The organism is Weissella tructae, assembly GCF_000732905.1.
Classification (GTDB): domain Bacteria; phylum Bacillota; class Bacilli; order Lactobacillales; family Lactobacillaceae; genus Weissella; species Weissella tructae.
Map to the genome: position 1 here is coordinate 865,073 of NZ_CP007588.1, position 57,671 is coordinate 922,743.

The following is a 57,671-nucleotide window of genomic DNA, read 5'->3' on the forward strand; positions in this document are numbered from 1 at the left end:
ACAGCTTGACCTTCGTTCAATGACTTGAAACCGTCACCTTGGATAGCTGAGAAGTGTACGAATACATCGTCACCGTTTTCACGTGCGATAAATCCGAATCCCTTGTCATCGTTGAACCACTTTACTGAACCTTGTTCCATAATATGCAACCTCCTGGCATAACGCCAAACTTTTAATAACAACAAAACTATGCCAGATACTTCAATGTTGCAAGAAACACTTTAATAATCTTTTTTAGTTTTAACTACGAAAATAATTATACCACGGCTATCTCAGTTTAAGCTAGTCATTTTATTGATTATTCCAATTGCCTTTTTTAATTTATGAATGTGTCATATAAAAAAATCAGCATATAGTGATTTGTATCCTATACATTTTTTCATGCATTTTATTTAATGATTATCCAGCCATAAGTTTTTCAAGTTCAGCTTGTGTCAGAACCATCCAATCTGAAGGCACTTCTACAACGACTTTTTCGGAAATAATCTCATCTGTTTGTCCACTAGTACCAAATAACCACTTAGCAAGATCATTTTTCCATTCTAAGCGTGTCGTTGCAACTTTAACTTGCGCTCGCTTCACGTCGTCTGATTGTTCAAAGACAGCATGTTGCTTCGTTGCATCGACTAATTTGTCTTCATTAGGCTTGAAGTGTACAGCAGGCTTTTTATCATCCTTATTATCACGATAAACCATCACATAACTATTTTTATCAGTACCCATCGGTTCTGCAATCAATATACCTTGTGGCAGTCGCATATCTCCCGCTGAGTAAATTTGTGTTGTCTCAGTTTTAGTAACTTCTTCCATTCCTAAATGTTGTGTAAAATTCAAAGTCATCGCGCCTACCGTCAGTAATAGTCCTACGGTTGACAGTAAACCAAAGAAAATACGTTGGTTCTTCTTAGGTAGAATCAACCAACTCACAAACGTCAAGACAGCAAATAGTGCTAATAACAACATAATCATATTACTTCACCTCCGCTGCAATAACACGGGTACGACCTGGACGTAGATAGTACGCCACGATAATACCAACAATCGCAAAGACCAAACTCAACATAAATGAAATTCTAAATCCACTCATTGAGGCATTCAAAAAATCATTCGCGTATTGTAATGGATCTGCTGCACGTAATGCATCGCTCGGCTTATTTGTATTAATCACGTTTTGTGTTACAGACGTCAACAAAGCCACAACAACCGCTGAAGAAATTTGACGTGCTGTATTATTTGACGCTGTTGCGTGACTAGCTTGTTCAGGTGGCAATGCCCCCATAGCAGAAGCAGTTAACGGCATCATAACCATCGCAATTCCAAACATACGCAACGCGTATAGGGCTGTAATATATTGCGCTGGTGCTTCCACTGTCAAAAAGATAAACGGCAACGTTCCAATCGCAAGGATACTAAATCCAACCGCGGCCAAACGACGTGACCCAATACGGTCATATACGCGCCCAGCAATCGGTGACATAATTCCCATGACCAAGGCCCCAGGCAATAATACCAATCCTGAATGGAAGGCATTCATGCCGTGCACATTTTGTAGATACGTTGGCAACATCATTTCAACACCCATCATCGCCATCATTGACATCATGATAGCTAATGTTGTTAGCGCGAATTGCTTATTTTGGAAGACGCGCACATTCAAAAATGGTTCTTCCAATTTCAATTGACGACGGATAAAGATAGTAATAAATAGAATTCCAACCATGATTGGCAAAACAACATTCATGGTATCTAGCCAACCAAATGCAGCCACATTAGTGAATCCCCATAGGAAGAATCCAAATCCGATAACTGATTCAATTAATGACACAAAATCCAATTTAATATCTTTATTGGGTACAACGTCTTTAATCAAGAATCCACTAAATAACAGTGAAATACCTAACACCAACATTGGGAAGTAAAAAATTGATTGCCAAGTATTAGGCAATGTCATCCCTAAAATATGATGTGGTGATTCTAGAATCCAACCAGATAAGACAGGTCCAATCGCTGGTCCCATACCAACAACAAGCCCACCTAATCCCATTGCAGCACCACGTTCATCTGCTGGGAAGATATTCACCATCACAACTTGCATTAACGGCATGGTAATTCCCACACCCATCGCAGCTAAAATACGTCCTACCAAGAACATATGCCACATCTCTGGACGCGCTGGTGTCAGAACTGACACAGCCATTCCCAACAAGATAATCGTAAACGCAGTCATATATAACCAACGTGTAGGTATCTTAGTTGTTAAATAAGCGGAAACAGGAATCATAATCCCATTAGCCAATAGGAACCACGTTGTGGCTTGTTGTGCTGTAGCTAAGTTAATATCAAAACTTTCCATTAAAGTCGGCAGAGCCGTCCCTAGAGACGTCTGCATCAATACACCCGCAAACGTCGCCGTCAATATCAATGCCATCATCGCAAAACGACTAAATGGCTTCCCGTGAATATCAACGGGGCGATTTGTTTGCTTCTCTTTCATCATGTTAATTCTCCTTTGAATACTGATACGCTATTCTATGCCTATTGAAATAAAATTACAAGTAGCCGAATCCATAAAAAAAACACCCACAATTGTGAGTGTTTAAAGTGGATTACCACCAACCGTTGGCGTTACGGAACTTAAGCGCTCCGTCAACTGATCCATAACGTGAAGATGCGTATCCAAGCATACCTTGTGTTTGTGCAGCAACTGAACCTGAACCCCAACCTTCCTTGGTTTGACCAAGTCCACGGTATCCAGCAGATGAAACTGCGTTAGGGTTACCACCTGATTCAGGGACAACAATAGTTTGCCACATTTCAGGTGTTCCACCAGCAGCAATAAATTGATCGTAAACTGATCCTGAACCAGCAGGCGCAGAGGCCTTAGGTGCAGATGCTTGCTTTTGAGCTGGTGCAGCTTCAACAGAAACAGTTGTTACTTCAGCAACAGTTTCTGCTTCCTTGGCTTGTTCAGCAGCAGCCTTTTCGGCAGCAGCTAGAGCCTTTTCAGCTTGCTTTGCTTCTTCCTTAGCCTTAGCTTCTGCTTCAGCCTTTTCTTCCTTTTCCTTGGCTTCTGCAGCATCTTCCTTAGCAGCAGTTTCCTTAGCTAGCTTAGATGCCTTTTCAGCAGCCTTATCAGCACCTGACTTTGTTGCATCTGCAATCTTGTCTGATGATACTGATGTGTTTGATGATACACGGATGTTTTGATCCGCAAACTTAATTTCTTCGTTTTGGACAGATGCAACAACCATGTCGTTAACTGACATTGTTAGTTGTGAATCTGCTTGGTTAGCGTTCGCAACGTTTGATGCGGCGTGAACCATAGTTTGGCCGGTAGTTAGCAATGCAACGATACCAGCCACCGTTAAGGCAACTTCTTTAGATGTCTTCATTTCTTTAAAATCCTCCATTGATTTGGTCATGCGAACATGACGATCAAATGCTAAAAGTTAAAGCAACTTGTGTGATTCACAAAATTGCTAGTCGTGATTACCAGTCGCAACCACAAGAACTAGTTTAACAATCTAGCTAGGCTATATATTTCAAAAAAATGTCAATCAGTCTTTTTAATGTCTTTTTAGCGTCGTTTTACGTAACACTCTTGTAACATAAGGGGGTTATTTGACAATAAAACCGACTCTAATCACTTTAAAAACCTTTTACTTTACTGGTTAAGCAATTATGATAATTTGTGTAATTTTGTGTAATTTTTTGATTTAACTAAATATCGTGTCCGTTATCCAAAGTTTTGTAACATTCCTGTAACGTTATTTGGTTTCGTTTTTAGTGTTTTCGTAACCAAATTTCAGAGAAGCCATGACCAACGGTCTTACGCAGAATTAAGTCTGCGCGTTCACGTGTCGGTAAAATGTACTGCGTAAGATTAGGTAAATTGACACTTTCCCACACTGACTCGGCGTATTTCAATGCATCCGCACGTGGCAATTGCGCTAATTCATAGAAATAATTATCCGGATCATTAGCAACATCACTTTGTTCTAGCAGCGCTTCATAGCGATCTAGATACCAATGTGCAATCAAATCCGTCTCTGCATCTATATAGATAGAAAAATCAAAAAAGTCTGAAAGATACACTGCTGAGTCAGCATTCGGTTGTAAGGTATTAATTCCTTCTACTATTAATATAGAAGGTTTTGCAAATTCATCAAATGTATTAGGCATCACATCTGATATATCATGCGAGTATTTTGGGGATTGTAGTTGGTCGGCACCACTCTTTACTTCATCCATAAAATTCAACAACGCCTGCATATCATACGACTCAGGGAACCCTTTACGTTCCATAATACCTTCTGCAAGTAATTGGCTATTTGGCTTCAAAAATCCATCAGTTGTCATCAATGCGACTTCATCATGCCCCATCGCTTCTTGAAGTAAATACGTTAATAGTCGAGCTGTGGTTGTTTTCCCCACTGCTACCGAACCAGCAATACCTACAACAAACGGAATATCATAGCTTTGTTCATGTAAAAAGGTTGTCTGATGCGCGCGATGCGCTTGATATTCTTTGTACATGAATTGTACGTAGCGTACAAGTGGTAAATAAACGTCATGTACATCATCTAAAGAGATTTGGTCGTTAAACGCCTTGATACGTGTTAAGAATGCCGTATCAACGGTACTAGGTAATTCAGCTTGGCTCCCTGGTCCAATATGACGCCATTGTTCCTTAGGGTACGCCACATAGTTCAACAACTTCACATCAGTCATGATTATCCTCGAGTATATAAGGCTGGATCAACACGATCCAATAATGGTGTTAAGTTTTCTAGTGCTAGCACAGTCAAACGATGCATCGCACGAGAAGCAATTGTATACACTAATTGACGTTCATCATCTTGCGTGTACACCTTATCAGATGCATCCCACATAATAACTGCGTCAAATTCAAGTCCCTTAGCCAAGTACGCCGGCACAATAATTGTCCCTGGTACCAAACGTTGGTTTTCCGTACGAATAATTGTCACGTCTACTTCGTCGCGCAAAGCAGCATACACTTCTTCAGCTTCAGCCAAGTTCTTTGTAATGATAGCCGTTGTTTCTTCATCTGCGACATTACGCTTAACTTGTTCAATCGCATCAGCGGTCATCGCAGCTACTGTTGGTGCGACAACAACACGTGGTAATTCACCTTCACGGGCAAAGGCATTAATTTGCGCCCCATCAATCAAGATTTCCTTAGCAAAATCGGTAATTGGTTGTGTTGAACGGTACGTGTCTGTCAATTGAATATACGCTGACTTTTCAGGATTGAATAACGTTGCCAAATCAGCACGTAAGCTTACCGCATTTTCCTTAGTAAAGATGGCTTGATTCAAGTCACCTAACATTGTAAAGCGAGCCTTAGGGAAGCTGTACTTCAAGAACGCCAATTGGAATGGTGTATAGTCTTGAATTTCATCAATGAAGACGAAGCGAATATCACGTTCACCATGACTACCCTTAATCAAGTCAAATAGGTACATAAATGGTGTCATATCCGCCAACAACAAGTGACTTGACTTCATTTCTGTAACGGTTTCTTGAATGCCTGCTAACCAGTCTTGGGCTGTAATATCATGTTGTGCCAAATCAATCATCGTTGGTACAGCTTGTAGGAAGTGTACGAATTGCTTGTTGATATTAATGAAACGATTACGGTTAATCCCCTTGGCCAATGGCGCAAGTTCATTTGACACGATAATCTTTGCCAAGTACTTTGTTTCAGCTTCTTCTGAATCAAATTCTTTGGCTTCATCACCCAACATTGAGTCATATTCTTCCTTAGAAAGTGATTGAATAATTTGTTCGACCCAATCGGCCTTCATTTCTGTCCCAACATGACCTTGTAAGATAGCCAACAACTTTTCCTTCGTTGCTTGTAGACGATTACCTAGATGGTAATTTTCGTTAAAGCTGTAGAAAATGCTCAAAATGCGTTCTTTAGAAATCAGTTCCTTACCTTTGAACTTGATTGGACGTACTTGAATATCAGCTTGGTTCAAACCTTGGGCATAGCGTGTCATTACGTCAAAGTAATCACGTGTCCCCTTGAAGTCGTTAACGCGCTTTTGCGCTGGTGTTAAGTCTTCCTCAAAACGTTCTTGCAATGTTTCTAATTCAAAACGTGGCAAACGACGAGATGCGTATTGGTAATACGTTAATTGCACCATGTTTTGTTCACCCAATTCTGGCAAAACTTGGTCAATATAGTCGTTAAACAATTGATTTGGTGAGAACATCACAACTTGTCCAGAAGTCAGTTGTCCACGGTAACGATATAGCAAATATGCCACACGTTGCAGCACAGCAGATGTCTTTCCTGATCCAGCTGCTCCTTGCACGAACAATAGATCATCCGCAGTGTTACGAATAATCTTGTTTTGTTCTTGTTGGATTGTTGTCACGATAGATTGCATCTTAGTCGTTGAATCACCAGACAACGCAGCCAACAACATTTGGTCACCAACCGCTTCATCTGTATCGAAGATCGTCACAATTGTGCCATCTTCAATTTGGAATTGACGCTTCAAATGGACCGTTGCTTCTTGTTGTCCATCTGGTGTTGTATATGTGACTTCTCCGACACCATCATCATAGTAAATTGATGAAATTGGTGCACGCCAGTCATAGACCAAGAAATTGTCTGGTCCATCAGAAAATGACGCCAATCCAATATAAATAGGTTCTGTTGTTTCAGCTCCCTTCTCTTGCACATCAATACGTGCAAAGTAAGGGCGTTCAACCAAACGATCTAGAATTTCCGCACGACGATCGGCAGAGTTCATTGCTGCTTCTCGTTGCTCCAACATTTGTTGTTGTTGACGAACTGATGTTGCAGTTTCAAACAAACTACCATAGTTTTCTGTCTTAAAACGAACATCTTTCCAACCTGCTTCAACTTGATCATGTTGATCTGAGGCGTATTGTTGGTCTAAGCGATTTTGTACTTGTTCATCTTTAATCTTATCCAACACCATATCTAGGCGTTGTTGTTCCATTTGATAGCCTTCACTCATTGGGAGCCTCCCCGGTTTCTTTAAAAAATTAGTTATTTAATCTTACTACAATTATCGTCTAAATTCCATGTTTGTAACGTGTCATAAAGGCAACAAAAAAGTGTCCGATGATATCATCGAACACTCTCTATCTAACTTCTATTCAGCACTATCAATGTCAATCAAATCAATTTCTTCATTTTGTTCGACAACTTCTTCTTCAGCCCCGTCCTTGTTACCCAAGTAGGCATCACGAACACGGTTGTAAATTTCATCATATGTTTCTTTTTGTTCAGGATCTTCTAGCCAACGAATTGCATTCACTTTTCCTTGACCAATCTTGTTACCTTCATAGGCAAACCATGATCCAGATTTGTTAACAATATCCTTATCAACAGCCAAATCAATCATTTCACCTGTCTTAGAAATACCCTTACCAAACATGATTTCAATTTCGATTTCACGGAACGGTGCAGCCACCTTGTTCTTAGCAACCTTAATCTTTGTCAAGTTACCAACTGACTTCACATCATCCCCGTCAGCCTTAGTTGGTTCAATGCTTCCACGACGACGAACATCCAAACGAACTGATGAATAGAACTTCAACGCACGTCCACCTGGTGTTGTTTCAGGGTTACCAAACATCACACCAATCTTTTCACGCAATTGGTTAATAAAGATTGCCGTTGTCCCGGTACGCAAAATACCACCAGACATCTTACGAAGCGCTTGTGACATCATACGTGCTTGCAATCCAACAGAAGAATCTCCGATTTCTCCATCGATTTCCGCCTTTGGTGTCAAAGCCGCAACAGAGTCCACAACAACCATGTCAATTGCTCCAGAAGAAATCAATTCATCAGCAATCGCCAATCCTTGTTCCCCAGTGTCTGGTTGTGACAACAATAGTTCATCAACGTTAACACCTAAGGCACGAGCATAGGCAACATCAATCGCGTTTTCCGCGTCAATATATGCAACGATTCCACCGTTCTTTTGTGCTTCCGCAACAGCGTGCAAAGCCAATGTTGTCTTACCTGATGATTCAGGACCGTAAATTTCAATGATACGTCCCTTAGGATATCCACCAATTCCCAATGCGATATCCAACTTCAATGAACCTGTTGATGTAGATTCAACATGGGTAAACTTACTGTCTCCCATCTTCATAACAGATCCCTTACCAAAAGACTTTTCAATCTTCTTTAGCGCATCATTCAAAGCCTTTTCACGAGCCGCTTTGTCTTCGATACGTCCTTCAATCTTTTTATTTGGATTAATATTCTTCCCTGATGCCATTACGACTCACCTCGTCTTATTAACTTTAACTTAATTTATTTAAGTATACACCTAACGCCAAATCTAGCGCAACCTTTTTAGTCATTATTTTCCAATACGTCTAAGAGCCATTCTACAGCTGCATTAACCGCTGTCGTTCTCACTTCTAGACGATCACCTTGAAACGCATATTCACGACTCGTGACTTGCCCATTCAACGCTAATCCGATAAATACTGTTCCGGCAGCGTGTCCTTCAGATGGACCTGGACCAGCAACACCTGTAAAACTAACTGCCACATCTGTGTTTAATTTATTTTGGGCACCCGCTGCCATTGCTTGTGCAACTTCATGCGAGACAACACCTTTGCTTGTAATTAAATCCATTGATACATCAACCATACTTGCTTTTGTTTCGGCTGAATAGGTCACAAAACCACCCGGCAAGACTGCTGAAATTCCTGGGACGTTACCTAGTTCGCTTAAAAACATCCCCGCCGTCAACGATTCGGCGGCTGTAATAGATAGGTCTTTGGTAATTAACGTGTCACCCAATGTCTCTATTAACGTCATTTGTTTATCCACCTTTTTCAAATAAAAAAGCAAGCCGATGTCATCGACACCTGCTTGCTCATTTGGTTATTTAAATCCGTCACTAAACACGCGACGGTTTTGGTAAAAGTAATCAATTCCTGAGTAAATTGTTGCAATCAATGCGATCCACATCATGATTTGTGCAAATGGCAAACCAATCAATGCAAATCCAATGTTATGCAACAAGAAGAAGATAATCGCAATCATTTGTGATGTCGTCTTAATCTTACCTGGCATTGCAGCTGCTAGGACTTGTCCATTGTTTTCAACAATCAATGTACGTAATCCAGTAATCGCCAATTCTCGAATCACAATAATTGACACGACCCATGCCGCAACCCAATCAAATTGTACGAAGAAAATCAAAGCAGTCATCACCAACAACTTGTCTGCAAGTGGGTCCGCGAATTTCCCAAAATTTGTGACGAGGTTTTCACGACGTGCAATTTGCCCATCCAGAAAATCTGTTAATGATGCAATGATAAAGACAATCGCCGCAACCAAGTGTACAACGGGCATTGTAGCACCCAAGATTGTGACCATTCCCCAATCCAATGGCAACGTCAACAACAGCATGAATACTGGGATTAGCACAATTCGGAAAACAGTTAATTTATTTGGTAAATTCATCTTAAACCTCTTTTTAACGCTTAAAGTTCAATGCAGAACGCCAAACCATTACATTTCCGTTCTTCAATGGCAAATCAGTTCCATCCAACTTCGTTGTCAACATTGTGGCATTTCCAATTTGCATTGTAACACCAGTCATAGTCGTTGGAATTTCCAAAGATTGTGATGTACCACTCTTCAATGTATCGTTCATCAAAACAGTTCCATCAGTGCCTGTTACTTGTAGCCATACATCACCCTTTGCTTCCACCTTCAATGTTGAAGGCTTGTCCTTAGGTACTTGTACGTCGTTATAAGTAACTCCAGCTGCATCAACGATTGGTGTTCCTAGCTTTACTGATTCTTCCTTCTTGCTTGAAGATGATGCAGAAGATTCCTTCTTGCTTTCGCTCTTAGCTGATTCGCTTGAGCTTTCAGCTGGCTTAGAAACAGATGATGTTGTCACTGAAACAGCCTTCTTGTCTGGCGTGTTTGTTGATCCTGTAAAAGCAACAACTAATGCCCAGATAACACCCAGGATTGTCACAATCGCAATACCAATCAAAACCTTTGGCATAACACGACGTGTCTTTTCAGCGGCACCTTCTTCAGCATGGTGCATACCTGCACGTGTCACATGATCCTTATCAACGCGAGCACCGGCTAGTGTTGCTTCTGTTTCTGATGGCGTTGCAGCTACCAAATCATGTTCAGCAACAAATGCATCAACATCTAGATCAAGCGCATTTGCAAATTGACGTACAAACGCACGTTCGTAAAATGTACCTGGTAATTGTTCGAATTGCCCATTTTCAATTGCTTGCAAATACCGTGTTTGAATTCTTGTCTTTTGTTGAATTTCGTCTAATGACATTCCCTTATCAAGACGGACCTTTTGAAGGTCTTGCCCAATTTGCTTATTGCGTTCTTCGTTCATCACATTCACCCTACTCGCCAATTTATAGTTATTTGCCAATCATAGCATTTTTTATGCTATTTTTCAATTCTCAATTTGCATGTGCAATGATTTCAACCATCGTGTTTTGAGGCCCTTTTTCAAGGATTTCCGCCACGTCTGAAATCGTCAATTCACGTAAAATTTGGATGTCATCGGCAATCGTACTTTCAGCGAAAGTTTGTCCTTCAAAATGAGTAACAACTCCCTCTAAAAAGTTCAATCGTTGAATCGCACGACTCAATGCATCCATTTTTGCATACTGAAACGCATCTGTTAGTGCCGCAAATTGTTCTGGCAAGTTACCTAACACAGATTTAATTTGCGTCACAAACTCAGGCACATCCCCAGTGTCACCCACAACACTAATAAAGGCAAAACCACGTTCCCATTCCATATCGACGGCAAAATTATCATCAATCAGTCCGTCGTTATACCAATCCATGTATGTTGGTGAAAATTCACCAAATACGAGGTCTAGCGCTAAACTAACAGCCAAAATTTCACGCAATGCGTCCTTACCTGTTGCAAGGTTACCACCATTATCCCACCGCATTCCTAACGCAACCTTATTTCTGTTCGTTGGAATGTCAATTAATAATGGACGTTCGTCACTAGGGCGATAACTAATTGGCAAGCGCGTCGCTTGCTTTTGCTTTGGTCGTTGTCCAGCTAATGATGCCGCAATGGTTGCTTTCGTTTGTGCCACATCAAACGCGCCAGCAATGTAAATATCCATATTTTCTGGTTGATAAAATGCGTTAAAAGCTAACTCTAAATCTTGTACTGTGATTGCCGTCAACGAGTCATGATCCCCCACAATCTCATCAGCTAACGCATCTTGCGGATACAATTGGGCCATTAACCCTCGGTATAATTGCCCGTCTGGATCATCTGCATATTGATCAGCTTCTTGCATGATAATCTGTGCTTCACGTGCCACATCTTCTTCTGTTAAAAACACTTCTTGTGTAAATGTTAATAATTCTGTCAAAGCGTCTTGATTGTTCGCCAAACTATTAAAGTAGTAAGTTGTGCGCGCTTGACTCGTAAAAGCATTCGTATCCGCTCCTAACGCACTCAACTTAGTAAATGCATCATGATCGGCTTGTTTAAAGATACGATGTTCCAAAAAATGAGCGATACCAGCAGGTTGATGTATGTCTTCATTTTCCCACGTAAAATCACGGTCACGTGCCCCAAAATCTACCGTAATCATCGCAGCCATTTGATGATAGTTCTGACGTGGTTCTAAATGCACACGCAAGCCATTAGGGAGTGTGTATACAATTTCTTCTGGACTAAATTTCTTCACTGGATTCATGTGAGGCTCCAATCGCTGTGTAATCTACGGCTAGTGTCATTTTACGTGCTGCCTGACGCACATCTTCTACGGTAACGCGGTCCAATTTTTCTCGCCATTCTACTTGTGTTAAATGACGATTTGATAATGTTTGATCGAATGCACGATCAGTCAATTGACTCTGACTATCTAACCCTGTCAAATAACTTGTCAGCATCAATTTTTTAATCGTTGCTAATTCATCTTCTGACACTAATTCTTCTTGCAAACGGGTCAATTCTGCCATAATCGCATCTTTTGCTTCCGCAAGACGATGTTGATCAACTCCAGCGGTAACGGTCACTGTACGATTGTAGTAATTGAAGTCTGATGACACTGTATAGGCCAAGCCTTGGACTTCGCGGACCTGATTAAATAGGCGTGATACTGCCACGCCACCAAAAATGTCATCAAAAGCGTATGCTGAAAAACGTTCTTCATCAGAGACATTTAATTGATAAATTTGGACAATTTGTGTTTGATTAGCATCCGTTGTGACCATTGCTGTTTTCGCATTTTCTGGCGTAGCTTGTTCATAATAAGGTGATACAGCACAATCACGGTCAGTTAATCCAAGCAAATCACATGCTTGCTTTAAATCTTCTTCTTGTACATCACCTAAGACAATAATATCCACGCGATTATGCGCCAAGCTATCCGCCCATGTTTGCCATGCACGTAATCCTGTACTACTTTCAACTAATTCAGATGAGCCATAGGCCGGTAATGCCATAGCTTGGTCATCATAGTACATGTCAAGGGCATTGCGACGAGCAACGTAGGGACGATCATCTTCTAGCCCTGCCAATTCATCCAAGATATTATCTTGTTGACGATTAAAGATTGTCTGATCGAATCCTTCTGCATCAGTACCTAATGGTTCGTTCAACATATCTGCTAAAAAGGCGAACCCTTCCGGCAACAATGTCTTTTGTGGTTCTGTGAACACGTCATGAACCAGATTCAAGCGAACACGTAGCGTATGTACCTGACCATTTTTAACGGTCTCCACGCCAAAAGCTGCCCCATACATTTCACTTAACTTACGTGCTAAGTCAGTTTGGCTAGGATATTTTTTCGCGCTGTTTTCTAACATATTCGCGATCAGAATACGATCACCCATACGTTCTTGATTTAACGGTTCTGAAAAATTCACTTCAATACGCGTGGTAGCAAATTGTGTCGTGGGGATGATATGTAAATACACATCTTGAGCTAATGAAATTGTTTTAACCACAGTTAGCACTCCTTTTTATTTTTCTTCAAACAAAAAAGCACGTTACCGCGCCTTCAGTGTTTAATATTTATGTTTTTTAATTTATAGGATAGGTGACAATAAACGTGAAAACGTTTGTTTAAAGCTCATCCATTTTGATTGTGCTAAGAAATCTTCTTCTGTTAATGGCTTGGCATGTACTAAGTCAGCTTCAAAAATTGCTTCTAATTGTTCCGCAATTTTTTCATTATACATGAAAGCATTCGCTTCAAAATTCAAACTAAATGAACGCATATCCATATTTGCTGAACCTACTGATGATACCACACCATCCACGGTCACAACTTTAGCATGTAAGAAGCCATTTTCATAGGTATACACTTCAGCCCCAGCTTCCAGCATTTCACGTGCATAATATTGCGTTGCACGATAGACAAAAGGATGATCTGGCTTATTTGGAATCATCAAACGAACACGGACACCAGACATTGCCACAATCTGCAATAAGTCTAACACACCTTGATCAGGAATGAAGTACGGTGTTTGAATCGTAATTGAACGTTTGGCACCGGCCATCGCACGCATATATCCTTGCTTGATTTGTTGAATATCTTGATCAGGTCCAGAACTAACAATTTGAATTGCTGTTTTTCCTTGTACCCCTGCTTCTGGGAAGTAACGTTCAGAGAACGTTAGCTTGCTAGAACGTGTTGTGGCATTCCAATCCATAAAGAACCGACTTTGCATCGCAAGAACCGCGTCCCCTTGGATACGGCTATGCGTATCCCGCCAATGACCAAACTTTTTTGAGCGCCCAATGTATTCATCCCCTACATTAAAACCACCAATGTAACCAATCTCCCCATCGACAATAATCATCTTACGGTGATTTCGGAAATTGGCACGAAATGTAATCGGAAAATAGCGTGGTTGCATAAAGGCTTCAACGTGCCCACCAGCGTCAACCAAGCGCTTGTACATTTTACGGTGATAACCATGTGATCCCCATTGATCAAAAATCACACGTACATGTAACCCTTCTTTGGCTTTCTTAGTTAACAAATCCACTAATTGATTTCCTAAACGATCATTTGCAATACTAAAAAATTCTAAATGAACATGATGTTTTGCATTTTCAATATCAGCAAAAATCGCCGGAAACAAATCATTTCCATCTGTAAATAAATCCACTTCATTTTTTCGCGTCAACACCGCTGCATCATTGTTCAAAAACAAATTAATGAATGCATCTTGTTCTGCAATATCTCTTAATTCATCAGCATTCGCTGCTTGTAGGTAGTGACGTTGGTTTTCAACAATCTGATCCATTCCAAGATCTTCTTGTGTTCGCAAATCGTCAGACTTACGACTTGAAATTTTACGACCCAAAAATCCATAAATTAAAAAACCAACAATAGGAAATAGCAAGAGCACCAAAAGCCAGGCCCAGATTGATGCAATATCTCTTTTTCCACTAAAAACTGTGACCATCGCAGCGGCTGTATTCAATACGAAAACCGCTACAATGAACCAAATAATATACGCTGACATTTATTTCCCACCCATTTATTGTGTTTATATGTATCTTATCATTTATTACTAATTAAAAGGGCGTATTCCCCGGAAACTTCTCTGAGGATATCATTTACCGAAAGATTGACCGGATTGTTTGCCAGTGCCATAATAAGCAAGTTATCAATGAATTAGCACAGCATCCTACATATTCAGGAGAAAATAACATGTTTAATTTTTCGCTACGTGACCTTTTGTCGCGTATCAGTCCGTATCTTTTTCCCTTTTTAATACTATTGATTGTCGCAACCCTATACATGGGTTCATCACCGCTTTATCTGACAAACCCTTGGGATGATAGTAATGCCATGTTAACTATGGGGCGTAGTATCCAACAAGGTTTGATTCCTTTTGTTGATATTGTCGAACAACGCGGACCATTCATTTATTTTTTATATGCACTTGGTGCTGGAATTAGTACAACATCTTTTCTAGGGGTCTTTGTGATCGAAGTAATAAACATCACCCTGATCTACTATTTTGGGACACGACTAACGCATGCTCTAACGAAGCAAACAGCACTTGTGCCATGGTTGGCTTTAATTGCCCCGTTAACATTACTGGGCACTAGTGCTTTTCGCTTCGGTGGTTCTCCTGAAGAATTTGCCTTTACGTCTGTCTTATATTTACTTGTTCTGTTGGTTGAAAATGACGGACGCTTTTCCAACATGTCGCTCCCAACTTATTTTTGGCTAGGCTTAAATCTAGGATTCATTTTCTGGAATAAGTATTCGCTCGTCGGGACTTTTGCCATTTTCTTCCTACTTTGTGGTTTCTATCTACTATTCAAAGGCCGATGGCTCCACTTTATCCGTGTTGTGACGCTGTCACTATTGGGATTTTTTGTCGCAGCATTACCTATTTTGATTTACTATGCATCTGTTGGTCACTTAGATGCCCTATTCAACATTTATTTCGTTCAGAATTTAACGTCATATCACGTCCAACACATGGGCGTGATTGATCAATTAAGTCAACTATTCGATCTGATTTTCAAGCAAATCTACAGCTACATCTTTGGTTGGACTATCACAGCACTTGGCTGGATACTTGCCATTCGCAAAGGGCATACCGTGACGATTGAAATCATCTTAGCTTTTGGTAGCATCGTTTTTGTTGCCTTACAAAAAGTTGTTTTTGTCTATTATCCATTGGTGTGGTTACCATTTTTGGCACTCGGATTCATCCGCTTAGCCGTATACATCTGTGACTGGCTACCAAGTCGTCAACAGACTCTTATCAAATACACACTTCCCGTGATTATCACGTCACTATGTATCTTGGGCCCACTTCTTTCTAATGCGTCCGTTAAACATTTAGTACCCGTAAATGGCGGAAAGTCACTGAGCGGCCATACTTATACAGCGCAACCGCAATTTGGCGCATTAATGAAATCAGAGAAAGAACACCCTACTTTATTGACACTAAATTGTATCGACGTTGGCTTCTTTTTGTCCGCAGATACGGTTCCGGTGACACCCTACTATCATCGGATGAACATGTCGTACAAAGAATTACCTATCATGTATGACACATTTAAAGCGGGGATGTCTGATGGTAATATTGACTATACTGTGGTTCGCGTGAAACATGCCTTAACTGATGATAAAACATCTGAAGCACGTCAAAATGCCGCAATTATGTCTGTTGATTCCTCATTAAAGAGTACACTAGCGGCTAATTACCATGTCGTTGATGTGGCAGAAAATCAAAACGACATGTATTACGTTCTATTTGCCCGTAATGCACATCCACAATTATAAACACATTTAAATTTTTTCTAAAACAACAAATCCTTAGGTGACATACGCTAACCGGATTTGTTGTTTTTTATTACAAAAAATAAAAAAATATAACATGCACATGGTTTATGTATATGCTATATTTTCAATATCAATTAAGATACGTGCTTAACAATTTGCGTATCAAACGAGGAGAATAGATATGGCTACATTAATTGCATTCGCACTAGGTATTTTGTTTATGGCATGGGGATACTACCGTATCAAGACTGATTTTTCAGACAATGAAACACAAGGTCGAAACAACATCATCCAACTTGTATTGAGTGGACAAGCATCTGGAATCGGTCAATTCCTATCTGGTATTGTTTTCATCATCATTGGAATTATTGCATTGTTCGTTCAATAATAATCTCAAGCTAAAACCGCCCGTTATCTAAAAAGATAGCGGGCGGTTTTTATATACATTAACTCTATTACTTGGCTGTCTAATTATCAACAGACTCTTTTAAATCACATTCGTTCATTAAAGTCGAAACCTCTATCCTAATGTTTTCTATATATTTTTAGTCAATTTAAATCGCACTTCATTATGAATTACGTTTATTTAGCCATGCTTTAACTTCATAAACTAATCCAAGCATGAAAAATAAACCTGCTGGTACGAAACCAATGTTTTGCACGCCTTGACCGGGCGTCCAAAACATAGCAATCACCACAATGCCTACACCAAAACAATAAACACCACGCCATACTAAGGGGAGTTGTATCCCATGTTTCTTTAACTGATATGCAAGTATACAACATATCGCCCCAAGAATTGGTCCAATCGCTATCATATTTAACTCCTTCTGTTCAAATGTGTCATGAATATCCTAATAAATAATTCAGATCCATGTAAATCTGCTTGTGTGAGTGTCATTTCATATAATCATTAAAATCAACACTTAATATAAGTACCGCATTACTCATCATAATTTACCCAAAAAACAAAAAGGCCTAGTAGGATTAACGGAATCCGCTTAATTGGAAAACCATCTGTGATCCAAAAGACTATATTAAGGATTACTAAGATAGGAAAAATACTTTTAGTTATTAGTTTTAGGTTCATTAAATAACTAGTACTCCTTTCTTTTCTGAATATAATAAAATACCAACTTCTTCAAAGAAAACCCCAAGTTTGGTAGTTCGTCCTCTACAGGTATAGCACTATTAGGTACACTTCCATTTACTTGTTTTAATCAAATAAATTTTTTCGGGCACCTCATTAACTGACACAATTTGTGAATCTGTTAATGAAACACAATCCAATATCATATCCGAATCAAACAATCCAGTAATGTTATCACTGTTCATAAAATAAACTTCGCCTGATATCCCTCGTAACGTGTTACATATACAAATATACCTTAAAACACCGAAAACGACTGCACCTAGCACTTTACATAGATGTACCAAATGTTGTACATAACGTAAACTATTCTTTACATACTAGGAAACCCCGCACTTTACATACACAAAAACGCTGTCTAACGTACAACACAAATCTAGACGATTTTTATTCTTTGCAACTAATAAAAAACCGTTGATACGATGCGGTTCCCCACTCATATCAACGGTTCAATTATTACTTATCGTCGTTTTTCACATATTTGCGCTGAAAATCAGCAATGTTCTTGTATTCAGGTTGTAGATGACGTGACAAACGAATGAAGATCGGTGCCAAGGCACGATATACTTCGTAATTTTCAGGCTTTGGTTCGTAATCCTTAGATTCCCCAACCATTGTCCCAATCACTTCAATATTATCAACCATCCCTAGGGCCTTTTGCGCCATAACAGTTGCGGCCAACGCACCTGATTCAAACGCAGTTGGCACAGTTACTGTTTGTTCAAAGATATCAGCCATCATTTGTCGCCATAGAGCTGAACGTGCAAATCCACCAGTTGCTTGAACTGACTTCAATTCGCCAGTAACTTCTTCAAGTGCCAAAGAAACCATGTAGATATTGAAGATAATACCTTCAAGAACGGCACGTACCATGTGAGCACGAGTATGATTGTGTGTCAAACCAAAGAATGATCCACGCGCATTCGCGTCCCAGATTGGTGCACGTTCACCACCAAGGTATGGGTGGAATAGCAAACCATCTGCACCGGCTGGTACCTTGCTTGCAATTTCAGTGATCAAGTCATATGAGCTCATTCCCATTAAATCAGCAGTAGACTTTTCCGCATCGAACATGTTGTCACGTGCCCAACGGAAAACATCTCCTCCATTGTTAACTGGTCCACCGACAACCCAGTGAGCCTTATCCAAAGCATACGTAAATGTACGTCCCTTTGGATCAATCTTTGGTGCATCAGTCACAACACGAATGGCTCCTGATGTTCCAATCGTAACAGCCGCAACACCTGGTTGAATAGCATTAACTCCCATGTTTGATAATGGACCGTCACCGGCTCCATAAACAAACGCAGTATCCTTGTCCAATCCCAAAACATCAGCCATCTTATCTGATAGACCGCGTTCAATTTCATAAGGTTCAACTGGTTGTGGCAATTGTTCCTTTGAAAGTCCGGTAACTTCCAATGCTTGTGCATCCCAGTCCAATTCGAAAATGTTGAATAGTCCTGTTCCAGACGCAATAGAAATATCCATCTTGTTTGCACCAAACAAACGGTGGAACAAGTATTCCTTAATTCCTAGGTAGTGGGCAGCGTTATTGTAGATATCTGGCTTCTCATTCTTCAACCAAATAACCTTTGATAAAGGTGCCATTGGGTGAATTGGCGTTCCAGTCTTACTATAAATTTCTTGACCCAAGCCAGTTTCACGTAGTTCTTCAGTGTACTTAACGGCACGATTGTCGGCCCAAGTAATCACACGTGTTAATGGGTTCCAATCAGCATCAAACGCAATTAATGAATGCATAGCTGAACTAAATGAAACAGCCAATACCTTACCATCAGTTGCCTTACTTGCGACTTCTTGGACAGCCTCAATAAATGCACGGTAAATCTCGTCTAGATCTTCTTCCGCCATATCGGGTTCATCACGATATAACTTGTAACCATGATTTGCAGTAGCAATAACCTTCCCTGCTGTATCGAACAAAACTGCTTTAGTTGACGTTGTACCTAAATCAACTCCAATTAAGTAATCCATAAGTGTGCTCCTCTTGTTAACGTTATCTTTTCTTCTCCATTCTATTAGAGTTCAAACTCTTTGGCAACGCTTTCTTCTTGATTTTCGACTCTTCTTGCGAAATAATTCATTTTTTCACAATGAAAGCGTTTTTTATCGCTAAAATAACGCCACTCCCGCATCAACATGTTAACAAGAAACCTTTTAAAACATTTAAAATACGTGAAAAACGCACCAAACAGGCGTTTTTCACAAGTTAATTTTAAATTATCATTCATAATAATAAAATTTTAACGATTCATTGTTTTTTTATTATTAAATAGGAATTTCACAAAAAAAGCACCCAAAGGGTGCTTTTAGCTTTAATTATCCAAATTTGGTCGGTAAACACTACGTTGGTCCAAAGCCCATTGGCGACCGGAAAAAGTCCCTGGTTCTGTGTCTGACAGAGCATTATCAAAACTCTGCATTGCAGCATCCAATTCGTCTAATTGATGTAAAATATTCGCTTCTTTCACAAGCGGACGTACTGGTGAACCATACTCCAGTACACCATGATGTGCTAATACCGTATGACGCAAAACAAGCATATCTTCACTATATAGATCCAAACCTAATTCTTGACTTGCAATCACGATTTGCTCATCAATCAATGTAATATGCCCGATTAAATTACCGGCGGTTGTATATTTTGTCGCGACTGGTCCACTTAATTCAATCACTTTCCCTAAATCATGTAATAGTGCACCTGCATACAATAGACTAGCATTCACATCTTTATACTGTGCCACAATTGCTTCTGCTAAATGTGCAATTGAAAGGGAATGGAAAGCCAACCCACCAGCAAAGGCGTGGTGATTTGATTTAGCCGCTGGAAATTGATAAAACGCGTCATGATACTTCGTTACTAAATGGCGCACGACTCTTTGCCATGTCGGATTCAAAATTTGGAATAAGATTTTTGAAACTTCTTCTTCCATTTCAGCTGCCCGTACAGGTGCTGCTTGCATGTAGTCAGCTGGATTTTGTGGTTCTCCTACTGCAGCAGGACGAATGGCTAACACCTTCAATTGTGGACGCTCTTGATACATCTGCTTAACTGCAGAAATACGGACTACAATCCCGGGCGTTAAAGTATGTGTCTCCTCAGGATTAATATCCCACAACATACCGCGGACTTCCATTGAACGGTCCGCCACTTCAACTGCCAAATATGGCTTCCCTTGGCTCGTTGTTCGCACATCCGCTTCTTTTAACAAAACAAATGCATCGAATTTTTCATCAAATTTAAAATCTTTTAGCTGATCCATTATGTCCCTCCTACAAGATTACTTGGTCTGGTTCTGTCATTGCATCTTTCGTAAAGTAAAAAATTTGTTGCTCACTACTTTGTGTTCTTAATAATGATAACAGAGCTGATTGACGCTCAACATCAAAATCCACAAATGCATCGTCAATTAACAACGGCATATTAACTTGCGCTTGTAATTCTGAAATCATTGCTAGACGAAGAGCCACATACAATTGTTGCGCGGTTCCTCGTGATAATCGACGCACATCCCACGTTTGATTCTGGTAGTCCGTGATTTCAAAATTCTTTTCAGTCCAAGTCACATGTTGATATTGCCCTTTCGTTAGGGTCTGTAAATAACGATCTGCTTGTTGTTCTAAGCGAGGCCATCGATCATTGTTTGCTGCATCAAAACTCTGACGCGTCCATTGCGCAGCCATTTGCAAAGCAAAATAATCACGCATATCATTAATTAATTCACTTTCCCAATTCTCAACCATTTGTCGTTGTTGACGCAAGGATTGATCACTACCTAGTCGATCTAATTGGACTTCTAATTGTGCAATTTGCGCATGCTTTTGTTGTAAGACATCAGCCAAATCATCCACACTATGCATAATGCCTTCTTGTTCAGTTACATCTGCCAATTGCGTGCGTAAAATTTGTTGTCGTTGCTCTTGTCGTGATATTTCAGCTAACTGTTCACGTCGAACATCAAAATCTGCATCGGAAGAAATGCCCAGCTCATGATATCGAGCAGCTAATTGTTGCTCTACCTGACGGTAACTTTCATTTTGATGTGTTAACTTTCCGATTTCTTGCGCTACTTGTTGTCTTGATACCGCAATGTTAGTCGCATCATTAACCATGAATCCTAGTTGCTCTAACTGCTCAATTAAGCGGGCATCGCGTGGTGTTGATACAGTCGTTGTTGTTTCAACGGCTGACTTATTGGGTAAAAATAATGCACCAGCAATGACAATACCTAACAACACACCAATCATAGGTTTCCCTAGTAAACTGCCCAGTAATACACCACCTACAAATACCAAAACCATATACATCCAAGGCAGCTCGCTACGATTCGTTGTCTGTTGTCGTGTCGCCACAGGTTGTGCAGATAACTGAGCCAACAAACGTTCAATGTCGTACCAACGGCTAACATCGTCAGACGTATACTGACTCGCCAATGTGTTTTGCATAACTTGAATATCGGTCACATCTGACTCACGTAACTTTGGTGGTTGCGCCGCCAACCAACTATCAACTTCTTGTAATTGTTCTTGCAGCTTTTGATATTGATCAGCAACCACTTGTTGTGTTTGTTGACTTTGAAGTGTCTGTACATCCGACTTCAAACTTGTAATTTGTTGTTCAACTTCTTCAAGCTGCGGCAAGCCTTGTTCCATACGGTGCAAAGTTGCTTTCGCTTCTTCTAATTGCGCAATTTTTTGATTAATCGGACGCTTGGCGGTTACGGTTTTCCCTAATGATGATTCTGCTTCTTTCACCCATTCGTCACTCTGTCGTAACCAACCTTGTGCATTTGGAATCCCAATCACACGTAGCCGTTCCAATAATTCTGTTGGTTTCAACGTTAAAATCTCTAATAGATCATCTTGATTGAATTGGTAGATTGATTGATACAATGCTGGCGTCAACGGTGCCATCATTTGACTTAACATATCCTCTGGATTCGCAAATTCTTGATTCGTAACCGCATTTTTCAAAATGACAGTCGAATTAGTCCGTTGATGACGTGCTAATTCATAACATACGCCATTATGTGTAAACCAAAGTCGACCACCGTAAATTGCAGTCGCTGACTGATTTTCGTAAGTTGTTGTCGCTGACTTTGCGCTTGGAAACCCAAATAACATTCCTTGGATGTATGCATGTAAGGTGGTTTTTCCCGTACCATTTAAACCACTCACAATTTGCAACCCATCAGTGAACTCAAATTGTTGATTTTGCCAACATCCAAAATGATCAATATGAATCTTAGTTATTTTCATTGGTCACCTCTTCTACTGACTGAATAATACCCTTTGCTTTATCACTAACACTATTCATAAAAGCTGAATTTGTTAATTTTGCTAGTAATGTCGGGTCTTTAATTGTCTTCAAACCTAAATCATATAAGTTTTGTTCATTAAATACGGCTTCATAACTTTGATTCCAATATTCTGTATCAACAGTTGGTAAGTCGCTTCCACCTCTATTTTCCAAATGAACATCCACAACCCAAAATGGGTCTTCTGATTGGCGGAAATAATTGACATCAAATGTGTGTTGCAAAATCTGTTGTTGCGTTGTTTGGTCATTTGTTAAGACATTTAGCGTAATCAATTGAAACGCTTCAACATCCATAAACGCCTTTCTAAGCGATTCTACAACAATCTGTGGATCATCAGCCTCAATCTCCGCTTTAACCCATTCAACAGGTGCTACAGCCACAAATTGTGGCGTCAGACTACCATCTAGTTCCGTAACTAATTGATATCCTTTTGCGCCCACTTCCTTTTCATGATATCCCTGTAAATTACCTGCATAAGCAATAAATGGACGTTCATGTAATAGATTACGTTGATGAATATGCCCCAATGCCCAATAATCATACTGTTTGCTTAACATATCAGGAATCGTAAATGGTGCATATTGACCAGACGTCCCGCTTTGTTCCCCATGATATACCCCAATATGATAATCGACAGACAAATCACGTTGTGGAAATGCGGGGATTAATGATGTACTTAAATGACGTTGATTATACGAAAAACCAGAAACAGCAACTGAGTTGTTTTCCAGTGTTGTGATTTGAAACGTTTCTCCCTGGTCTGCAAATAAATGGACATTATCCGGCACTAAGCTTTGTAACTTCTCTCGTAGACCAAAGTCATGATTTCCAGTTCCTGCAAATACAGGAATATTTTCTTCCGCTAAAGTCATCATCGCTGTGCGAAACTGTAATAACGATTGTTGATCTGGTTGTGGCGTTGCAAATAAATCTCCGGCCAAAATAACAAAATCCACTTCTTGTGTACAAGCATCTTGAATCATTTGATTCAATGCTGCATTAGGCGCGTTAAGTAGCTTTGACGCAACAAGTCCATTAGGTTGGCGAATTCCTGAAAACGCGGCGCCGATATGTAAATCTGCTGCATGTATGAATTTCATGAGCCATCTCCTTATATTTATGTATACATCCATTATCTACCATTCGTAAAAATTAGGATAGTCCTAACATCAGTGTTTTTAGATATTTATTTAAATTAGTTCAAAAAAAGCGCCTTTAGAAACTAATGTTTCCAAAGGCACTCCAAATTATTACCAATATTAAAACAAAACTTTAGTGTTAGCTCGATTAAGATTTAAACTTATTAATTAAGCCATTAGCTAACTTACTTAGCCCAATCGTAAATTTTGCCTGCACTCCACTTCCAATATATTCAGTAACATTCTTTTTGTTCGCTGTCACATACCCATTTGCTACTTTCAATCTAGGCGTTCCATTCTTTGTCCAATCAATCCCTACAATTTCTAAAACAGTATTTTTCAATACGTATTTCACTTTGTTTGTTGATTTAAAGTTAACAGAATTATATACATTCAAATTGTGATTTGCATAAACATATCCTGATGAAATTTGATTCAAAAAGTTCTCAATATCAAATCTAACTGGATTTAATTTGAATCCATTATACAATACGAACTGTTTGTTAATTTTCAAAAAGATTAATCCATTATCCGTATTTATAATTTCATCTACATACCCGTATACAACTGATCCTTTATTAACTTTTGAATCACTTGTAATGGCAGGTCGATTACTTATGATAGTGTCCATTGGTACTCTGATAAATTCATGTAACAAGTTAGAAGGATCACTAAGATCGCTAAAATCGCGTTCCGTGTTATCTTGATGTCGATCTCCGCTATCGTTTCGCTCAAAAGTATCACCCTTAACGAGATCAAGCCCTATTGTTTCATTAGAAATTCTTATAAAGCCCTCTGGTGTTTCGAAAACTTCACTTCCGTGAATAAATTCATGCCTTATAATCGACAATACGTCTCCGTCCTGAGCTTCATTGACTGGATTTGTTAGCTCTACATCACTAAACAATGGCTGTTGACCATTAATTTTAAGACGCGACATATCTTCACATAATTGTACAAACTTTTTGTTTGCCGAAATATATCCGTCCTTGAGGCGTAATCTTGGGACTCCTTTATTCGTCCATTCAATACTCAATACGTCAACAATTTCGTGTTTACGTAACATTTCAGTAGATTTAGAAACATTTTTTAAATGGATATCAGCAAATATATATTGGTCTTTTAAAATCAATAGTTTCTGATTTTCACATGTTAAATTAGTAAAACTAGTCAATGGTGCAATAACAAATTCTCGTTGAATAGGTGCAAATTTTTTCTTAGTAAGGATACCTAGCTTATTTCGTACGTCATCCGGAGACTTAGCAGCACTAATGAAAACATTTGATGTTAGATTCTTTAGTTCCGCTCTAGTAACACCCGTTATTTGTTTCATTGATAACTTCGGTGCATAACTATTGATTTGTCCATGCATCGCTTCGCTGTACTTGAAATTCCCAAATACGTTCGCAATGTATGGATCCGCGAATGCCTTCGTTTGGTATTCATACGTTAATTCACCCAAGTATCTATTAAATCCAACTGGATAAATTGAATGTAAATCACTGAATGCGTTCGCAAATGCAATAACACCATCTTGTATAGCTTCACTAAATTCGTTTGGTGCATCAACAATAACTGGAACGACACGCCCGTTTTCATCGTACTCATATTGAGAAATACTCTCATACGGTACTTGAGCAAAAATGGGCTCAAAAAATGCAAAGTTTAGAGGCATCGTTGTGAATCTGTGTCGAATTGAAGTTCCTTTATTTGATGTAAAGTTTCTAACATAGTAAAACGGCGTGTCAATTTGTTCATTAGACAAATTATTGATTAACCTTGCCAGTGTATCTTGGGTATATCCTCTTCCCCAAAATTCTACAATTGCAAATGATTCATCTACGTTGATTTCTTGTGCCAGATATTTTGTCACAATTTTTCTTTGTTCTGCGGCTTCTTCTAACAAAAGTTCATTATACGTAGTAGATGATTTTAAGATTTCTCTGATTAATTTTATGTCATGTGGTTCCAAATTGTCTTTTTGATAGAAAGACTTTAAACTTGGAACAGCATTCAAAAGAACTGTTTCAGACAATTGACTCGCTTCAACTATCTCAGAAAACTTACCTATTTTGTCTGAAAACAATCCGAATTCAGAGAATGACTCGTCATCAACTTTGTCAATAAATGAAGGTACTCTGAATGTTTTACGTGATCCATACAGATACTTTGTATTTAATTTCAGGCCACGCTTCTTAATAATCACGTCTGCTGCATCTTTAAGAAATAGCCCATCTCTAGACAAAAAGTACAATGTGCTATATCCACGTTCAAGGGCATCTTCAATTACCCAGTCAATATATGAAACGAACGCTGTACCAACATATGAAAATGCATAGTAGCGCTTTTCATCAAATGACATATCTGCATTTTCTACTACACTTGCTCTATATCGTTGCATAGCCGTAGCTACACGATTAAATGCATATTGGTATTCTTGCGGAGAATTGTTTACTAAGTATTTTTCTAGATTAATGAATGACTCCATATCATGATTAATGGTCTGAATCCCGTATCTTCTAGGCATCTTCCCATCTGAAATTTTGTTATCCCCATAATGCACCCACTTAGAAAAATGATAATCAAGTTTAAAAAACACTTTTTCAAACAGTAGTCCACTATGTTTTGTAGCACCTTCTTCACAAGACACAAATAATGGAATATCTAAGAATCTTTTATCGGCTTTGACAATCATCTGTCTAATAACGTGAGATGGTAGGTACATATCACTGATTAAAATCACTTCATTCCCTTGCTCTTTAGAAGAAAATAACTCGTCAATTCGATATTGTATTGGTTCCACTGAATTAATTTCTGATGCAATTTCACTTTCCATCAAAAAATTAACTTGTTCAGTATTCAAGTTGAAGTTATCTGCCAATCGATCAAAAATTTCAGAGAACATTACTTCTGTTCTATCGGTTTGTCGTTCTAACGTTGTTTTAGGAAATACTGTACGCAAATCTCGCTCAACTTGAACTCGAACACGAGCATAATGATTCAACAAATAGCGAGGAAAATCAATTTCTTGATTATCAATCATTTTTTGTTGTACATCGGCGAAAATCGCCTTAGGTGTCAGTGTGTTTCTTCGAATTAACGTATCAAAAATATCAAATGAATGCAGCTCTGGCATTGGATCATTACTAGGTACTGATTGATCAATGTTTGAAATTAACTCGTCAATGGCGAGAGCTTTCTTTTGAGAAAAATCAAAAAACTCAGCGTTTAAAAATTTGTTCTTTTTTTCATCGACACTGAAACGTGATTTTGAAATTATATCCAGTAATGATTCGAAATCAGTGGCATTTGTACCTACTGAATATTCCTTATAATCACGAATAAATTCGGCGTTTTTTGTATAGTCGCTGTAATCTGGAATATATCTGATAAATTTATCAACCCCTACAGCTAACATATCATATAAAATTGATGAATAATCAACGATTCCAACGTCAATTTTATCTAAAATCTCATAGATATCATATTCATCGTTCCAGAACAAAATATGTTTGTAATGTTGCTTATTCGAATATGCATACTGAAAACTCTCATCCGAAATCATGTGCGGATGCATTTTTATAATCAGAAAATTATTAGCTTCTTCTAGTTTAGAATTCAATAAGTTTACATCTGGAATCAATCTTTTGAATGTTCCATCAGCAGTATCTCTCCACGTTGGAGCAAACAGTAAAATATTGTTTGCATGTTTAGCTACTTTCCCTAGAATTAAATCATGTCGATAAGAGGATAACCCAAATTCTCGATAAACATGATTTCGAGGGTAATCTCCTCTTATAATTTGCGTTTCATTTAAACGTGTATCTTCGATGAAATGTTCTTCCATAAAATCTGAAGTTACAAGTAACTTTAAATTATTAGCAAATAATTTATGATTCTTTACATGCTTTGTTGTAATTCCCTTAGAAACACCAGAACTTTCATGTACCCCAAATTCTATATGCTTCAATCCAACTCCATGCCATAAATTAAAAACAATACATTCTGAATTTAAACTCTTCGGATATGAGATTCGAAAATTTTCTGTCACATAAACATTAGCATTGCTAAAAAGTCCATCTGATTCATCCGAATTCATATAGGTTGCCCTATATCCAAGCGATTGAATGTCCTTCGCTTGTTCCTCAGTATCCGCAATCCAAACTAATTCATGTGTATCACTCATGAATTTCTCCATGTACATAAATAACGCCTTTGGATTCCCTTGCCATTTATACGTCCCAAACAACCACAACTTACTCATAGTCAACTCCTTTTCAAATTATACCTTTAAAAGTATACTCTAAATCACTCTACAATTCCATGTTTATCAGTATTTTGTAATAACTAAGTACCGTTTTTATATCTATTATTTTTAGCAAGAATTTTATAATTAAAAAACTCCCCCAGAAACTAACGTTTCTGGGGGAGTTTTAAACTATTAATTTTATTGATAAATTAATTCATACACATCAAGTATTTAATAATTTTGTTTCTTCAGCCTAGCAGTACATATCTCATATGTACTGCAGAAAAATTAATCACTTACCCTTGGTAAAGTTCAGCGATTGGCTTTGTAATTGTGTTGTTGATTTGCATCAACAATTGGTTCATTGCTTGTTCTGTTTCCATCAATGACTTCAATTCAGCAAAAGCTTCCATTTCCTTAGCAATTCCTTGCCAGTCCATGATTTGTGCTTCATCTGGTTGTTGTCCAGCTTGCATTGCTGAGTTGATTGCAACTTGTGCTTCTTGGAAACGAGCAAAGATTGCTGCGGCTTCTTCATTGGCACGAACGGCCTTCAACGCTTCTTCCAAGTTCTTGTATTGTGGTGTGTCACGCAAGTCCTTTTCTACTGCATTTACACTATCAAAAATATTTACCATGCTATCCACCATCCTTTTTTATATACCTTAATTATGCCATATGTGGCATGAAAACACTATGACCCAAAGAGTCCTTTAACGCCATCCCAAACCTTACGTGCGCCTGATTCTACGCTACGCATCACACTATCTGCACCATCTTGAATCTGTGTACCGATATCATTCACAGACTTGTTCAGACCATTTTGTTCCTGTTCTTCTGCTTGACTGATCTTTTCGTGTATTCCTTGAACTGTGAACGGTGTTTGATTTGTATTTGGAATAACTTGTTCCAACGTGGCCTTCATTAACGGTCCAGCTGTCGCACTCAACATAATTGGCAAGTTTTGCTCACCGTTTGTCTTATCAAATCCGTTCCAAGTCACAACAACTACATCCGGTGTGTAGGCAACGGCCCATGCATCTGTTGCATTGGCTTGTGTTGAGCCTTCACCAGATACCTCAGTTGTCCCTGTCTTACCAGCGACTTTATAACCACTTGGGTTCGCAGAGACACCCGTTCCGTGTGTGTAGACACCTAACATCATTGCAGTCATATCATCGGCTACCGACTTTGACCAAACTTCAGTCTTCTTATCTTTGTGTTCGACAACCGTTTTACCCGTCGCATCCACAATTTTTGTAATGAAGTGTGCTTCACTCATTTGACCGTCATTAGCAAAACTTGTATAGGCTTGTGCTAATTCCAAAGGAGATGTTCCTTTTTCCATACCACCTAATCCCAAAGACAAATTATTGTCATCTTCAGTCACTGACAAGCCCACTTTTTTAGCAGCGTCGTATCCAACCTTAGCTCCCATTTGATCTAATAACCAAACAGCGGGAATATTGTATGACATTTCTAACGCTTGATACATCGGTACTGGTTCACTCGTTACTTCACCAGCATTATGTGGTGTGTAACGATTAGAACCAAATGACGTTACTTCATTCTTCAATTTTGACTCAATACCAAAACCACGTGACAATGCAGGTGCATAATCCACAATAGGCTTAATCGTTGATCCTGGTGAACGCTTCATCTGCGTTGCACGGTTAAATCCTCGGAAGACATGTTCACCACGCCCACCAACAACAGCACGTACACCACCAGTTTGTGCATCCATTACCACAGAGGCAGCTTGTGCTTGTCCATTCAATGGATCCAAATTAGGGTTCTCATAATTATTTTGCAAATTTTCTTGGTCTTGTTGGTTCAAACTTGTATAAATTTGATAACCATCATTCAATAATTTCGTTTCACTGATATCATAACGATTTATTGCCTCATTAATAACTGCATCAAAATATGAAGGGTAATTATAGGTTGAGTTATCAGAATCATGGTCACTTGCGCCAACAGCGTTCATTTTCAACGTATCAGCGTCTTCCTGCTTTAGCTTATCTGTGTTTACCATGTTCTGTAAAACCTGATTACGGCGATTCTGAGCCGCCTCAGGGTGTGCTACAGGGTCATAACCACCTGGGGATTGCAACATCCCCGCAATCATCGCTGCTTGATCAACACTCAAGTCCTTTGCATCAATACCAAAATACTTTTGTGCAGCATCTTGAACGCCCCAGGCACCACGACCAAAGTAGGCATTATTCAGATACATTGTTAAAATGTCATCTTTGGAATAATCTTGTTCAACTTGGATTGCCAAGAATAATTCACGAACTTTACGTTTCAACGTTTGATCTTGCGTCAAAAAGGCATTTTTAACTAATTGTTGCGTTAGGGTAGATCCACCAGCCGCGGCATTCACACCGCGTACCTTATTCAAAACTGTCGTCACTCCACCACGCACCATTCCTGGGACTGAAAAACCGTATTCTTGATAGAAACGACGATCTTCGGTTGCGATAACAGCATCCACAACATGTGGTGAAATGGCATCTAATTCAACATAGGTGCCCTTATGTCCGGCCAATGATCCGGCTTCATTATTGTTTTCATCATAAATGATTGTAGATTGTTGGAGACGTGCTTTGAGGTCACTCACATCAGTCGTTTTAGCCTCTAATGTACCTAACGCACTAATAATCAAAATAACGAGCAAGGTAATCACAATAAACCAGCGACCACCTTGATAACGACGCCACTTCTTTTTAAGCCACGCCATTGCGATTTGTAAATATTGCTTCATGCAAATTCCTCACTTATAACCAACGATTAAATCTTTCCGTTAGCTTTTTTGCTTCATCAGATGAAGGACTTGTCACATAAATCGTATCGTGACCAGCTAATGTGGCCACTACTTCTGATAATTGTGCAGCATCAATTGAAGCTGCAATTCGATTACCATTTCCTTTAGATGTTTTTAAAATCGTCATAAAATCAACCCGTACAATTTGATGTACAGATTGTTCAAATAAACGTTGTAAGACTGCTAAATTATTTTCAGGTTGCATACGTAACGTTTGATAGCGTGATGTACCATTTTGATCAGGCTGTCTGACAATATGCAATTCTTTGATGTCACGTGATACAGTTGCTTGAGTTGTTTGTACCCCCACAGCTTCTAATGCTGCCATCAACATATCTTGTGTTTCAATGGTCTGGGCAGTAATAATTTGTAAAATATGATTCTGCCGCTCTGTTTTTTTCATCGTCATCTGTAATTCCTCTACTTAGACAAACCCAATTTTTGTTTTACCACATACTATTATATTTCATATACCTTAAAAAAGTCAGAGATATTTTGTTTTATATAAAAAACGCATTATCCCGAAAGATAATGCGTTTAATAATTACATTTCCTTAGGCGCCTTAACACCTAGCAAACGTAGTGATTCAGTTAATACTTGTGAAACTGAGTTTACAAGTGCCAAACGAGCGTTTAATTCGTTGTCTTCTTGCAAAATCTTTGAGTTCGCATAGTACTTGTTGAAGGCACGTGCTAGTTGCAACGCGTACTTCGCAATAACTGATGGTTCACGGTCACGCCATGAACGTTCAACAGTTGCTGGGAATTCTCCAACCAACTTTTCAACTTCCCAAACAGCTGGGTCTGAGATAGCCAAGTGAGCGTGATCGATTTCAGGGTTACCAACCTTACGCAACAATGATTGTGCACGCGCATTTGTGTATTGCACGTATGGTCCAGTATCACCTTCGAAACGCACAACATCTTCAAGCTTAAAGTCGAAGTTTCCAATACGTTCGTTCATCAAGTCGTGGAACACAACGGCTCCAGTTCCAACTTCATGGGCAACTTGTTCCTTGTTAGCCAATGTTGGGTTCTTTTCGTCGATTTGTGCTTGAGCCAATTCAACAGAATCGTTCAAAACATCCTTCAACAAAATGATACGTCCTGAACGTGTTGATAGCTTCTTACCGTTAACAGTGATCAAACCGAATTGAATGTGTTCAACATCATCCGCCCAATCGTTACCCATCTCCTTCAAGACAGCCTTCAATTGCAAGAAGTGTTCACGTTGTTCACCACCAACGACGTACAATGACTTAACAAAGTCGTAGTTTTGCTTACGGTATGTTGCCGCTGCAAGGTCACGAGTCATGTACAGAGTTGCACCGTCAGTACGTTGGATCATCGCAACGTTCAAACCGTACTTTTCAAGGTCAACAATTTGTGCACCTTGTGATTCTTGTAGGACATTCTTTTCCTTCAATGTTTCAATCACAGGTTCCATCTTATCGTTGTAGAAAGCTTCACCGTTAAATGAATCGAATTCGATATCCAACATATCGTAAACATCCATAAATTCCTTCAATGATTCTTCACGGAACCACTTCCACAACTTAACCGCTTCAGCATCACCGTCTTCCAACTTCTTAAACCAAGCACGACCTTCATCATTCAATTCAGGTTGTGTTTCAGCTTCTTCGTGGAAACGAACGTAGTACTTTACCAAAGTGTTGATTGGGTCAGCTTGAACTTCTTCTTCTGATCCCCAACGCTTGTAAGCTGACATCAACTTACCAAATTGTGTTCCCCAATCACCCAAGTGGTTAATCTTGACTGGTTGGTAACCGTTGGCACGTGAAATTTCAGCCAATGAGTTTCCGATAACAGTTGAACGCAAGTGTCCCATTGACATTGGCTTAGCAATGTTAGGAGAAGACATGTCAATTGTCACATGTCCAGCTTCACCATTTGTGTTATGTCCAAATTGTTCGTTGTTCAAAACGGTACGCAAAATTTCTGAACCAGCAACTTGCTTGTCCAAGAAGAAGTTTACGTATGGTCCCGCAGCTTCAACCTTTTCGAAACCATCTGTGTTGATTGCTTCAGCTAATCCTTCTGCAATTTGGTTAGGCGCTTGACGACGAACCTTAGCCAACGTAAATGTTGGGAAGGCGTAATCACCCATACGACTATCCTTTGGTACTTCGACCTTTGAAAGAATATCTGCTAGATCTAATTCTGGTAAGGCTGGTTCGATTGCCGCAGCCACTTGCGTCTTAAAATCCATTATTCGGTCTCCTCTCCATTTTCTTCTTCTTCCGCTTCAGCGGCTTCTGCTGCTGCAACGTTCTTTAGTTCTTCATCTTCTTCGTCATCTTCAGCCAAAGTCAAACGTGGTGCTGGGTTGTCTGTCTTCTTCAAAATCTTTGTTTCACTCATACGTACAACGGCACGTTGGTTGTATTCGTTAACAGTTGCTGAATCTTCAGGATCGAAATCTGTAATCATCACCAATAGTGAGTTTTCGTAGATTTTTTCAACGATTCCGTCAAAATCATGTTCGAAGTTTGCGAACTTCTTTCCGTGAACATAGTCACCGATATCAAATTCTGAAGTATTTTCAATAGGTTCTTTAGCCATAGCTAGCGCCCCTTTCTTATCTCTTAAAGTAATATAAAGTCCTGATATTATAGCACAATTTAGTGTAAAAAACTACTTTGCGCCTTCAAGCTCTTGCACGATACGTTGCGCAATTGCCCAGTCATTTTCATACGGTGTGTCTACACCATCAATCTTTTGATATTCGTCCAAACCTTTACCAGCCAAAATCACAACATCATTTGGTCCAGCTGCCGCAATCGCATCCGAAATGGCCTTTGTACGATCAAATTCACGATGCACAACAACGTTACCATCGGTAATGCTTGCTTGAATTTCATCCGCAATTGCTTCTGGTGATTCAAATTGTGGATCATCACTTGTTAGGTAGACGATATCAGCGCCTTCGTTCACGGCTTGACCAATTCCTGGTCGACGTGAAACACCCTTGTTTCCAGGTGCCCCAACAACGATTGAAAGCTTTTCAACGGCTGCATTTGTCTTAGCGAATTGTAGCAAAGCCGCAACTGATGCATAGTTATGGGCATAATCAACATAGATAGTCCCATGTTCAGCGGTTGTTAATACTTGCATACGACCCGGAATCTTCACAATTTCTAGTGCATCATGCATGGCATCCGCGTCAGCACCCACCAAACGAGTCGCTAACATCGCTGCTACGGCATTCCCTTGGTTAAAGTCACCCGGCATATCTAGTTTGAAGTCACCATCAATCTTCAATGATTGTGCTTGTGGTCCGACTAGGTCGACATTAAATTCGCTACCTTGCAAAGTCTCTTCTAGTGTTGTGTAGCTAACATCAACACCGAAGCCTTGTTCGTCATTGCCACGACCATATAACCAAACACCATCACGTGGAATGAATTCGGCTGTGTGTGTCACAACATCTTCAAAGTAGGCAGAATCAGCATTGATAACTGCTTGATCAGAATGTTCTAGCAACATTTCCTTACACATCAAGTATTCTTCAAAACTAGCATGTTCATTTGGTCCAATGTGATCTTCACTGATGTTCAAGAACACCCCTACATTAAAGCGCAAACCATACACACGATCTAGCTTGTAGGCTTGTGATGATACTTCCATCACCATGTGTGTCATCTTGTTATCAACAGCCTCACGCATCCAGCGGAACAAATCAACTGATTCCGGTGTTGTTAGCTTTGCACGGTAGTGATGCTCGGCATCATTTCCTGTGATAACTTCAAGCGTTGAAGACAACGCCACACGATCACCCGTGGCTTGCTTTAGAATTTCATAGGCCATGTAAGTTGAAGATGTCTTCCCCTTTGTTCCTGTAATTCCAATTAAGCTCAATTGTTGTTGTGGATTACCATAAAAAGCCATACTCAAGATACTCATTGCAGGCATTACTTCATCAACCGTCCAAGTAGGTAGGTCAGTATCATGCACAAACCCAACTGGGGCCACAATTCCTTGCACACCCTTGGCCATGGCATCAACTAAGTATTCTGGCTTAAAATTCCCTTTGATAAACAATAATGTCCCTGTTTGGACATCATTTGAATTATAAGCTAGATGTGTAAACACCCCTTTAAAATCAGGCGTTTCTTGTAGTAAGTATTCATCTGTTAATAAATTTGTAATTTGTTCTGCCGTTAATTGCATCTGTTTTCCCCTCGTTCGCTTAACGCTCTGCCAACATCGCTAATAACGCTTTAGCTGCTCGCCCACGATGCGCATAGTCGATTCGTTCATCCACCGGCATTTCGCCCAATGTCTGCCCATTCTCAGTCACCATCAGCGCATCAATACCATTGTTTCCTCGTGCAGCTTGGGCAATTTCAACACCACCCGTTTGAACAACATCAAAGTGTTCTCCAGTTGGCGTAATTAAATAGAAATTAGCTTGTAAGTATCCTGCACGATCTATGCCATTATCTAATTGGTCTAAAATATATTGATTGATTTCATCATCGCCACGTAATTGATGCGCCTTAAATTCACGCATTGTTGTGACACCAAAATGCTCTGGAATACTTGGAATAAACAAGGCTGAATCATCCGCTAAAATATACTCATTTGGTAAAATTTTGTGGATTGTTTCTGCCTTCATTTGCATATTATAAGCCATATCCGTCTCTGATTCAGCTGGAAACTGCACCTGTTCATGCAATTCTCGATAATTAATGACTTCTTGCCCTAATAATGCAAAATATTCAGCCATTTCAGCTGTTTTATGTGAATTATTTGAGGCAATAACCAAACGCTTAATATTCATCAAATGTTAGTCCTTCCTTGTTGATCGCACGTAACGTAAACAATGATCCTGTCACAACAATCATACGATTTGTGTCACGACGAGCACGACGCGCCAAATTGATTGCTGCGGTTGAATCATCGGCTACTTCCACATTCACATTACTTTGCATCACAATTTTAGCAGCCAATTCATCAGCATGCATCCCTTCGTGATGTGCAGGTGTGACCGCAATCACTTGGTCTGTGTATGGTAGGACCATGTCTAAAATTTCACGCCAATTTTCATCTTTACGTAATCCAAGTACAAAAATTGGCTTTGCTTGTAGATGCCAAGATTTAATCGAACTCAATAAATGTTCCATTGTTGTCGTTGAATCAGCACCATCAAACAAAATATCATGCGCAGCATCATAAGTCATTCGACCTGATATCTTGAGATACGCTAATGCTTCCGCAATATTAACCAATGAAATATGAGCGCCAGTTTCTTGTAAGTAACCAATGATTTGTAAGACATTGGCTAAATTCTTTAGATGGTCACTTCCAACCACAGATAGACGCATTTCAATTCCATCATCTAATTTCAAAACCATCCCCGTCGGATCAGTTTTCATCACAGTAATCTTAGGACGACGACTATACCACACCGCATTTTTTTCGGCTGTGACTGTCTTTAATACCTTCGTCACTTCATGATGTTGTCCCGGCATATTGACGACAACTGCACCTGGTTTAATGGCACCACTCTTATCTAATGCAATAGCTGTCAGTTGATGACTTTGTGGTGTTTGCCCTGTCTTATAGTCAAAATCAATATGTGTAAAGGCCACTAATAACGTTTCTAAAATGGCATTCGTTGGATCACACATACCATCAATTCCAGCTTCAAGCACAACATACTTCACTTCTTGACGACGGAAATGTTCAATTGATACCAAAAACCACCATTCAAAACGACTTAGCGTTGTAATATCTCCACCATGACGTTTAATTTCTTCTAAAATCCGTTGGAAACTCAATACAAATTCTTCTTGGGTGATTGATTCATTATCAACCAGAATCATGTCGCAATCATTCATAATCGCTGGTGTTGTGAAACGCCCAGTTTTATAGTTGGCGGCCGTTAAAATGGCGGCTGTCATTGCGCCGGTGGCGTGCTTACCATCCGTCCCAACAATGTGAATAAATCGTAATTTTTCATCAGGTCGACCAATCCAGTCCAACACTTCACGAAGAATGTGCCAACGTTCTTGATCACCAATGTGAGCACCTTCATGACGATTCATTTGCTTGTTGATTTGCTCATATAAATCTGCGAACGGCATGTCGTGACCTCACTCTCTTATCTGAATATAGTATGCCCATTTTACCACAAGTTAATCGGTTTATCGCCAAAAGAAAAAGTATGATAGGTCTCCCTACCATACTTTTTCTAATTAATTGCCATTACATATCAAGTGACAGAATCTCTTGCGTAAATGGATTTTTCTCTGTGTCTTCATCAATCCCTGTCACCATCGTAATCAAGGCACGATGATTAACAAAAGTTGTTGGCGCATCTCCACCGTATTCCCCATCTAAATTGATACGAACAGGTGCAGTATTTGTTGAAAGCGGCGTGATTTTAACTTGTGATGATTTAACATACAGCAAATTCTCGTCATCGACGTGCTTTCCTTGTAGTGCTTCTGTAACTAATACCAACAGCTCATTCAGCTTGGTTGTTTTCACAACCAGTAACGTAAAGTTACCATCATCTAAACGAGCATCTGGTACCAATTGCTCAAATCCACCTACGGAATTTGTTAAGGCTAAGAAGAACATTGAGGCTGGTCCTCGATATGTTCCACCATCATACTCAACTTCAATATCCATTGGATGAACTTGTGGTAACATCTCTGCTGCCTTTAGCACATACGCCAAATAGCCATACATTGACTTTTGCTTTGATGGTACCGAATATGTCAATTCTGACAAAGTACCACCCGCTGCAATATTAACAAAGTAATTGTCGTTTGCTTGCCCAATATCCATACGTGCTGCGCGCCCTTTAAGGATAACCTCAGCGGCTTCCAAGGGGCTATCACGTGGAATGTGCAACGCACGCGCGTAATCATTCGTTGTTCCAGCTGGAATAATGGCCAAAAGAGGTGGATTATCTAAACTGGCAATTCCGTTCACAACTTCATTAATCGTCCCGTCACCACCAGCCGCAACAATCAACTCAAATCCATCGTTTGCTGCACGAAGTGCTTCATTACGTGCTGAGTCTTCTTCAGCAGTAGTCGCAAATGCACTGGTTTCATAACCGGCCGTTTCATACACGTTTAAAATATCTACCAAGTCACGACGAATTGCTTCGCGGCCTGATGTCGGATTATAAATAATACGTGCTCGCTTCATCATACTAGTTCTCCTAAATCATCAGTATTTAACTGACTGTCATGTTAACTAGTATGCGAGCTGAACCTTAAATTAGGCTGGCTTGCGAGCTGACAATTCAGTCATCAAGATATCATTTACCACATTTGGATTAGCATTTCCCTTAGTTGCCTTCATGATTTGTCCAACCAAGAAGCCAACCGCACGGTCCTTACCATTATGGAAGTCCACAATTGATTGTTCATTAGCATCCAAAATACCAGCAATAATTGGTTGCAATTCTGCTGGATCTGACATTTGCTTCAAACCATTTGCTTCAACGAATTCACCAGGGTTTTCTCCCTTAGTAATCGCTGTAAAGACACGCTTAGCCATCTTGGTTGAGATTGTACCATCATCAATCAAGTTAATCATTTGGGCCAAGTGTGCTGGCGTCAATGCTGTTTCTTGTAGGTCCAATTGCTTTTCGTTCAAGTAGGCATTTACATCACCCATCAAGGAGTTAGCTGCACGCTTAGGGTTTGCTCCTTCAACGACTGTTGCGTCAAAGAAGTTCGCCATTTCTAGTGTTTGTGTCAACACTTCTGCGTCGTAAGCTTCTAATCCCAATTCAGAGACGTAACGTTCACGACGGACAGGTGCTGATTCAGGCAACTTAGCCGCAACTTCAGCTAACCAAGCATCTGTTACATGAACAGGTGCCAAATCAGGTTCTGGGAAGTAACGGTAATCATCCGCTGTTTCCTTTTCACGCATCAAGATTGTTTCACCAGTTGATTCATCAAAACGACGTGTTTGTTGCTTGATTGTACCACCAGCCATGTAAATCTTAGCTTGACGGTTTTCTTCAAAAATCAATCCCTTACGTACGTAGTTAAATGAGTTCAAGTTCTTCAATTCGACCTTTGTACCATGTTCCTTAGAACCGACTGGGCGAATAGAGATGTTAGCGTCAACACGCATTGATCCTTCTTGCATCTTAACGTCAGAAATTCCTGTAAATTGGATGGCTTGACGCAAAGCTTCCAAATAAGCGTAAGCTTCATCTGGTGTGTGCAAATCAGGTGCTCCAACAATTTCAATCAAAGGAGTTCCTTGACGGTTCAAATCCACATATGAATAACCATCATCAGCGTGGGTGTTCTTACCCGCATCTTCTTCAACGTGCATTTCAGTAATTCCAACACGCTTTGTTTCACCATCAATCGTGATGTCCAACCAACCATTTTGACCAATTGGTGTTTCACTTTGTGTGATTTGGTAAGCCTTTGGATTGTCTGGGTAGAAGTAGTTCTTACGGTCCCATGTTAGGTCACGTGTTACTTCGGCGTTCAAGGCTGTTGCCGCCATCATTCCAGCTTCCAAAGCACCTTGGTTAGCTGATGGCAAAACACCTGGGTAACCCCAGTCAATGACGTTAGTGTTTTGGTTCGCTTCAGCACCATATTGCACAGGTGATGGTGACATTGCTTTTGAGTTTGTCTTTAATTCGACGTGGACTTCAAGTCCAATCGTTGTTTCAAAATTTGGCACGGCCATTAGTTGGCACCTCCTGGTACTTTTTCAAATAAGCGGGTTGCTTGTTCAAACGCATAACCAGCTTGGTAAATCTTTTCTTCGTTAAAGGCGTCCGCAATCAATTGCATTCCAACTGGCAATCCATTGCTGAATCCAGCATTAATTGACATTCCTGGCAATCCAGCCATGTTAACTGGGATTGTCAACGCATCGTTCATGTAAGTTACTTCTGGATCGTCTGGGTTTTCACCAAAGTCATAAGCAACACTTGGCGCTGTTGGTCCGACAATCAAATCGTATTCTGAGAATACCTTCTTAAAGTCATTAGCCAACAATGTACGTACTTGTGCAGCCTTCTTGTAGAACTTGTCGTATGAACCAGCTGACAATGAGTATGTTCCAAGCATAATACGACGCTTAACTTCATCCCCAAATCCTTCAGAACGGCTCTTGATGTATAGTTCTTCTAGGTTCTTGATATCTTCAGCACGGTAACCGTAACGAATACCATCAAAACGTTGTAGATTTGATGATGCTTCAGCTGATGCAAGAATGTAGTAGGCCGCCACACCGTAACGTGTGTGTGGCAATGAAACTGTATCCACAGTTGCACCCAATGCCTTCAATTGTTCAATGGCATTGTGGACAACCTCCTTAACGTCTTCATGAATTCCGGCTCCGAAGTATTCTTCTGGTACCGCAATCTTCATACCTGTTAAGTCGTTTCCCAAGTTAGCTGTGTAATCAGGCACAGCCAAGTGAGAACTTGTTTGGTCATTCGCATCGTGTCCAGCAATAGCACCCAAGACATGGGCGTTATCCTTAACCGTACGTGTCAAAACTCCAACTTGGTCAAATGATGACGCAAAGGCAATAACACCCCAACGTGATACACGACCGTAGGTTGGCTTCATTCCAACAATACCGTTGAATGCAGCAGGTTGACGAACAGATCCACCAGTGTCAGTTCCAAGTGCATATGGTACTTGACCAGCGGCAACTGCAACGGCTGAACCACCAGATGATCCACCAGGCACCTTAGTTGTGTCCCAAGCATTCTTTGTGTTCTTGAAGTATGATGTTTCAGTTGTTGAACCCATGGCAAATTCGTCCAAGTTCAACTTACCAACACCAACGGCACCACGTTGTGCCAACATGTCTGTTACTGTTGATTCGTAAATTGGTGTGAAGTTAGCCAACATCTTTGATGCAGCAGTCGTTAACACATTCTTTGTTACGATGTTGTCTTTAATTCCGTAAGGAATACCTGACAAAACGTCATCAACGTCAATTCCCTTGGCATCTAGTTCACGAGCTTGAGCCAACGCTTCTTCCTTCATTACAGTAATGAAAGCCGCAAATGTTTCATCTGTCGCAGCGATGTTATCAAGTGTTGCTTCAACTAATGCTTCAGCAGTAATTTCCTTGTTTACAAGTTGCGCATGCAACGTTTCTAAATCAGTTGTTAAGTAGTTCATTAGTTACTTGCCCCTCCTTCAAGAATGGCTGGCACCTTAATGTAGTCACCCTTACGTTCAGGTGCATTTGCCAACAATTCTTCTGCTTGTCCTGCGTTTACCGCTTCGTCAGCACGCAAAGTCATTTGTAGGTCAGTTGGGCTGTATGTTGGCTTAACACCAGTTGTATCAACCCCTTCAAGCATGAAGACCACATCAAAAATCTTTTCCAAATGGTCAGTCATGATATCTGTTTCTTCCGCTGTTAATTCTAATTTTGATAAAGCAGCGACATTTTGTACTTCTTCAGCACTCAAGCTTTGTTCATTCATTATCTTGTGCTCCTCTGTAATTTTAATTTTTAATCGTTTTTAACGTGGTAAAAAGCGTAGGCCCTTTGGATAGAAGTTCTTCATCTGTCCATTCACATACTTTCCAAAGCCGACACCATTCCCATTAAACGTTAAGATGTACCAACCATTGACCAAGTCTTGATTAGTCATCATAAAGGTATCACCATGCACGTACGCTGCCCATTGTTCTTGGGTTAACGCTACCGCATGTTGAAAAGCATCACTTGGCATAGCTAAGGCTAAGGCCAAACTTGGTTCAAAACGCTTTTTCTTAAAAGTTCCCAAGTGCAGACCCGCACGTAATACTTGTAAATTATTCAAGTCTGGTGCGTCCACTGGTAATGCATATAATTGGTCACCAAATGCGTGTAATACACGGTTTAGCGGCGTAACTAATTGATTATCAGCAAAATCTGTCCACAGTTCTTGTTGTTCTTTCGTCAGATTACTTTTCGCTAGCTTAGGTTCACGAACATCACTTTCAGCGTCTGCTTTATGCAACTTGGCCATAAAATGTCCTTCACCAGAAACATGGTGTGGGAATAGACGCACAGTATCCGCTAATGCAGGATTACCATCTGCCCATTCTGGACGCCCAGCATCAACACCTTCTGGCATATCAACAGGTACAACACTGAATTCTGGATACTCAGCCAACAGCCAAGCAATGACTTGTTCGTCTTCTTCTGGCGCAAAGGTACATGTTGAATATACAAGCGTTCCCCCTGGCTTTAGCATCGTAATGGTATCCGTTAAGATATCTTTTTGACGATCAGCATTTTCTTGTGGGTAATCTGCCGTCCAATAATCAACGGCATCATGGTCCTTTCGGAACATACCTTCCCCTGAACAAGGCGCATCCAAAACAATCGTATCGAAATATTCCGGGAAATGTTTCGCCAAAGTTGTAGCATCGTGATTCGTCACAAGAGCATTTTGAACACCAAAACGTTCCATGTTTTCACTTAAAATCCCTGCGCGTTTACGGCTAATTTCATTTGAGATCAATAACCCTTCTTGTTGCATAAATGCCGCAAGATGCGTTGATTTACCTCCTGGTGCTGCGGCTAAATCCAAAACGCGTTGTCCTGGTTTTGGTGCAGCTAATTCAGCGACTAATTGCGCTGAAGGTTCTTGAGAATAGATAACACCTGTCGTATGGTCCACTGAATGTCCATTAACTTGGCCATAAAAGCCAAAACGACTCCAAGGAATTGCTTCCCCTGAGTCGGTATCAAATGGGTTTGGATTTGCTTTCAATGGATTCACACGGTAGGCTTTGCTGGCTGGCTCATGTAGAGCCGCAAAAAAATCATCTGCGTCATCACCAAGCAATGCTTGGTATTTGGTCACAAATGCATCAGGTAAAACTAACATGCCAGACCTCCTTTAAAACGTGAATTCTTTTTCAGTTTAACATATTTAGCGCCTTTTCGGCACGTTTGCTATAGAAATAAAAGCAACTTTCATGACATTTTATGTGTATTTATACTGACGATACCTATACCATTAACCCGCTTTATTAAAATAAGTTCAATAGCCAAAAAAGAACTACTAACATCTTATGTGCTAGTAGTTCCTGACAATTACTTATCCATTTCGTAGAAAAGAATTTGTCCATTACGAACAGTTACTTTCAGAGCGTTCTTTTGATCACCCTTTTCTAACGTCTTCTTTTCTTTTAGCTTATCTTTTTGGTCGTGATATTCTTTTTCAGATTCATCATCTCCAAAGACAGCTTCATCTTCGTAGCCATAGTTGACACTTTCAAAATCAACGCGTTCATCTTCTTCACTAAACTTAGTCATGTGAACATAGGCATCGTCAAAATCACCTGACTTCAAGTTAAATCCTGGTGCTTGCACACGTGACAAGTTCACACTACCATCACGGATATCGATTTGGCTAGCTTCTGTTACCTTAACGTATGATCCGTATACATAAGCATCACGCCCCGTAAACTTCAATGACTTTAACGTGACATCATCCATTGCCAAACGTCCATCCTTAGTCGTCATTTCTAATGACTCACCCTTAAACTCATGTAAGTTCAATCCACCACGACCAGTTGTTGTTTTTGTCTTTTTGGCAGAAATACCATCAATAACAATTCCACCATCTTCCATTGATAAGTTCAATTCATCAATGTTAGTTCCTGTAGGCACAGTAACTAGGGCAGAATATTGGAAGGCCTCTGGTGTTGATAAGAAGACACCACGTAAGACTGATTCATCCTTCAATGTATCAACCGTTAAACGATCATCCTTTTTTGTCGCAGTGGCTTGTTGCCCGTCGACAGCCCAGGTTGTCACTGACCATTCAGAACCTTCAACAATACGAACCATTCCTGCATTGGCATTTACAGTTAGATTTTTTACATCTTTAAATACTTCTTTATTTTGGCGCACAGTCACTAGCTTAGGACCTTTGTCCCAACCAAAATCAAAGTTGGCTTTGTTAGCTGACCCAATCATCATCGCTGCACCAGCAGCAACGATGACACCACCAATAATTAACGGTTTCTTCAACTTAAACATTAGTTTTGTCCTCCTTCTACTGGTTGCTTATCGCGACGAGCGACAAAACGACGACCAATCCACTTCATGAATTGCATGAAGACGTCAAACAACCATTGCGTAATATTCAACACAATTGGTGTCATAACGATTGTTAATCCTGTCATCAACAATCCCAATCCCATGAAGAAAATTCCAGTCGCAATTGATTGTGATAACAATGTTGCACCAAAAATCAATGCGGCAACACCTCCGGCTAAGACCCCAACCACTCCGGCATAGATTCCTAATACAATCATCAAGAAGAAGAAGAAACCAAGCCCAAGCATGAACAACACACCGATGGCAACTGGAATCAAAATTGGACTTGCAAACAATCCCAAAATAATCAACCAAATCATACGTGTACGTTGCTTTGTACGTTGTTGTGGTGTCACGTTTTGACTTTCTGGCGCATCGTCTAAGTCCATGAAGTATTCTAGGCGAATGTTACGTGCAAATTGCTTTGGCGTTCCATATTTCGCTTCTACTTCGGCCATTGTCATACCAGATTCAAGCACTTGCTCTTTATAAAATTGAAACATTTCTTCTTGTTCAGCGACAGGTACACCGCTCAAGTAGCTTTCAACTTCCGTAAAATATTGATCAATCATTTTGCTCTTCCTCCAATAACAATGTATTCACAGACGTTCGGAAATGCTTCCAAGCCGCTTGAATTTCTACTAAGTGCGCACGCCCTTCATCAGTAATTTGATAGTAACGACGAATACGACCTTCATAAGGTTCATCGTAATTAATTAAGTAATTATTTTTTTTCAAACGACGTAATACGGGATACATCGTTGATTCACTAACATTCATGTGTTCTTGCATTGTCTTCGTAATCACATAACCGTAGGTATCTTCCTTGGCCAATATCGCCAAGACTGTACCATCTAGTACAACTGTGGGGACTTGAATATCCATAAGCACTCCTTCAATACTGTTTTCTATATACTATATATTACACCGTGTATAGTAGTGGGTCAAGCACAATATAACCTTAATTTTTCTGCCATACTGTAGCATATAAAAAGACCGATATACCAACGTTAGTCAGTAATCGGCCCTCTATTTTTACTTCAAAATATTATCAATTGCAGTCAATTCATCTGCAGTAAATGACAAGTTTTGCATTGCTGCAATGTTAGCTTGCAAGTGCTTTGATGACGTTGCACCAAACACCAATGAACCAACACGTGGGTCCTTCAACAACCAAGCCATAGCCATTTGTGCCAATGATTGGTTACGGTTCTTAGCCAATTCGTTCAATTCATTCAATTGCTTAACAGCCTTTTCAGGGTTTTCAGCAATAAAGGCATTTGAACGGTGCAATGGCATGTCAGCTGGGATACCGTCTAGGTAACGATCAGTCAACAAACCTTCAGCCAATGGTCCATAGGCAATCAAACCAGCATGGTGTTCGTCCAAGATATCCAACATGTTGTCCTTTTCTGCTTCACGGTTCAACATGTTATATGACATTTGGTTACCAATAAATGGTGTGTGCAATTCTTCAAAGATTTCAGCAATTGCGGCTGTTTGTTCAGCAGTGTAATTAGAAACCCCAATGTACAAAGCCTTACCTTGACGAACCAACAAATCCAAAGCTTCCGCTGTTTCGCGCAAGTTTGTTTCTGGATCCCAACGGTGTGCGTAGAAAATGTCAACATAATCCAAGTGCATACGTTGCAATGAAAGGTCTAATGCGTTTGTCAAAGTCTTCTTACTTGAGAATTCTCCGTAAGGTCCTGGCCACATGTGGTAACCAGCCTTTGTTGTAATAACCAATTCATTACGGTAAGGCTTCAAGTCACTCTTGTAAACCGCACCAAATGTGTCTTCAGCAGTTCCATTTGATGGTCCGTAATTTGACGCGTGGTCAAATGAAAAGATTCCATTATCAAATGCTTCCAAAATAACACTCTTTGAATCAGCAAGTGGACGTTGGTCACCCATGTTACGCCAGAATCCCAAACTCAAATCAGGCAAAATTAACCCTGAGTCTGAAACACGACGATAAGGCATCTTTTCGTAACGATCTTCTTGTGCAGCATAAACCATATTAACTACTTCCTTTTCCTTAAATGATTTTTATTGTTTTTTATTTAGATGAAATGTATCTGGATCATTTTGTGCAATGCGTAATTTATCCAATGAAATTTCTTCATGAATATCATGAATTGCACGAGCCAATACTGGCGCAACTGATAGGACATCTAATTTATCAGATTGGTTTTCTGGCGTGATGGCGTTTGTATCTGTCACGATAATCTTCGTCACATTTTCATCAGCCGCCAAACGTGCACCTGCACGCTTAGAGAATACCGCATGTGTCGCAACAACGTAAACATCCGTTGCACCATTTTCGTGCAATGCTTTCGCTGTGATTGCCATACGTTCACCGGTATCAATAATGTCATCAATGATGATGGCACGACGACCAGCAACATCTCCCACAATTGCATCTGGAGAAGATGGGTTTGTCTTCGCCACATGATCATTCACAACACCCCAAGGTGCGTCCAAGAATTCCGCGAAGCGACGTGCACGACCAGCTCCAGTATGGTCTGGTGAGACCACAACTAGATTTTCTGTTAAGTCATGGGCCACAAAGTATTCAGCTAACAATGGAGCGGCACGCAACAAGTCAACTGGAATATTGAAGAATCCTTGAATTTGGTCAGCGTGGAAATCAATTGAAACCGCACGATCAACACCATTCATTTCAAGTAATGACGCAATTAGCTTAGCTGTGATTGCTTCACGGGCCTTAGCCTTACGATCAGAACGTCCATATCCATAATATGGAATAACAACGTTAATTGTACGTGCTGATGCACGACGTAATGCATCAATCAAAATCATGATTTCCATGAAACTATCATTAGCTTCACCTGAAATTGATGAGATGACAAAGACATCATCTCCACGAATACTTTCTAAGACACGTTCATAGATTTCACCATCTGAAAAAGTTTTAATTTCAACTTCTCCTAAGGCAATGCCCATTTCACGAACCGTTGCTTCTGCTAGTTCACGACTCACGGACAAACCAAAGACTTTTAATTTAGACTCCACGATATGCCTCCAATTAGTTTAGAATATCTCTCTTAATATCTCCTATTTTAGCAAATTTACTGCTTTCGGGCTACTACCAGCCCACAATTCTGTCGTTATTCAGTGGTATACCAAAGAATTTAAAATCATTTAGTAAAATTGTAGATTTTTTCACCAAACGTTGGTAAAATGTTTTAAACAGTTTTTACCAACCACATATTTAAGGAGATTTACCATGACGACTTTGACAGCGAGCATTGCAGGTTTCGACTTTGATGGCATTCTTTTGAATGCTGCCGGGATTAATTGCCAATCGATTGAGGAACTCGATCAAATCCGTACTGCACCAGGTGCAGCAAGTCTTGTAACAAAGACCGCGACACCAAACGCCCGTAAGGGAAACGAAGGAATTCGTTACGCAGACATGCCAATTGGCTCAATTAATTCTATGGGGTTGCCTAACTACGGCTTGGAATACTACATCGAATACGTTGAAAAGTACCAACACGAAAAGCCTATTTTCCTTTCAACTGCCGGGATTACACACGAAGAAATTCTATACGCTATGCGTCGTATTCAAGAATCTGAATTCGATGGCTTGATTGAATTGAACTTCTCATGCCCTAACGTACCTGGGAAGCCACAAATCGCCTACGACTTTGAAACAACAGAAGCTTTGTTGACAGAAATCTTCACTTTCTTCACAAAGCGTGTTGGCGTAAAGTTGCCACCATTCTTCGATATTGCACACTTTGATCAAATTGCTGCAATCTTAAACAAGTTCCCACTAGCCTTTGTTAACTCAATCAATTCAATTGGTAACGGATTAACAATCGCCCCAGAAACAGACACAGTCACAATTTCACCTAAGGGTGGATTTGGTGGTTTGGGTGGTGCAATCGCTAAGCCAACTGCCTTGGCCAATGTCCGTGCCCTACGTGAACGCTTGCGTCCAGAGATTAAGGTTATCGGAACTGGTGGGGTCACAAACGGACGTGATGTCTACGATTTGGTCCTTGCTGGTGCCGAAATCGTTGAAATCGGAACAACTTTGTACCAAGAAGGTCCTGCCGTATTTGAACGATTGAATGCTGAACTAATTGCTGAAATGGAACGCCGTGGCTACACAGACTTGTCACAATTCCGTGGTAAGTTAAAGACATTGGATACAAAAGGCATTTAGTTCATTGCAATAAAAGCAGTAACCCGCTATACTATTAAATTGAAACGAATCGACCATGCTGGGGTGCCGAAAGGCTGAGATAATACCCATGAACCTGATCCAGTTAGTACTGGCGTAGGAAGCTTGGTTTTGTTTATTAATGATAGATATTAAACAAAACCCCAGTTAATCACAGACCATAGCTACTATGGCCTCATTAACCGGGGTTTTTACTTTGCTCTGGGCGGTCGGTTCGTTATAACTATGTTTTAACACACGTTAGAACAACACATACCGCTCTAGGAGGAGTATATATTATGCAACAACGTAACATCCGGGTGACCATTGAAATCGCCATTTTCATGGCCTTAGCCATCGTCTTGGACCAAATTGTCCTATTCCGCATGCCACAAGGTGGAAGTATTTCATTGGGTATGTTGCCTATCATTGTTATCGCGCTACGTCGCGGTGCAGGTGTTGGTATCACAACCGGTTTCCTAACTGGATTACTTAGCTTTATGCTTGGTGGATTCTTCGTTAACATTTTCCAAATGTTATTAGACTACCCACTAGCCATCGCTGTTATTGGACTAGCTGGTATCTATTCTAAGACTTTCCAAGCACAATTATCTGCTGGACAACTTAACAAGGCATCACTTTCAGCTAGCTTTGCTACATTAATTGCTGGTCTTGCAGAATTAGTTCCACACACAATTGCCGGTGTTGTATTCTATGCCAGTTTTGCACCACAAAACCAATCAGTCTTTATCTACTCATTGGTTTACAACGCAACTGTCATCATTCCAAAAACATTGATTACAATGGTGGTCTTGGTCCTACTAGTACTTAAGGCACCACGTATCTTCACAGATAACCTATAAACAATAAAAAACGTCTTGAACATTCAAATTCAAGACGTTTTTTGTATGCATTTAAGTTGGTAATTATATAGAGCATTTCGAACAATCACGACGACATTCAAATCACTCAATCTACCTCGAAATGATTTCGCACTTCATGCAACGTTAACTGACCTGGCGCAGACGTTACACCTAGATGCGCAAATGTTAATTGTGACCCATATGTAAAACCATCTAGTCTTGTTGCACTACCATACGATCCCATCCCCATCGTAATAAGCGGTTGCTCTGTCATTTCAGACAATGTCTGTGTTGTCATTAATAGCTGAGTTACTTGCTCTTCATGCTCAACTGTTACAGCGTATTTAATGATATCGACAGGTAGATCTTTCAATGACATCAATCGCTCAGTCATATCGATGGGCCATTCCCAATCATGACGTGATGCAATGACGGGGACATCATACTGGTTGGCTAATGCACGTAACTCGGCTAACTCTTTAATCCATCGTACTTCAAGATCAATCGCTCCCACGCCTGACGTAATAGCCGTTTTGTACAGACGATAATATGCATTCCTGTCGTAGGCTTTTTGACCACCTTCTTCGGCTGTTCGCCAAGTCAGGATCATTGGCTGCTGAATTTCCGCAATGGTTGCCACAATAACGGTTGGTGTTAATGTTTGCAAATCTTGCCAAGCATCAATTCGCCATTCAATCACATCTGCATGTGATTCGTTCGCTATCCGTACACATGTAGATAACTCTTGCTTGTTCTTAGCTTGTATTGGAATCGCAATAAACGGGCGATTCCCCGGACGATTTTTCTGACCGATTCGTAATTTTTTACTCATAGTGTGCCCGATGATGTGCCAAAATTTCATCCACAATTGCTTGCGGTGTTTTATTGTCTGTATGAATCGTGATGTCTGCTGCTTCTGTGTATTTAGGTAGACGTTCACGCCACAATTCCCCAACCGCCGCTAAGCTATTTGTTTGTAAAATCGGGCGGTCTGTATCGTCCACGATACGTTCCATGGTTTGACCAAAACTCCCTGATAAATAATACACAGGAATCATCGTATTTTTTAGTAACACGCGGTTTTCGGCTTTTTCAATCACACCACCACCTGTTGCTAAAACACCATTTTCATTCAAAGATTTTCGTAAAATATCCTGCTCTAATTTTCGAAAGACAGTCTCACCTTGTGTTGCAAAAATCTCACTAGGCGTTTGCCTAGTTGCTTTCGTCAGCATCACATCTGTATCCCACATGGGAACATCTAATTGTTGGCTAAGTAATTCTGCGGTGGTTGTTTTCCCCGCTCCCATAAAACCAATTAATATCAATTTCATTATGACCACTTCCTTCCATTAGACTTATTGCATTAATTTTTCTAAATCATTGAAAAACGTTGGGTAAGAGATATCGACAACATTACCGTCCGATAATTGGACCTCTCCATCAGTAATTAACGCTGCGATAGCAAGCATCATCCCAATCCGATGATCGTCATAAACTTCAACGATCGTTGGTTCAGATACAGCCAACGGTGTCCCACCATGAATCACAAACCCATCAGGGCGTTCTTCAATATGGGCGCCTAACTTGTTCAGCTCAGTCGTCACAGCAGTAATACGATCAGATTCCTTCACACGTAACTCACTCGCACCAGAAATAACGGTGGTTCCTTTAGCTTGTGTCGCTGCCAATACTAACAATGGCATTTCATCAATGGCTTGTGGCACATCTTCTGCTGTAACAGTAATCGCCTGTAAGTCTTGTGTCGCCACCTGTAAATCCATGACGGGTTCTACGTCATCGCTTGTTGCTAACGCTGGGAAGTTGGCCCCCATACGTTCCAATAAACGTAATAGACCAACACGTGTTGGATTAACCCCCACTTGTGTAATGGTAATCTGACTATTTGGGACAAGTAATCCCGCAGTAAGCCAAAACGCAGCTGATGACATATCCCCAGGAATTATCACGTTCGTTCCGGTTAACTGTGGACCACCTTGCACACTAATAGCGTTATCTCGTACCGTTACATCAACACCAAATTCACGTAACATACGTTCGGTATGGTCACGTGTTGGCATTGGTTCGATAACCGTTGTCGTCCCACTTGCTTGTAATCCAGCCAACAAGATGGCGCTTTTAACTTGTGCTGATGCCATTGGTAGCGTGTAAGAAATACCGTGTAAGGCAACCTTACCAGTTAGTGTGACTGGCAAGGCATTTGTCTCTGTTTGTAACATAACGCCCATGTCTTTCAATGGTGTTAAAACCCGACCTAATGGTCGCTTAGACAAACTTTGATCACCATAGAAGGTCAAAGGAAATGCAGACCCCGCTAAAAGACCTAGTAATAGCCTCGTTGTGGTTCCTGAATTACCCATATCTAGTGCTTCTTGTGGTGCATGTAAGCCATCAAAGCCAATCCCATCAATTAGCCAACAACCATCTTCTTGTGTCATGCTAACGCCCATCTGTTGAAAGACAGTCATCGTACGTTCAATATCCTCCGATGCCAACAAACCGGTAATTTTTGTTTGACCGTTTGCGACACTCCCAAACATCACCGCACGATGTGACATGCTTTTATCGCCTGGAACTTGAACGCTTCCTTGTAAACCTGCTGGTGCTGATTTTAACTGTTTTATACCCATTAGAATTCACGCACGGCTTTACGATGTGCAGCAACTTGCGCAATCAATGTCTCCATATTATCTGCATCGAATTTATCTAAAATGGCTTTGGCCAATTCAATGGCCACCATGGCTTCCGCAATGACAACTGCGGCTGAAACAGCCGTTGTATCAGAGCGTTCAATTGAGGCACGATGATTTTCATGCGTGTCAATATCAACACTTTGCATCGGACGATATAGTGTTGGAATTGGCTTTACAACTCCTTTAACCACAATCATCTCTCCGTTCGTCATGCCACCTTCAAAACCACCTAAATTATTTGATCCACGATAGAAACCACGTTCTTCGGTCCAGTAAATTTCATCCATGACTTCGCTACCGAATTTTTCAGCATTCGCAAAACCACCACCAAATTCCACACCCTTAAACGCATTAATACCTAAGATTGCTTGACCAATTTTTGCATCTAATTTTGTATCTGCCGAAACGTATGAACCAAGCCCAACTGGTACACCCGTTGCCATGACTTGAACCGTTCCACCGACTGTATCACGATTGACTTTCGTTGCGTCAATCAATTCACGCATAGCAGCGTCCGTTTTTTCATCAAGTGTACGGGTTTCAAATCCTTCACTTGTTTCACGCATGCTGGCTAGATTAGGGAAAGATAGAATCTTTTCAGTGTCAGTCCAAACAGGTCCTACATTCAAAACAATGCCATGGACATCAATGTCCAACAATTTAAGTAGCTTACGAGCAACCGCACCTACAGCCACTCGCATCACTGTTTCACGTGCTGATGAACGTTCTAAAACATTACGTAAATCAGACTTATGTCCATACTTAATACCACCGACTAAGTCACCATGACCAGGGCGTGGTCGCAAGACTTTTCGTGTCGTATTTTCAGGTGTCGCTTCGGCATCAGGATCCATAATAGCTGTCCAGTTATTATGATCATCATTATGCACATTCAAGGCAATTGGTGATCCTAAAGTTACTTGATGACGGATACCACCCATAATAGTGACAGTATCCTTTTCAATTAATTGACGTCCACCTCGACCGTATCCACGTTGGCGTCGTTGTAATTCATGATTAATGTCCGCTGCAGAAAGCGGCATCCCTGCAGGGATACCTTCAACAATCGCAACTTCTTCTGGTCCATGGCTTTCGCCGGCTGTCATATAACGCATACTTACATTCCTTCAATAAATTCTGGTAACTTAGCCATTGTTTTTTGGAGCATGACTGGTTCACCCACTTTGGCCAAACCAATCAGATCAATTTGTTGACCACGTTGTTTCTTATCATGTGTTAATGATGATAGGAAATCTGGATGACTAAACAATTGTGAAAAGACAGGTAATTTAACCGCCTGCAAACGTTGCACAATTGCTTCAGTGGTTCCTGCCTCTGTATAACCATCTCGCTCAAAACGGTCAGACATTGTGACCATCCCAATACCAATTGCCTCACCATGACGTAACTCACCGTCTGATAACAATTCGATGGCATGCCCAAATGTATGACCAAAATTCAACGTCTGACGTTGGCCATGATCAAATACATCTTCTTCAACAATTTTCTTTTTAAAGAGAATTGACGCTTCAATTAGGGGCATTTGATGTTCACGAACATCCGCTAGTGATGTAATCGCTCCTGTCATTTCAGCAAATTCGCCACCCGCTAATAAACTCATTTTAATCACTTCAGCATAACCAGCTGCATAATCACGGGCTGGCATTGTTGCTAAGGTACTTGGATCAACCAAAACCAAATCAGGCTGATAAAATGACCCAATCACATTTTTAATGCCCGCTAAGTTTAACGCGGTTTTTCCACCAATACTCGCATCAACTTGTGCTAGTAGTGAGGTTGGCATTTGAATTAGCCCAATCCCACGCATATACAATGAGGCGATGACCCCTGATAAGTCAGTGACAACACCACCACCTAAAGCAAAGACACCATCTGATCGCGTGAAACCTAGTTCTGTCATACGCGTTAAAATCTTTTCAGCGACTGCGATTGACTTAGCCCCTTCACCAGCGTTAACTGTCGTTGTCGCAACAGTGAAACCAGCATCACGTAATTGTTGGCTAACTTCATCTAGATACAATGGTCCAACGTGATGATCAGTAATGATCATCACCTTCCGTGCCGTCCAAATACGACTTACACGTTGACCCAGATCTTCACGTAACTTGTCATCAAGTTCAATTTCGTAACTTGTATCTTGCGTATTAACGGTAATCATCTGATACCTCCACGAGTTGGTGAATTGTTTGTAGTTCCGGCAGCACATGCGCCAATGTTGCTGGCGTAATAGCTTGTGCTCCATCCACAAATGCCGCATCTGGATTTTCATGAATTTCAAACATTAACCCCTGGGCACCAGCTGCAACGGCTGAACGCGCACCAGGCACAACTAGGGAACGTTTTCCTGTAGCGTGTGATGGATCTACCAAGACTGGTAAATGCGTTAATTCACGTAAAACAGGCACGGCCATGACATCCAATGTGTTACGCGTATATTTCGCGTCAAAAGTACGAATACCACGCTCAATTAGAAAGACATTCGGATTACCATTCGCCATAATATATTCTGCTGCATTCAATAAATCATCAATTGTTGCAGACATACCACGCTTCAATCCAACTGGCTTGTTTTGCTTTCCCAGTAACTTCAACAAACTGAAGTTTTGCATATTACGTGCCCCTACTTGGAAAATATCTGTATACGTATCCACTAAATCAAAATCTTGTGATGACATAATCTCAGTCATCATATCCAATCCTAATTCATCGGCCGCAGCTCGATGATATTGCAAACCTTCTTCACCAAGACCTTGGAAGCTATATGGATTTGTACGCGGCTTGAACGAACCACCACGTAAAATTGTCGTTCCCATCGCCTTCACTTGCTTGGCCATTTCAACGATGTGGGTTGCACTTTCAATTGAATCTGGACCAGCAATTAATGTTAATTCTGCGCCACCAATTCGACTATGGGCTGTTTCTATCACCGTATCATCTGGATGGAACGCTCGTGACACTTGAATTGCGTTTGCGGCCGCTTGTTCAATTTGTACGTCAGCGGGTAGCTTCTTTTGGATAGCCACTGGTAACGCTGCAATAGTCGTATATCCTGCAACACCAACACGATTTTGATAGTTAACCACATGCTCAATATTCGCTTCTTGCAAATCCTTTAAAAGGCCCTGAGCTTCTTCATTCGTACGCAAAACAATAATCATAAGCTTTCCCCTTTTTTGACGCGTCTTAACGCAACGCTTGCATCATACTTTCTCGATGTGGTTCTGATTGTATCCATTGTTGATGACTTAGGATGGCTTGTTCTAATAACATTGCTTGTCCGTCCATCGTCTCTAATCCAATTTGTTGTGCCTTCTGCAATAAAGGCGTCAATTGTTGACCTCGATATTTGAGATCAATCACCCGCGCCTTAGCCGGTAAAAGAGCCAGCTGTTCTTGGTTGAGAACCGTCTCTTCACTACCTAATCCTACAGACGTTGCATCGATCAAAACATCCACAGCAGCCCAATCAGAAAATGTTTCGATGTCGTGGACATCTGACCCTAACAAGTCCGCTACGACTTCTTGATAGCCTTCATACCGTGGACTCTTACGATTCAAAATAAACAACTTCACGGATTCTGGGACAGTCGCCATAATGGCACGAGCTGCACCACCGCACCCAATCATCACAACATTTTGCCCAGCTTTAATATGACTCGATTGCCAAAAGCCAAAACCATCAGTTGTGTCACCGTAGAGTAGGCCATCTTCTCCACGATAGATTGTGTTAACAGCTCCGGTTTTCTGAGCGACGTCTGATATGACATCTAAATAAGACATGACACGTTGTTTATACGGCGTCGTCACATTGAGGCCTTGGTACGTTTGTAAGACGTCCATAATTTCATGTTCAAAATTTTCTGGCTGAATCGGCACTAACGTATACTCCGCGTTAGTACCTTCTGCTGAAAAGCCAGCATTATGTATATTGGGCGACAACGAATGTTCAATTGGCCAACCAATTAGTCCAAATTTTTGCATATTCGTGTCGCCTCCTAATTTTCATTATTTCTATGTTTAATTATACCGCACCCAAATTTAATCGCTCTTAAATTTATCTGCTTTTTAATCGGATTTAATTATTCTTCATTGCCCATAAGAACGGTGGCAAAACAGCAATTGTCACCACTGTTACAAAATCTGATAGTGATGAAAAGTCAGGGAATTCAAAAATCACCATCAAGGCAATCAAAAGTACTGGTACAAACGAGTACACCCAAACCAACTTATTACGACGTGACAAGTTCTTAAACCAATTCACCGCATCTGTGATTGAGTCCGAATGATCGGTGTCTAAAACAAAGTAACCAATACTGTGAATAATCAAAAATACAATACAGTACAGACATAGATACAATCCAATTTCTTGTAGGCGTAATGCATACGGGAATCCATCAATCTTCCCCGCCAACACACCAACCACACCTAACATGAAAATAAAGACATGAGCGTACACAACTTTCATGTTAAATGACTTACGCAGGACATTCGCGCGAAACAATAATGTTTCTTGCATGCCTAGCAATATCTTTCGTAAACGCATTAAAACTCTCCTCTAACTCTAAACTTTCTTTATCAATTCAATCATAAGCACCGCCAACTACAGTGCATCATCGACTTTAATGACGATATTTTTATCTGCTTTCGCTTTATACAACAACTGATCAGCACGTTCAAAAGTGGCCTCATTATTGAAATCACAGAAACTATATGCTGTCATGCCACCAGAAAATGAGACACGTTGATGAATGATATCTGCGGTACGATCCCCTAATTTTGCATTCACATCATTGAGAATTCTTTCAACTTCATCAAACTGTGTTTTTAAATCTAAGTGTTCATCCAAACGAATACTTGTAATCAATTCTTCACCACCATACCGATAAACTTTATAATCTAATAAATTATAGTGTGGGGCAAATGACTCTGCCAATAAATCAGACGCAATTTCTAAAATCATGTTCCCTTTTGCATGTCCAAACGTGTCATTAATTACTTTAAATCCGTTAATATCAACAATCGCTAACAAGTAATTATAATTAACAAATTCTTTGTCGTAGTCTTCATCAAATGCTTTGAAGTTATACAGATTAGTTAATGTATCAACATACGTATCTTGATACATATCCTTTTCAAAATTCAATAAACGAACATACAATAAGTCAATTAGGATAATAGCAATTGAATAGGCAAAAATGTTCATTCCTGTAAACAGGATGATGTCATTAGGCATCAATGAATACCAACGAATTTGTTGCACAATTTCAAAAGTACTCAACAAAATCCCCACCGCAATTAAACGCATTTGATTATCTGTTCCTTTACCAAACAGATACAATGCAATCATTAAACTAATGTAGGTTGATACTAGGGTATACAAAAATTCTCCCCCTGTAATCGGAATATCAAAGGACCAGTTATAAATTAAAATCACAAACGGATTAACTAAAATAGCCCACATAATGGTTTTATAATCAAAGAATTCATAGACAGCCAAAATAGGCAAATAACTTAAAATGATCACCCCTAACATTTGATCTGTCATCAAGACCAACGTGTATGTGAGCGTTAGATACATAGAAAATATCAAAACAATTTTCCATTTTCTACTCACTAATCGGTCGTTCAATTTGGACAATAGTCCAAGCGTTAACATTGCGTTCATCGCAACGGTTAAAATAATCAAAAATCCCAAAAACATATACATAATTCGATCCTTACTCTTCTGTACTACTCTTTTAATTCAG

The 57,671-nt window shown here is 40.2% G+C and carries 50 protein-coding genes and 1 riboswitch (1 of these 51 cut by a window edge); of the genes, 4 read left to right on the top strand and 46 right to left on the bottom strand.

What is annotated here, in order from left to right:
* The 13 genes from WS08_RS04200 to cls form a co-directional block, all read right to left on the bottom strand.
* A protein-coding gene (locus WS08_RS04200; RefSeq protein WP_009496381.1) for a cold-shock protein crosses the window boundary here: on the bottom strand, window positions 1–140 show its 5' portion. It extends 64 nt beyond the left edge of the window; the window shows 140 of its 204 coding nt (coding positions 1–140); the start codon lies at window positions 138–140; its stop codon lies beyond the left edge, outside the window.
* A 259-nt stretch (window positions 141–399) separates the two neighbouring features.
* The gene (locus tag WS08_RS04205) at window positions 400–969 is read right to left on the bottom strand and encodes a DUF4811 domain-containing protein (RefSeq protein WP_009496380.1); all 570 of its coding nucleotides are present in this window, start codon (window positions 967–969) and stop codon (window positions 400–402) included.
* Window position 970: 1 nt separating this feature from the next.
* Window positions 971–2,497, bottom strand: coding sequence for an MDR family MFS transporter (locus WS08_RS04210; RefSeq protein ID WP_144427314.1), 1,527 nt, complete (start codon window positions 2,495–2,497; stop codon window positions 971–973).
* Between the two features lie 109 nt (window positions 2,498–2,606).
* Entirely contained in the window at window positions 2,607–3,392 is a 786-nt protein-coding gene (locus WS08_RS04215; protein ID WP_009496378.1) for an aggregation-promoting factor C-terminal-like domain-containing protein, read from the bottom strand.
* Window positions 3,393–3,783: 391 nt separating this feature from the next.
* Complete coding sequence (gene coaA / locus WS08_RS04220; RefSeq protein ID WP_009496377.1) at window positions 3,784–4,731, bottom strand: type I pantothenate kinase; 948 nt, start codon at window positions 4,729–4,731, stop codon at window positions 3,784–3,786.
* Between the two features lie 2 nt (window positions 4,732–4,733).
* A complete protein-coding gene (helD, locus tag WS08_RS04225; RefSeq protein ID WP_009496376.1) occupies window positions 4,734–7,019 on the bottom strand; it encodes an RNA polymerase recycling motor HelD in 2,286 nt (761 codons plus the stop codon).
* Between the two features lie 138 nt (window positions 7,020–7,157).
* Window positions 7,158–8,297: a recombinase RecA gene (gene recA, locus WS08_RS04230; protein WP_009496375.1), complete on the bottom strand. Its 1,140-nt coding sequence runs from the start codon at window positions 8,295–8,297 to the stop codon at window positions 7,158–7,160.
* Window positions 8,298–8,374: 77 nt separating this feature from the next.
* On the bottom strand, window positions 8,375–8,848 hold the full coding sequence (locus WS08_RS04235) for a nicotinamide-nucleotide amidohydrolase family protein (RefSeq protein WP_009496374.1): 474 nt from the start codon (window positions 8,846–8,848) through the stop codon (window positions 8,375–8,377).
* A 66-nt stretch (window positions 8,849–8,914) separates the two neighbouring features.
* The gene (gene pgsA, locus WS08_RS04240; RefSeq protein WP_009496373.1) at window positions 8,915–9,499 is read right to left on the bottom strand and encodes a CDP-diacylglycerol--glycerol-3-phosphate 3-phosphatidyltransferase; all 585 of its coding nucleotides are present in this window, start codon (window positions 9,497–9,499) and stop codon (window positions 8,915–8,917) included.
* A gap of 13 nt (window positions 9,500–9,512) precedes the next feature.
* Window positions 9,513–10,415 carry a helix-turn-helix domain-containing protein gene (locus tag WS08_RS04245; RefSeq protein WP_009496372.1) on the bottom strand — a complete coding sequence of 301 codons (903 nt, stop codon included), beginning with the start codon at window positions 10,413–10,415 and terminating at the stop codon, window positions 9,513–9,515.
* 70 nt (window positions 10,416–10,485) lie between these two features.
* Window positions 10,486–11,757: an EF-P 5-aminopentanol modification-associated protein YfmH gene (gene yfmH / locus WS08_RS04250; RefSeq protein WP_009496371.1), complete on the bottom strand. Its 1,272-nt coding sequence runs from the start codon at window positions 11,755–11,757 to the stop codon at window positions 10,486–10,488.
* Window positions 11,735–13,012, bottom strand: a complete 1,278-nt coding sequence (gene yfmF, locus WS08_RS04255; RefSeq protein WP_009496370.1) for an EF-P 5-aminopentanol modification-associated protein YfmF — start codon at window positions 13,010–13,012, stop codon at window positions 11,735–11,737. Before yfmF ends, yfmH begins: the two co-directional genes overlap by 23 nt.
* Before the next feature lie 81 nt (window positions 13,013–13,093).
* Window positions 13,094–14,542 carry a cardiolipin synthase gene (gene cls, locus WS08_RS04260; protein WP_009496369.1) on the bottom strand — a complete coding sequence of 483 codons (1,449 nt, stop codon included), beginning with the start codon at window positions 14,540–14,542 and terminating at the stop codon, window positions 13,094–13,096.
* Window positions 14,543–14,730: 188 nt separating this feature from the next.
* Here cls and WS08_RS04265 point away from each other — a divergent pair, with 188 nt between their 5' ends.
* Both WS08_RS04265 and WS08_RS04270 read left to right on the top strand, forming a co-directional pair.
* Window positions 14,731–16,326 carry a hypothetical protein gene (locus WS08_RS04265; protein ID WP_009496368.1) on the top strand — a complete coding sequence of 532 codons (1,596 nt, stop codon included), beginning with the start codon at window positions 14,731–14,733 and terminating at the stop codon, window positions 16,324–16,326.
* 181 nt (window positions 16,327–16,507) lie between these two features.
* Entirely contained in the window at window positions 16,508–16,714 is a 207-nt protein-coding gene (locus tag WS08_RS04270; RefSeq protein WP_009496367.1) for a hypothetical protein, read from the top strand.
* Between the two features lie 181 nt (window positions 16,715–16,895).
* On the opposite strand, the gene WS08_RS04275 is transcribed toward WS08_RS04270, so the two are convergent.
* The 24 genes from WS08_RS04275 to WS08_RS04390 all read right to left on the bottom strand — a co-directional run bounded on the left by WS08_RS04275 (window position 16,896) and on the right by WS08_RS04390 (window position 47,167).
* Window positions 16,896–17,144, bottom strand: coding sequence for a hypothetical protein (locus WS08_RS04275; protein ID WP_009496366.1), 249 nt, complete (start codon window positions 17,142–17,144; stop codon window positions 16,896–16,898).
* A 788-nt stretch (window positions 17,145–17,932) separates the two neighbouring features.
* On the bottom strand, window positions 17,933–19,474 hold the full coding sequence (gntK, locus tag WS08_RS04280) for a gluconokinase (protein WP_009496365.1): 1,542 nt from the start codon (window positions 19,472–19,474) through the stop codon (window positions 17,933–17,935).
* A 341-nt stretch (window positions 19,475–19,815) separates the two neighbouring features.
* Window positions 19,816–20,763, bottom strand: coding sequence for a 3'-5' exoribonuclease YhaM family protein (locus tag WS08_RS04285; RefSeq protein WP_009496364.1), 948 nt, complete (start codon window positions 20,761–20,763; stop codon window positions 19,816–19,818).
* Between the two features lie 10 nt (window positions 20,764–20,773).
* The gene (locus WS08_RS04290) at window positions 20,774–22,759 is read right to left on the bottom strand and encodes an ATP-binding protein (RefSeq protein WP_009496363.1); all 1,986 of its coding nucleotides are present in this window, start codon (window positions 22,757–22,759) and stop codon (window positions 20,774–20,776) included.
* Complete coding sequence (locus WS08_RS04295) at window positions 22,746–23,921, bottom strand: metallophosphoesterase family protein (RefSeq protein ID WP_009496362.1); 1,176 nt, start codon at window positions 23,919–23,921, stop codon at window positions 22,746–22,748. The genes WS08_RS04290 and WS08_RS04295 overlap by 14 nt, the downstream gene beginning before the upstream one ends.
* Window positions 23,922–24,108: 187 nt before the next feature.
* Window positions 24,109–28,224 (bottom strand): DUF5776 domain-containing protein, encoded by a 4,116-nt coding sequence (locus WS08_RS04300; protein WP_009496361.1) that lies wholly within the window; start codon window positions 28,222–28,224, stop codon window positions 24,109–24,111.
* Between the two features lie 281 nt (window positions 28,225–28,505).
* A complete protein-coding gene (locus tag WS08_RS04305; RefSeq protein ID WP_009496360.1) occupies window positions 28,506–28,847 on the bottom strand; it encodes a YlbF family regulator in 342 nt (113 codons plus the stop codon).
* Window positions 28,848–28,903: 56 nt separating this feature from the next.
* Window positions 28,904–30,976 (bottom strand): PBP1A family penicillin-binding protein, encoded by a 2,073-nt coding sequence (locus WS08_RS04310; RefSeq protein ID WP_009496359.1) that lies wholly within the window; start codon window positions 30,974–30,976, stop codon window positions 28,904–28,906.
* 13 nt (window positions 30,977–30,989) lie between these two features.
* Window positions 30,990–31,445 carry an arginine repressor gene (locus tag WS08_RS04315; protein ID WP_009496358.1) on the bottom strand — a complete coding sequence of 152 codons (456 nt, stop codon included), beginning with the start codon at window positions 31,443–31,445 and terminating at the stop codon, window positions 30,990–30,992.
* Window positions 31,446–31,580: 135 nt separating this feature from the next.
* Window positions 31,581–33,266, bottom strand: a complete 1,686-nt coding sequence (argS, locus tag WS08_RS04320) for an arginine--tRNA ligase (protein WP_009496357.1) — start codon at window positions 33,264–33,266, stop codon at window positions 31,581–31,583.
* Entirely contained in the window at window positions 33,266–33,619 is a 354-nt protein-coding gene (locus tag WS08_RS04325) for a hypothetical protein (RefSeq protein WP_009496356.1), read from the bottom strand. The genes argS and WS08_RS04325 overlap by 1 nt, the downstream gene beginning before the upstream one ends.
* A 72-nt stretch (window positions 33,620–33,691) precedes the next feature.
* On the bottom strand, window positions 33,692–35,227 hold the full coding sequence (locus WS08_RS04330) for a UDP-N-acetylmuramoyl-L-alanyl-D-glutamate--2,6-diaminopimelate ligase (protein WP_009496355.1): 1,536 nt from the start codon (window positions 35,225–35,227) through the stop codon (window positions 33,692–33,694).
* 19 nt (window positions 35,228–35,246) lie between these two features.
* Window positions 35,247–35,840: a non-canonical purine NTP pyrophosphatase gene (locus WS08_RS04335; RefSeq protein ID WP_009496354.1), complete on the bottom strand. Its 594-nt coding sequence runs from the start codon at window positions 35,838–35,840 to the stop codon at window positions 35,247–35,249.
* A complete protein-coding gene (locus tag WS08_RS04340) occupies window positions 35,830–37,146 on the bottom strand; it encodes a bifunctional folylpolyglutamate synthase/dihydrofolate synthase (protein WP_009496353.1) in 1,317 nt (438 codons plus the stop codon). The genes WS08_RS04335 and WS08_RS04340 overlap by 11 nt, the downstream gene beginning before the upstream one ends.
* A 121-nt stretch (window positions 37,147–37,267) precedes the next feature.
* Entirely contained in the window at window positions 37,268–38,227 is a 960-nt protein-coding gene (locus WS08_RS04345; RefSeq protein WP_009496352.1) for a diacylglycerol kinase, read from the bottom strand.
* Window positions 38,228–38,296: 69 nt separating this feature from the next.
* Entirely contained in the window at window positions 38,297–39,742 is a 1,446-nt protein-coding gene (gatB, locus tag WS08_RS04350) for an Asp-tRNA(Asn)/Glu-tRNA(Gln) amidotransferase subunit GatB (protein WP_038528472.1), read from the bottom strand.
* Window positions 39,742–41,199 carry an Asp-tRNA(Asn)/Glu-tRNA(Gln) amidotransferase subunit GatA gene (gatA, locus tag WS08_RS04355; protein WP_009496350.1) on the bottom strand — a complete coding sequence of 486 codons (1,458 nt, stop codon included), beginning with the start codon at window positions 41,197–41,199 and terminating at the stop codon, window positions 39,742–39,744. The genes gatB and gatA overlap by 1 nt, the downstream gene beginning before the upstream one ends.
* Complete coding sequence (gene gatC, locus WS08_RS04360) at window positions 41,199–41,510, bottom strand: Asp-tRNA(Asn)/Glu-tRNA(Gln) amidotransferase subunit GatC (RefSeq protein WP_009496349.1); 312 nt, start codon at window positions 41,508–41,510, stop codon at window positions 41,199–41,201. Before gatC ends, gatA begins: the two co-directional genes overlap by 1 nt.
* 39 nt (window positions 41,511–41,549) lie before the next feature.
* Window positions 41,550–42,908: an RsmB/NOP family class I SAM-dependent RNA methyltransferase gene (locus WS08_RS04365; RefSeq protein WP_009496348.1), complete on the bottom strand. Its 1,359-nt coding sequence runs from the start codon at window positions 42,906–42,908 to the stop codon at window positions 41,550–41,552.
* A 209-nt stretch (window positions 42,909–43,117) separates the two neighbouring features.
* The gene (locus WS08_RS04370) at window positions 43,118–44,068 is read right to left on the bottom strand and encodes a DUF4097 family beta strand repeat-containing protein (protein ID WP_009496347.1); all 951 of its coding nucleotides are present in this window, start codon (window positions 44,066–44,068) and stop codon (window positions 43,118–43,120) included.
* The gene (locus tag WS08_RS04375) at window positions 44,068–44,700 is read right to left on the bottom strand and encodes an HAAS signaling domain-containing protein (RefSeq protein WP_009496346.1); all 633 of its coding nucleotides are present in this window, start codon (window positions 44,698–44,700) and stop codon (window positions 44,068–44,070) included. Before WS08_RS04375 ends, WS08_RS04370 begins: the two co-directional genes overlap by 1 nt.
* Window positions 44,693–45,013 (bottom strand): PadR family transcriptional regulator, encoded by a 321-nt coding sequence (locus tag WS08_RS04380; RefSeq protein ID WP_009496345.1) that lies wholly within the window; start codon window positions 45,011–45,013, stop codon window positions 44,693–44,695. Before WS08_RS04380 ends, WS08_RS04375 begins: the two co-directional genes overlap by 8 nt.
* Before the next feature lie 150 nt (window positions 45,014–45,163).
* On the bottom strand, window positions 45,164–46,150 hold the full coding sequence (locus WS08_RS04385; RefSeq protein ID WP_009496344.1) for an aldo/keto reductase: 987 nt from the start codon (window positions 46,148–46,150) through the stop codon (window positions 45,164–45,166).
* Between the two features lie 30 nt (window positions 46,151–46,180).
* Entirely contained in the window at window positions 46,181–47,167 is a 987-nt protein-coding gene (locus tag WS08_RS04390; protein WP_009496343.1) for a ribose-phosphate diphosphokinase, read from the bottom strand.
* A 214-nt stretch (window positions 47,168–47,381) separates the two neighbouring features.
* On the opposite strand from WS08_RS04390, the gene WS08_RS04395 reads away from it, so the two are divergent.
* Both WS08_RS04395 and thiT read left to right on the top strand, forming a co-directional pair.
* Window positions 47,382–48,329, top strand: coding sequence for a dihydroorotate oxidase (locus tag WS08_RS04395; protein ID WP_009496342.1), 948 nt, complete (start codon window positions 47,382–47,384; stop codon window positions 48,327–48,329).
* Window positions 48,330–48,378: 49 nt separating this feature from the next.
* A riboswitch (TPP riboswitch) is annotated at window positions 48,379–48,467 on the top strand.
* A 158-nt stretch (window positions 48,468–48,625) separates the two neighbouring features.
* The gene (gene thiT / locus WS08_RS04400; RefSeq protein ID WP_009496341.1) at window positions 48,626–49,189 is read left to right on the top strand and encodes an energy-coupled thiamine transporter ThiT; all 564 of its coding nucleotides are present in this window, start codon (window positions 48,626–48,628) and stop codon (window positions 49,187–49,189) included.
* Window positions 49,190–49,295: 106 nt separating this feature from the next.
* Here the strand turns inward: thiT and WS08_RS04405 are convergent, their stop codons facing one another.
* The 9 genes from WS08_RS04405 to WS08_RS04445 all read right to left on the bottom strand — a co-directional run bounded on the left by WS08_RS04405 (window position 49,296) and on the right by WS08_RS04445 (window position 57,631).
* Window positions 49,296–50,021 carry a type I 3-dehydroquinate dehydratase gene (locus WS08_RS04405; protein WP_009496340.1) on the bottom strand — a complete coding sequence of 242 codons (726 nt, stop codon included), beginning with the start codon at window positions 50,019–50,021 and terminating at the stop codon, window positions 49,296–49,298.
* Window positions 50,014–50,523, bottom strand: coding sequence for a shikimate kinase (locus WS08_RS04410; RefSeq protein WP_009496339.1), 510 nt, complete (start codon window positions 50,521–50,523; stop codon window positions 50,014–50,016). Before WS08_RS04410 ends, WS08_RS04405 begins: the two co-directional genes overlap by 8 nt.
* A gap of 24 nt (window positions 50,524–50,547) precedes the next feature.
* Entirely contained in the window at window positions 50,548–51,840 is a 1,293-nt protein-coding gene (gene aroA, locus WS08_RS04415) for a 3-phosphoshikimate 1-carboxyvinyltransferase (protein WP_038528478.1), read from the bottom strand.
* Window positions 51,840–53,018 carry a chorismate synthase gene (gene aroC, locus WS08_RS04420; protein ID WP_009496337.1) on the bottom strand — a complete coding sequence of 393 codons (1,179 nt, stop codon included), beginning with the start codon at window positions 53,016–53,018 and terminating at the stop codon, window positions 51,840–51,842. The genes aroA and aroC overlap by 1 nt, the downstream gene beginning before the upstream one ends.
* 2 nt (window positions 53,019–53,020) lie before the next feature.
* Window positions 53,021–54,082, bottom strand: a complete 1,062-nt coding sequence (gene aroB / locus WS08_RS04425; RefSeq protein ID WP_009496336.1) for a 3-dehydroquinate synthase — start codon at window positions 54,080–54,082, stop codon at window positions 53,021–53,023.
* Complete coding sequence (gene aroF / locus WS08_RS04430) at window positions 54,069–55,082, bottom strand: 3-deoxy-7-phosphoheptulonate synthase (RefSeq protein WP_009496335.1); 1,014 nt, start codon at window positions 55,080–55,082, stop codon at window positions 54,069–54,071. The genes aroB and aroF overlap by 14 nt, the downstream gene beginning before the upstream one ends.
* Window positions 55,083–55,107: 25 nt before the next feature.
* Window positions 55,108–55,905 (bottom strand): shikimate dehydrogenase, encoded by a 798-nt coding sequence (locus WS08_RS04435; RefSeq protein WP_009496334.1) that lies wholly within the window; start codon window positions 55,903–55,905, stop codon window positions 55,108–55,110.
* A gap of 94 nt (window positions 55,906–55,999) precedes the next feature.
* Window positions 56,000–56,467: a hypothetical protein gene (locus WS08_RS04440; protein WP_009496333.1), complete on the bottom strand. Its 468-nt coding sequence runs from the start codon at window positions 56,465–56,467 to the stop codon at window positions 56,000–56,002.
* A gap of 57 nt (window positions 56,468–56,524) precedes the next feature.
* Entirely contained in the window at window positions 56,525–57,631 is a 1,107-nt protein-coding gene (locus WS08_RS04445; RefSeq protein ID WP_038528482.1) for a GGDEF domain-containing protein, read from the bottom strand.
* Window positions 57,632–57,671: the final 40 nt, after the last annotated feature.

Excerpts from the sequence above, each read along its gene's own strand:
- WS08_RS04205 (WP_009496380.1), bottom strand. The coding sequence starts at position 969 with ATGATTATGTTGTTATTAGCACTATTTGCTGTCTTGACGTTTGTGAGT.
- WS08_RS04210 (WP_144427314.1), bottom strand. The coding sequence starts at position 2,497 with ATGATGAAAGAGAAGCAAACAAATCGCCCCGTTGATATTCACGGGAAG.
- WS08_RS04215 (WP_009496378.1), bottom strand. The coding sequence starts at position 3,392 with ATGAAGACATCTAAAGAAGTTGCCTTAACGGTGGCTGGTATCGTTGCA.
- coaA (WP_009496377.1), bottom strand. The coding sequence starts at position 4,731 with ATGACTGATGTGAAGTTGTTGAACTATGTGGCGTACCCTAAGGAACAA.
- helD (WP_009496376.1), bottom strand. The coding sequence starts at position 7,019 with ATGAGTGAAGGCTATCAAATGGAACAACAACGCCTAGATATGGTGTTG.
- recA (WP_009496375.1), bottom strand. The coding sequence starts at position 8,297 with ATGGCATCAGGGAAGAATATTAATCCAAATAAAAAGATTGAAGGACGT.
- WS08_RS04235 (WP_009496374.1), bottom strand. The coding sequence starts at position 8,848 with ATGACGTTAATAGAGACATTGGGTGACACGTTAATTACCAAAGACCTA.
- pgsA (WP_009496373.1), bottom strand. The coding sequence starts at position 9,499 with ATGAATTTACCAAATAAATTAACTGTTTTCCGAATTGTGCTAATCCCA.
- WS08_RS04245 (WP_009496372.1), bottom strand. The coding sequence starts at position 10,415 with ATGAACGAAGAACGCAATAAGCAAATTGGGCAAGACCTTCAAAAGGTC.
- yfmH (WP_009496371.1), bottom strand. The coding sequence starts at position 11,757 with ATGAATCCAGTGAAGAAATTTAGTCCAGAAGAAATTGTATACACACTC.
- cls (WP_009496369.1), bottom strand. The coding sequence starts at position 14,542 with ATGTCAGCGTATATTATTTGGTTCATTGTAGCGGTTTTCGTATTGAAT.
- WS08_RS04265 (WP_009496368.1), top strand. The coding sequence starts at position 14,731 with ATGTTTAATTTTTCGCTACGTGACCTTTTGTCGCGTATCAGTCCGTAT.
- WS08_RS04270 (WP_009496367.1), top strand. The coding sequence starts at position 16,508 with ATGGCTACATTAATTGCATTCGCACTAGGTATTTTGTTTATGGCATGG.
- WS08_RS04275 (WP_009496366.1), bottom strand. The coding sequence starts at position 17,144 with ATGATAGCGATTGGACCAATTCTTGGGGCGATATGTTGTATACTTGCA.
- gntK (WP_009496365.1), bottom strand. The coding sequence starts at position 19,474 with ATGGATTACTTAATTGGAGTTGATTTAGGTACAACGTCAACTAAAGCA.
- WS08_RS04285 (WP_009496364.1), bottom strand. The coding sequence starts at position 20,763 with ATGGATCAGCTAAAAGATTTTAAATTTGATGAAAAATTCGATGCATTT.
- WS08_RS04290 (WP_009496363.1), bottom strand. The coding sequence starts at position 22,759 with ATGAAAATAACTAAGATTCATATTGATCATTTTGGATGTTGGCAAAAT.
- WS08_RS04295 (WP_009496362.1), bottom strand. The coding sequence starts at position 23,921 with ATGAAATTCATACATGCAGCAGATTTACATATCGGCGCCGCGTTTTCA.
- WS08_RS04300 (WP_009496361.1), bottom strand. The coding sequence starts at position 28,224 with ATGAGTAAGTTGTGGTTGTTTGGGACGTATAAATGGCAAGGGAATCCA.
- WS08_RS04305 (WP_009496360.1), bottom strand. The coding sequence starts at position 28,847 with ATGGTAAATATTTTTGATAGTGTAAATGCAGTAGAAAAGGACTTGCGT.
- WS08_RS04310 (WP_009496359.1), bottom strand. The coding sequence starts at position 30,976 with ATGAAGCAATATTTACAAATCGCAATGGCGTGGCTTAAAAAGAAGTGG.
- WS08_RS04315 (WP_009496358.1), bottom strand. The coding sequence starts at position 31,445 with ATGACGATGAAAAAAACAGAGCGGCAGAATCATATTTTACAAATTATT.
- argS (WP_009496357.1), bottom strand. The coding sequence starts at position 33,266 with ATGGATTTTAAGACGCAAGTGGCTGCGGCAATCGAACCAGCCTTACCA.
- WS08_RS04325 (WP_009496356.1), bottom strand. The coding sequence starts at position 33,619 with ATGGCTAAAGAACCTATTGAAAATACTTCAGAATTTGATATCGGTGAC.
- WS08_RS04330 (WP_009496355.1), bottom strand. The coding sequence starts at position 35,227 with ATGCAATTAACGGCAGAACAAATTACAAATTTATTAACAGATGAATAC.
- WS08_RS04335 (WP_009496354.1), bottom strand. The coding sequence starts at position 35,840 with ATGAATATTAAGCGTTTGGTTATTGCCTCAAATAATTCACATAAAACA.
- WS08_RS04340 (WP_009496353.1), bottom strand. The coding sequence starts at position 37,146 with ATGCCGTTCGCAGATTTATATGAGCAAATCAACAAGCAAATGAATCGT.
- WS08_RS04345 (WP_009496352.1), bottom strand. The coding sequence starts at position 38,227 with ATGATGAAGCGAGCACGTATTATTTATAATCCGACATCAGGCCGCGAA.
- gatB (WP_038528472.1), bottom strand. The coding sequence starts at position 39,742 with ATGGCCGTGCCAAATTTTGAAACAACGATTGGACTTGAAGTCCACGTC.
- gatA (WP_009496350.1), bottom strand. The coding sequence starts at position 41,199 with ATGAACTACTTAACAACTGATTTAGAAACGTTGCATGCGCAACTTGTA.
- gatC (WP_009496349.1), bottom strand. The coding sequence starts at position 41,510 with ATGAATGAACAAAGCTTGAGTGCTGAAGAAGTACAAAATGTCGCTGCT.
- WS08_RS04365 (WP_009496348.1), bottom strand. The coding sequence starts at position 42,908 with ATGTTAGTTTTACCTGATGCATTTGTGACCAAATACCAAGCATTGCTT.
- WS08_RS04370 (WP_009496347.1), bottom strand. The coding sequence starts at position 44,068 with ATGTTTAAGTTGAAGAAACCGTTAATTATTGGTGGTGTCATCGTTGCT.
- WS08_RS04375 (WP_009496346.1), bottom strand. The coding sequence starts at position 44,700 with ATGATTGATCAATATTTTACGGAAGTTGAAAGCTACTTGAGCGGTGTA.
- WS08_RS04380 (WP_009496345.1), bottom strand. The coding sequence starts at position 45,013 with ATGGATATTCAAGTCCCCACAGTTGTACTAGATGGTACAGTCTTGGCG.
- WS08_RS04385 (WP_009496344.1), bottom strand. The coding sequence starts at position 46,150 with ATGGTTTATGCTGCACAAGAAGATCGTTACGAAAAGATGCCTTATCGT.
- WS08_RS04395 (WP_009496342.1), top strand. The coding sequence starts at position 47,382 with ATGACGACTTTGACAGCGAGCATTGCAGGTTTCGACTTTGATGGCATT.
- thiT (WP_009496341.1), top strand. The coding sequence starts at position 48,626 with ATGCAACAACGTAACATCCGGGTGACCATTGAAATCGCCATTTTCATG.
- WS08_RS04405 (WP_009496340.1), bottom strand. The coding sequence starts at position 50,021 with ATGAGTAAAAAATTACGAATCGGTCAGAAAAATCGTCCGGGGAATCGC.
- WS08_RS04410 (WP_009496339.1), bottom strand. The coding sequence starts at position 50,523 with ATGAAATTGATATTAATTGGTTTTATGGGAGCGGGGAAAACAACCACC.
- aroA (WP_038528478.1), bottom strand. The coding sequence starts at position 51,840 with ATGGGTATAAAACAGTTAAAATCAGCACCAGCAGGTTTACAAGGAAGC.
- aroC (WP_009496337.1), bottom strand. The coding sequence starts at position 53,018 with ATGCGTTATATGACAGCCGGCGAAAGCCATGGACCAGAAGAAGTTGCG.
- aroB (WP_009496336.1), bottom strand. The coding sequence starts at position 54,082 with ATGATTACCGTTAATACGCAAGATACAAGTTACGAAATTGAACTTGAT.
- aroF (WP_009496335.1), bottom strand. The coding sequence starts at position 55,082 with ATGATTATTGTTTTGCGTACGAATGAAGAAGCTCAGGGCCTTTTAAAG.
- WS08_RS04435 (WP_009496334.1), bottom strand. The coding sequence starts at position 55,905 with ATGCAAAAATTTGGACTAATTGGTTGGCCAATTGAACATTCGTTGTCG.
- WS08_RS04440 (WP_009496333.1), bottom strand. The coding sequence starts at position 56,467 with ATGCGTTTACGAAAGATATTGCTAGGCATGCAAGAAACATTATTGTTT.
- WS08_RS04445 (WP_038528482.1), bottom strand. The coding sequence starts at position 57,631 with ATGTATATGTTTTTGGGATTTTTGATTATTTTAACCGTTGCGATGAAC.